The organism is uncultured Polaribacter sp., assembly GCF_947497695.1.
Classification (GTDB): Bacteria; Bacteroidota; Bacteroidia; order Flavobacteriales; family Flavobacteriaceae; genus Polaribacter.
Genome location: NZ_CANMHM010000003.1, coordinates 288,356 through 346,026 on the forward strand (window position 1 = coordinate 288,356; position 57,671 = coordinate 346,026).

The window sequence follows — 57,671 nt, forward strand, 5'->3', positions numbered from 1 at the left end:
TTTTTAGAATTATTTTGGGATGGATTCCCTTTTCAATAGGAGATGTATTATTGGCTTTTGGATTGTTGCTGTTGATTCGTTTTTTGTTCCGTTTGATAAAAAATCGATTTAGAAGTTTTATTCCTAAAATTATTCATTTTACAGCTATTTTATCGGTTATTTATTTTTGTTTTTATCTTTTCTGGGGATTAAATTACTACAGAGAGCCTTTGGCAAAAAACTTACAATATCATCAGCAAGAATATACAACAGCACAACTTTATAAAGTGAGTAAGCTTATTGTAAAAAGACTAAATATATATCAGCTAAGAATCACTAAAAATGATACTTTAAAAGTTAAGAATCCTTATCATCAAAAGGAAATGTATAAAATGGCCATTTCTGGTTATGCCAATTTAGCCAAAGATTTTCCTCAACTAAACTATCAGTTTCCCTCTGTAAAAAGCTCTTTAATGAGTTTGTTACAAACGTATAACGGAACTTCTGGATATTTAAATCCATTAACAGGAGAAGCACATGTAAATGATAAAATTCCTAAAACAGGCTATCCAACAACAACCTGTCATGAAATGGCACATCAAATTGGTTTTGCAGCAGAAAATGAAGCCAATTTCGTAGGCTTTTTAGCGGCTAATTATAATGGTAATGTATACTTTAAATACGCTAGTTATAGAATGGCATTTGCCTATTGTATTGGCGAATTAAGAAAACGAGATAACACTTTGTCTAAAGAACTTTGGAAAATTGTACATAAGGGAATTAAGAAAGATTTTAATGCAAGTTATGAGTTTTGGCAACAGTACAAAAATCCTTTTGAGCCTTTAGTCAAAAAAGGATACAATGCTTATTTAAAAGCAAATAAACAAGACAAAGGTGTGCAATCTTATAATTACGTGGTCAATTTATTAATTAGTTATTTTGAGGCTTCTTATCAGAAAAAAATAACTATAATAAATTGATAAAGTAATTGGTTTCACATTTTAAGGAAGACCTATAATTTAGGTATCTTTGTGCTGATGAAAGAAATAACAAGCATTCACAATTCGTACATAAAAAACTTGTTAAAACTGCAAGAAAAATCTCGTGAACGAAAAAAACAGGGTTTATTTATTATTGAAGGAAAACGTGAAATATCTTTAGCTATTTCGTCTAATTATGAGTTTGACACCATTCTATTTGATCCTGATTTAATCTCAGAAAATGAAATTTTACATCTTTTTAATGAAAATGTAAATAGAACAATCATTTCAAAAGAAGTGTATCAAAAATTAGCTTATAGAGATTCTACAGAAGGAATATTAGCATTGGTAAAATCGAAAGATTTCTCTTTAAAAAACATTAATTTTAAGAACGAACATCCATTAATTTTAATTGCTGAAAGTGTAGAAAAACCAGGAAACATTGGTGCTCTTTTAAGAACTGCAGATGCTGCAAATGTAGATGCTGTTTTTATAGCCAACCCTAAAAGTGATTTATACAATGCTAACATTATTAGATCTAGTGTAGGTTGTGTTTTTACCAATCAAGTGGCAGTAGGAACATCCGAAGAAATTATTGCTTTTTTACAAGAAAAGAGCATCAATATATATGCTGCAACTTTGCAAAATTCTAATGAATATTATAAAGAAAACTATTTACAAAGTACGGCAATTGTAGTAGGTACAGAAGCAACTGGTTTAACTGAAATTTGGAGAGAAGCTGCCACACAAAATATAAACATCCCTATGCAAGGACAAATAGACTCTATGAATGTTTCTGTATCTGCTGCAATTATTTTATTTGAAGCAAAAAGACAAAGAGGGTTTAAAATATAAAAAATGAAAGTACTAGGAATTGACATTGGAGGAACAGGAATTAAAGCGGCAATTGTAAATACAAAAAACGGAAAATTACTTACAGAAAGATACAGAATTGCAACCCCAAAACCTGCTACACCAAAAGCAGTGGCTAAAGTTGTAAAAGAATTGGTACATCATTTTGATTGGAAAGGACCTGTGGGTTGTTGTTTTCCTACCATTATTGTTGATGGACAATGCAAACATCATGGTAATTTAAGTGAAGAATGGTTAAATGTTAAGGTTGATAAACTCTTTAAAAAAGAATGTGATGGAATTAAATTTTATGTAAGTAATGATGCTGATTTAGCAGGTGTTGCAGAAATGAAATTTGGAGCAGGAAAAGGCGTAAAAGGAAAGGTTTTTGTGATAACCATTGGAACAGGAATTGGCTCTGGACTTTTTTACAAAAGAAAACTGATACCTAATGTAGAATTAGGCCATATTTACCATACAAATGGAATTATTATAGAAAAATTTATTGCAGATTCTGCAAGAAAAAGAGACCAAATATCACTCAAAGAGTGGGCTAAAAGGTTTGATGTTTTTCTAAATCATGTTAAAATTTTACACACTCCTTCAATGTACATTTTAGGTGGAGGAATTAGTAAAAAATTCGATCAATTTAAAGAACATTTTACAGTAGATGTGCCAGTTGAAGTGGCTCAATTTAAAAACAATGCAGGTATTGTGGGTGCTGCAATTTATGCAGGTAAAAAGGGTAAGAAATAACTAATGTGTCTTTAATTTAACTTACTATTGTAGCTTTTATAATTTATTGAAAATATCATAAAAATGACACCAACAACATTATTCTACATAATAATATCAATCTTAATCATCAGTTTTATAGTTGATAAAATTTTAGATACTTTAAATCAAAAACGTTTTGATGCTGAAATACCAGAAAAACTTAAAGATGTTTATGATGAAGAGGCATATAAAAAATCTCAAGCCTATAAAAAGACAACTGCAAAATTTTCTAACATTACCTCTTTCTTTTCAACAATTTTAACATTACTGTTTTTTCTGTTGGATGGTTTTAAATATGTAGATGATTTTGCAAGAAGCTATACAAATCATCCTATTTTAGTGGCTCTTATTTTCTTTGGCATTATTATGTTAGGTTCTGGAATATTAACAACTCCTCTCTCCTATTACAGTACTTTTGTGATTGAAGAAAAGTTTGGTTTTAACAAATCTACCAAAAAAACTTTTTGGTTAGATAAAATAAAAGGCACTTTAATGAGTGCTATTTTAGGTGGTGGAATTTTATCTTTAATCATCTGGTTTTATCAATTTACAGGAGAAAATTTCTGGATTTATGCTTGGATTTTAGTCGCCGTTTTTTCTTTATTTATGAATCTATTTTATGCAAAACTAATTGTACCTTTATTCAATAAACAAAGTCCGTTAGAAAATGGCGAATTAAAATCGGCCATAGAAAAATATGCTGATAAGGTTGGTTTTACTATTAATAATATTTTTGTAATTGATGGCTCAAAACGTTCTACAAAAGCAAATGCGTATTTTTCTGGTTTTGGTGCTCAAAAAAGAATTACATTATATGATACTTTAATAAACGATTTAGAAACCGATGAAATTGTAGCTGTTTTAGCTCATGAAGTGGGTCATTATAAAAGAAAACACATTATTTTTAACCTTGTTTCGTCCATTTTATTAACAGGTTTAACGTTGTTTATTTTATCATTATTTGTCAATTCCCCTCTTTTATCACAAGCTTTAGGGGTTTCTATTCCTAGTTTTCATATCGGTTTAATTGCGTTTGGCATTTTATATTCGCCAATTTCAGAAATTACGGGTTTATTTATGAATTATATGTCTAGAAAATTTGAGTATCAGGCAGATAATTATGCCAAAGAAACTTTTGGAGGCAATGCTTTAGTAACATCACTTAAAAAACTATCTAAAAATAGTTTGAGTAACTTAACGCCTCATCCTGCGTATGTTTTTGCACATTATTCACATCCAACTTTGTTGGAAAGAATTGAGCATCTAGAAGTTTAAAAACAACTCTAATTTGACTAATTATCACAAAATGAATAATTGGTAAATTTGTGGCAAATGTTTTAAATGTAATTTCATTCATAAAAAATGCTTTATAATTTAAAATAACAGCCCTTTTTTTATCAATTTTAGCCTCTTAAATACTTGTTGGTTCAAATACTTATTACTACTTTCACTTAGTAATTCACACTAATTTGAAACCTGCATTTGAAGTATATTATAAACATAGAAGAAGAGAATAAAGAAATAGCAAAACGATACAAAGATTTGTTAAAAGGTACTTATGAGGTTTTATCTAAAGAAGATAAAGAACTGATAAGAAAAGCCTTTGAGATTGCTCTTGATGCACATTCTAAGCAACGAAGAAAAACAGGGGAACCTTATATTTATCATCCAATTGCTGTGGCTAAAATTGTTGCCTATGAAATTGGTTTAGATGCTGTTTCTATTGCTTCTGCCCTATTGCATGATGTTGTAGAAGATACAGAGTATACCATAGAAGATATGGAGCATCTTTTTGGGGAAACGATTGCAAAAATTGTAAATGGTTTAACCAAAATATCTCGCTTAAATAAAGAGCAAGATGCCTCTATACAAGCAGAAAATTTTAGAAAAATGCTCTTAACTTTACATGATGATGTGAGAGTTATTTTAATAAAAATTGCAGATAGACTGCACAATATGCAAACTATGGATGCAATGCCTGGTTATAAACAGGTTAAAATTGCATCAGAAACTTTATACATTTATGCTCCTTTGGCACATAGATTAGGGTTGTATAATATAAAAACAGAATTAGAAGATTTAGGGCTAAAATATACAGAACCAGAAGCGTTTTTTGGTATTCTTAGTAAAATAAAAGAGAGCAAAGAAGATCAACAAAACTACTTAAAGCGTTTTGAAGAAACTTTAAAAGCTGGTTTAGATAAAGAAAATTTCGATTATGAAATAAAAGGACGTTTTAAGTCTATTTATTCGATTCGAAAAAAAATGATTAGTCAAAATGTAACTTTTGAAGAAGTATATGATAAATATGCAATTAGAATTATTTACAATCCTAGCTCTGAAGATGATAAATTTGATGCTTGGAAAATTTACACCATCGTTACAGACTACTTTAAACCCAATCCAACGCGTTTAAGAGATTGGATTTCTCAACCAAAATCTACAGGTTATGAAGCTTTGCATATTACTGTAGTTGGTCCTGGTTCTGAATGGGTAGAAGTTCAAATTCGCTCTAGTAGAATGAATGAAATTGCAGAAAAAGGATATGCTGCTCATTTTAAATACAAACAAGGAGAAAGTGAAGATAGTGGTTTAGAAGGTTGGTTAAATAAATTAAAAGAAACCCTAGAAACGCAAAGTTTAAATGCAGTTGATTTTGTAGAAAATTTTAAACTGAATTTATATGCCAAAGAAATTTATGTTTTTACACCTAAAGGCGATTTAAAATCGTTGCCAAAAAATGCTACAGGTTTAGATTTTGCTTTTTCTATTCATACAGATGTTGGCTTAAAATGTAGAGGCGTTAAAGTAAATGGTAAATTAATGCCTTTGAGCCATCAGCTAAAAAGTGGCGATCAAATAGAAGTAATTACCAGTTCTGTAAACAAACCCAATGCAAGATGGCTAGATTTTGTTATTACAGCAAGAGCAAAAGCAAGAATTAGAGCTGCTTTAAATGAAGAACAAAAATTAATTGCAGAAGAAGGAAAAGCTGTTTTAATGCGTAAATTACGTCATTTAAAAATTGCGTTTAATGAAAAAAATATCAATGAATTAGTTAACTATTTTAAATTAAAAACTAGTTTCGATTTATTTTTTAGAATTGGTAATGGAGCCATAGATAATACACAGTTAAAAGCCTTTGTATCTCAACGTAATAGTAAAATTTTAAATTTCTTTAAAACAAAGTTAAGAAAAAATACTGCTGAAAAAAGTAGTAATGAACCAACAGAAGTTAGTGATAAATATGATGCCTTAGTTTTTGGTAAGGAAGAAGAAAAATTGGATTATAAGCTATCTAAATGCTGCAACCCAATACCAGGAGACAAAGTATTTGGTTTTTTAACAATTAATGACGGGATAAAAATTCATAAAATGAACTGCCCCAATGCAATTTCTTTACAATCTAACTATGCCTACAGAATTCTGCAAACAAAATGGATTGACTCTACAAAGCAAGACTTTAAAGTAATATTGCATATTTCTGGGGTAGACAATCAAGGATTAGCAAATGATGTAACACGTACCATTTCTAACAATATGAGTGTTTTTATTAACAGCATGAATATTAAAGGAAATGAAGGCGTTTTTGATGGTAAAATATCTATTAGTATTAAAAACAGTTCGCAGTTAGACAAGTTAATAAAAAACCTTAATAAAATTGAAGGTGTTAAAAAAGTAGAACGTGTTAATACTTTATAAATATCATTTGATTAAAAGTGTTTATTTATTAAGAAATAAATGTAGATTTGTTTTTTGTTTTAAATCAATTATAAATGAGTAATTCTCTTGAAAATCAAGAAATAGTAAAAAAAGTTTTCACTACCTATTTAAGTGAAAATAAGCACAGAAAAACACCAGAACGCTATGCTATTCTTCAAGAAATATATGCATCTGATGAACATTTTGATATAGAATCTTTATACATCAAAATGAAAAACAAAAATTATAGAGTTAGTAGAGCTACACTTTACAACACCATAGATTTACTTTTAGATTGTGGGTTGGTTAGAAAACATCAGTTTGATGGGCAATCAATGGCACGTTATGAAAAAAGTTATTTTGATAAAAATCACGATCATGTTATTTTTACAGATTCTGGGGATGTTAAAGAATTTTGCGACCCAAGAATACAAGTAATTAAAAAAACCATAGAAGATATTTTTGAAATTGATATTCATAGTCATTCACTCTATTTTTACGGAACAAAAAAAAATAAATAACAACAAGGGAGCATGCTCCCTTGCTTACATTTAAATAATTAAACGAATAAACAATTAAATAATTACACAATAATTACAAAATGGCTGTAGATTTATTACTAGGATTGCAATGGGGAGATGAAGGAAAAGGTAAAATAGTAGACGTACTTACTAAAAATTACGACATCATTGCACGTTTTCAGGGTGGACCAAATGCAGGACACACTCTAATTTTTGATGGACATAAACATGTTTTACATACAATTCCTTCAGGAATTTTTCATAAAACAGCTTTAAACGTAGTTGGTAATGGTGTGGTTATTGATCCTGTTATTTTTAAGAAAGAATTAGAAAATCTAGACAAACACAACATAGATTATACCTCTAAATTGTTAATTTCTAGAAAAGCACATTTAATTTTACCAACACACCGTTTGTTAGATGCTGCATCAGAAACTTCTAAAGGTAAAGCTAAAATTGGTTCTACATTAAAAGGTATTGGTCCAACTTATATGGATAAAACAGGTAGAAACGGAATGCGTGTTGGAGATTTAGAACTAGAAAACTGGAAAGAAAAATATGATGCTTTAACAGAAAAGCATCTAAAAATGTTAGAGTTCTTTGATGTTCAAGTAGAATATGATTTAAAAGAATTAGAAGCAGAATTTTGTAGAGGAATAGACAAATTAAGAACCTTAGCTTTTATTGATAGTGAAGAATTTTTAAACCAAGCTATAAAAGATAAAAAAACAATTTTAGCAGAAGGTGCTCAAGGCTCTTTGTTAGATATTGATTTTGGTACCTACCCTTTTGTAACATCTTCTAACACAACAGCTGCAGGTGCTTGTACTGGTTTAGGGGTTGCACCAAACAGAATTGGTGAAGTTTTTGGAATCTTTAAAGCTTACACAACTAGAGTTGGTTCTGGTCCTTTTCCTACTGAGTTATTTGATAAAGATGGTGAAGACATGGCAAGAATTGGTCATGAATTTGGTGCTACAACAGGTAGACCAAGACGTTGTGGTTGGTTAGATTTAGTTGCCCTAAAATATGCAGTTGATGTAAATGGTGTTACACAATTAATGATGATGAAAGGAGATGTTTTATCTGGCTTTGACACCTTAAAAGTATGTACATCTTATAATTACAAAGGAAAAGAAATTAGTCATTTACCTTACAACATTGAACCAGAAAATGTATCTGTAAACTATTCTGAATTTAAAGGATGGGAAGATGATTTAACAAAAATGACTGCTGCAGATCAATTACCTAAAAATTTACTAGACTATGTTGCTTTTATAGAAAAGGAAACTGGTGTACCTGTTACCATTGTTTCTGTTGGACCTGATAGAAAACAAACAATTAATAGATAAATCTATTTTTTTATAGAATTTAAAAGCATCTTTCATTCATTTGAAAGATGCTTTTTTTATGTTGTTAAAAATAGTTACTTAAAACTGTTCTATTTCCAAACCAATTAAAGCTAATTTATGCTGTTCAGTTTCTAATGCTTTTAATAGCGTTTCTTTTTGAGATACAAAAAACTCTTTTTGAGTTTCAAAAATTTCATTATAATAACTAATTCCCGCCTCTAAATTATTCTTAAATTTCTTTAAACCTCTTACTTGCTTTTTATCAAAATGTAGTTTTAATTCTTCTACTTTATCTTGTAAATGAGTAATATAAAGCGATAATTCTTTCACAAATACATTAGGTCTGTCAGTTCTTGTAATCATATTTTTTCTGCCATAAATATGATCTGTAATTCCACGTAAACTAATTATTTTATCATAATAAGCCATATTAGGTCCAGGACAAACAGAAACCCCATCACCTACTTTTTTGGTACTTAAATTGTTAAGTATTAAGGTTGATGTACCTAAACCAACACAAATACAAGATTTTTCGGTTACTTTTTCTACTCTTTTTTCTTTTTCTTCGGATGAAATTTCTAAAGCATCAATTTCTTTTAACTTTAAATGCTGATATTCTCTTGAAGCTGTGCACAAACCAGTTTCTTTAAATTCATAATTTAATTGAATAAATTTATTCGGACAAGAAGTTCCTGGTCTTCCTTTGTTTATCAATTTTTGCCTATGCACATCTTTTGTATTTCCTTTTAAAGTGTTAAAAGCAACACCTAAAGGAGAGCTATTGCTTAAGTACAAATCTTTTTCTTTTGCATTTACCAATTGATTCATTGTTTTTTCATCTACACTTGTTGCTTCTGGTACTAATAAAAAAGGACTTCCCCAACCTACAGAGTCTAATTGGTATTCTTCCATCAAAAAAGAGTGTTCTTCATCAGTACCTACTCCTCCTTGTGTTGTTATTTTTAAATTTAATTTGTTTTTTGGTAAAGCTCTATCTGCATCTTTTAAAGCTTGCAGCATTAACTGATGCGTTTGATTGATTAAAGTTTCTTTATTTTCTTTAAACTCCTTTAAAACTGGCCCCATTAAAAAACCATCGGTTGCAAAAGCATGTCCCCCACAATTTAAACCAGATTCAATTCTGTATTCTGAAACCCACAAGCCTTTTTTAGCCAAAAATTTTCCTTGAATAAATGCAGACCTATAGTCACTTACTTTTAAAATAATTTTCTTTTTAATATTTCCATTTTCATCTGGGTAAAAATCATCAAAACTACTCATATAAGTATACAATCTTGGATTCATCCCTGCAGAAAGTATTAATGATGAAGATAATTTACTTTCAGAAAATCCTCTTAATGCTGCATGAGCATCATTATATTCTATAGGTAATAATTCTTTATTAAGGTAATTACCTTTATCAATTTTGGTCATAATATTCACATCAATACTACCTATTGATAAGTTTTTATGCACCCAATCTTTAATTATAGAAAAATCAACTTTTTCTTCTATCAATTTTAAAAACTCTTTTTTTAAGGAAGAATACTCTGGCAACATATCCATATATTCTTTTAGAGCTTTACTTTTTTCTGAAGTACTATTTTTTAATTGATTAAATTTTTTTTCAGTTTGATCGTGTAATAAATTTAAATAGGATGTGATTCTTTTTGCTCTAAAATCATCTACTTTATCTGAGATTTCTTTGTAGGGAATTTCAAATTTTTCACTATATAATTTTCGCATTTTTTCTACAAGGATATCATCAACCAAAGAAACAACAGAATCGATACCAAACTGTGCTACTTTTAATGGAGAATCTATTGTAAAACCAATTCCCATAACAGGAATATGAAACGAATGTGCTTTTTTTGTCATTTAATTTAACTAATTTTTTAATTAAGCACGCAATGTATTTCTTTAAAAAACTTAAAAATATGATTATTATCATCTTAAATTAAATGATTTACACTAAAGTTAATTAACAAACATATTTTGGTTATTCATATATAAACCCACTAGAATTAAATTACCTATAAATTTCACTTTTCTTTAATAGCTAGCCATTTTCTTTTGATTATTTTTGCTAAAAATTTATCATCTTGAATAAAGTATTCTTTTTATTGCTGATTTTTTTTTCGTTTATGTCATTTTCTCAAGAAAAGAGAAAAATAGAATATTATGCAGAACTACAAGATGCTGATGAAGAAAAATATCCTGGGGCAACACTGTTAATTGGTAATGTTAAAATGATGCATGATGGAATTGTATTAACAAGTCAACAAGCATTGTACTACAAAGACAAAAACTTTTTTAAAGCGATTGGTAATGTACTTGTAAAACAAGGAGATACCATTACACAGACTAGTGATTATACAGATTATGATGCAAATTCTAAACAAGCACTTTCTTGGGGAAATGTTGTTTTAAAAGACCCATCAATGACTTTAACTACAGATACATTGCATTTTGATCGATTAAATCAAAAGTTATATTATAGAAGTTACGCTACCATAAAAGACCAAACAAATACTTTAAAAAGTAAAAACGGAAACTTTTATTTAGAAGATAAAAAGTTTACAGCAACTACAAGAGTTACAGTAGTAAACCCAAAACATCACTTAGAATCGAATCATTTAGATTATTATACAAATTCTGGTCTTACTTATTTATATGGACCATCAACAATTACAAATACTCAAAATGCGAATAGAATTTATTGTGAAAAAGGGTTTTACAACACAAAAACAGATATTTCTCACTTTGTAAAAAACGCAAAACTCTATTTAAAAGAAAGAACAATTGAAGGTGATAGTTTGTATTATGATAAAAATAAAGGCTTTGCATCTGCAACCAACAATATACAAGTAATAGATACTGTTCAAAACTTTATTACAAAAGGAAACTATGCAGAAATATTTGAACTAAAAGATTCTCTATATATTATAAAAAGAGCGGTTGCCATTTCAATTGTAGATAATGATTCTACCTTTATTCATGGTGATACTATTTTAGTAACAGGTAAACCTGATGAAAGAATTGTAAGAACTTTTCATCATGTAAAAATTTTTAAATCTGATTTACAAGGAAAATGCGATTCTATTCACACAAACAAAGCAACAGGAATTACAAAAATGTTTAAAAACCCTGTAATTTGGTCTGATAGAAACCAAATAACAGGGGATACAATTCACTTAACATCAAATATTGAAACAGAAAAATTAGATTCTTTAAAAGTGTTAAACAATTCATTTATCGTTTCAATAGATTCTATTTCTAACATCGATTTCAATCAAATAAAAGGTAGAAATATGTTTGGTAAATTTAGAGATAATAAATTGCATTTACTTTTAGTAAAAGGCAATGCAGAATCTGTTTATTTTAATAGAAATGAAGAAACCCAAGTTTTAGAAACGATTACAAAAGAAGGCTCTAGTAATATAGAATTTACTTTAGAAGAAGGCCAAATTAGTACTATTAAGTATTTAAAAGAATCTGATGGAAATACCTATCCTCCATCAAAATTACCTGATGATGTTAAAAAACTAAATGGATTTATTTGGCGAGAAGATGAACAACCTAAAAAGAAGGAGGATATTTTTATTAAAGATGATAAAAAAAAGGTTCCTTCACAAGAAAGTGCAAAACAAGTTAAATCTTCAGCAATTATTGATGAAAAATTAGTTGCAAAAACCAAAAAAAATCAAAAGTTAGAAAGTTCAAATATTTCTACTCAAAATAAATAAGCTTGAAAAAAGATTTTTTTAAATATCAGGCACAAACCTCTCCTCACCCACTTGCTATAGAAATTTCTAAAGCCAAAGGGAGTTATATTTATGATACTTCTGGTAAAAAATATTTAGATTTTGTTGCGGGTGTTTCTGCAAATAGTTTAGGTCATAATCATCCAAAAGTTACCAAAGCTATTAAAAATCAACTAGATACTTATGCTCATGTAATGGTTTATGGAGAATTTATTCAGCAACCACAAGTAGAATTGTGCAAATTATTAGTAGAAAATTCTCCTAAAAACTTAAACTCAGTTTACATTACTAATTCTGGAACAGAAGCTACAGAAGGTGCTTTAAAATTAGCGAAAAGAGTTACAAAAAGATCAGAAATTATTGCTGCCAAAAACTCTTATCATGGCAATACAATGGGTGCAATGAGTGTATCTGGAGTAGAAGAACAAAATGCTGCTTTTAGACCTTTAATACCTGGTACAAAGTTTATAGCTTTTAATTGTGATTTCTGTTTAGAGAAAATAACAACAAAAACGGCTGCTGTACTATTAGAAACCATACAAGGAGGAGCTGGTTTTATTGAGCCAACAAATAATTTTTTATCAAAAGTAAAAAAACGCTGTGATCAAGTAGGTGCACTTTTAATTTTAGATGAAATACAAACAGGAATTGGAAGAACAGGTACTTTCTGGGGATTTGAAAATTACAATGTTACTCCAGATATTATAATTACTGGTAAAGGTTTGGGTGGAGGAATGCCAATTGGTGCTTTTATTGCCAATTTTAAGTTGATGAATTTGTTAAAAAACAACCCAAAACTAGGACATATTTCTACATTTGCTGGTCATCCTGTAATTGCTGCTGCAGGATTGGCAACTGTTACAGAAATTATAAAGACTCATTTAATTAAGGATACACTTAGAAAAGAAAAATTAATTAAAAAACATTTAAACCATCCTGCAATTTTAGAAATTAGAGGAAAAGGATTGATGTTAGCAGCAATTTTAGAAACTCCAGATTTAGCCGTAAAAGTGATTCATCAATGTTTAGAAAATGGATTAATTTTATTCTTTTTACTTTTTGAAGGCAAAGCGATGAGAATTACACCACCACTCACAATTTCTGATAACGAAATTATAAAAGGATGTAAAATTATTTTAAAGAGTATTGAAGATATGTGTATTCAAAAAAAATAAAGACGTCTTTTTTCTTTATTTTCCATTGCATTAGTTTATTAGAATCAACCAAAAACACTTCTTAAACAAGTAATAAAGCAGTCATTTTAATCTATATCGATTATATATTTATAAAAAACTAAAAAGGGTAATTCATAAATTATGAATTACCCTTAGATTCAATCAACCATTAACAAAATAGTAGATTTTATCTTATTTTAGTTAAATTATCTAGTTACAGTCCCTTTTGGTAGTGTAGATAAATTTTTATTTAATGCGTGTGTTGTTGGTGCAGTTTCTTGACCAGAAACACCTAATAAAGGCTTTATAGCAAAAGGTGCAGGTGAATCATCTGGAGAAGGTTCTATACTAATTACAGCTGTTTTACCTCTAACATCTAAAGGAAAAGTAACTCCTGTTGGTGCATTTAAGAAAAAATCTTCTCCTGGAACAGGAGGACCAGCATTACTTTGCGTTCCACTAAACCCGTTAGAATCGTCTCTATCTGTAGTACTTGTAAATGTTCCTGTAGAAATTGGCACACCATCTACAACAACCCAACCTTCGTATTTCCATCCAGCAGCTAATGTTGGTAAACTTAATCCTTCTGTTGGTGGTGCTCCAGGAGTTCCAAACCAAATACCATAAGCATCATTTCCGTTATTTCCAGAACCTGCAACTTCATCTGTAGGAGTTCTTAAGAAAAATTTTCCAGAAATATCATTAAAATTATTGGCATCTGTAGTTACTGGGGCAACCCAAACACTTGCAGTATTTCCAGAAAAATCTCCTGCTAAAACTTTAGTATCTGCTGGTGCTAATGCTGCTGCTCCTGTTTCACCTGCTGGCTCAATAGATAATACAAACCTTGAAGCAGTTTGTAAATCACTAATAGCTACAGTATAGCTTTGTGGAAAAGATACGCTTGTAAAAGTACCTGTACTTACTGGACTTCCATCTACAATTAACCAACCTTCATAAACGTAATTAGAACCTAATGCTTCTAGGCCTGTTAAGTCTACTGTTAAACTTCCTGTGGTTGCTACTGTTTCGTCGTTATCATTACATGCTACAAATAATGTTGCAAATGTAAATGCGATTGCTAAATTTAAAATTTTTTTCATCTTTATTAATATTTATGTTAATGTTGATGACAAAATTAGCAGTTAAAAGAGTAACAAAATGTTAGCTAGCGAACACTTATGCAATATTTTGAAGTAATCTTATTTCTTTTCTATTAAAAGTGATTAAATTTTCCTCTTTTAACTCGTTCATTAAAACGTTTAAGTTAGATCTAGAAGTGCCAATTAATGAGGCAATATCTTTTTGTGTGTAAGGATGTTCTATTACTTTATCTCCTGTTTTATCACAATCATGTCCAAATTCTTCACATAATTCTTTCATAAATTCTAAGAAACGAGTTTTGGTATCTTTAAATAAAATAAGTTGTAACCTTCTTTCTAATTTTTTAAAACGAAGACCAAGAAATTTATAAATCTTTAAACTAAAGGTTTTATTATCTCTCATTAAATCGTGCATTGTCTCCACTCCTATTGGGCAAATTGAAGTGGATGCATCTACAGATTGTGCAAATTCATTTCTTTTTTCTTCGCCTAAAATTGCTTTTTCTCCAAACAACTCACCTTTGGTAAGAATTGCTTTTACAACTTCATTACCATCTTCTGTATAATAACCAAGCTTTACTTTTCCTTTTTCTATTAAATAGACCTTACTAGCTGAATCTTCTTCAAAATAGATATAATCGCTTTTTTTATAAGCATCAAAAGTGTGACATTTTTTATGCTTTTTAAATTTATGAGGACAAATAAGATTGAATAAATTTACGTTATCAAAAAACCAAAGAGAGTTCATTTTTTTTAATTTAAATTGTTCTTTTTAAGTCTCTATAAAATCTATATTCTTACAAACAAAACTTAATTTAAAAGTAATTTTATCAACAATAATAATGTTAAAAAATAAAGTGAGAAAGATAAAGTTTTGTTTTTGTAAACTGGCAACTAGAGTGTTTGTTAAGAACTATTAAAAATAGATGTTTTTAACACGTAATTTAAGTTAGTTTTTTGAAGAATATTTTTAAATCAAAAGAGAAAAAAATATTTTGGACTGATATTAACCAATTTAAAACTTATTAATAAAAAAACCTTTTAAATTGATAAAGTATATCAACTTAAAAGGCTTAAATATATTGTGTAAAATTACTTTTATTATCTTATTACCAAAGTGTTACCTTCATATATGATGTTTGAACCTAAGCTATTTAATCTTTTTAAATCGTAAATAGAAACGTTTAATTTTTTAGATATGCTAAACAATGTATCTCCTTTTTGTACAACATATTCATTAGAGTTTTCATTATAGTTAGAACTTACATTAACATAACCATTATTTAGTATAATTTTTTGATTTACTTTTATCAAACCATAATCAATATTAGGATTTAGCTTTTTTAATTCTCCTACATAAATGCCATACTTTCTCGAAATTGAAAAAAAAGTTTCTCCTTTTGCTACAATATGAAAATTATCACTAGTTGCATCTACAGCATTACTATGACTAGGGCTTGCAGCAACAATAGGGCTATAAGATTTCTGTTTAGAATTTTCAGGAATAGACTCTACAATTTCTCCTGTTTTAATATTTACATAAGCAGTTTGGCCTTCTAAAATAACTTCATAAAATTCATCACCACTATTTTCCTGAGAAAAAGTACTTAATGAACAAATGATAATAGATATACAAGTAATTATTTTTTTCATATTTTAAAATTTGTAATTATTGAATAAATGATGCCGTTTTTAATATTATTTTAACGTCAAAGTGATTTTAATATTAATTTTAATATTTATCTCGCAATTTATGACGCTATTTTTTAATATAAAAATTTTAGATTAAAAAAGAACGAAGTATTTGTAGTGATTTTTTCACTCAATTTTATACTTAATACATTCAGTCTTAATTAATTTATAACTTAATTTTATAATATCTTTAAATATAAACAAAAAAAATAAATTAATTATAATTTACAAAATGAAAATGTAAAAATTTATATTATTCTAATGAAAAAAATGTTATTTGAGGTTAAAAATCGATAGGGATTTTGAATTTATATGGTATTTATTAAAATACACAATTTAGTATTTTTTAAAATTTGTAACAAATACAATAAGTTAATTAAAATTATAAATTATTTAATAATATTTAATTTGTATTTTACATAACTTCTTGCTAATAAGTTTATTTTCATAGGATTAGAGATACGAATTCTAGTATCCATAATATCTTCAAAAGGAACATTGTTTAATTTTTTTAACAACCTTCTGTAATATCTATAAGCCATATAAACCCCAAATTTTGCTTCTACAGGTAACTTTAAAATTCCGTTTTTGTAAGCAAAATCAAAGTCTGCTTCTATATCGTCTATAATTATTTTTTTGGAATTTGCATCTAGCTTACCTAAATCTACATTAGGAAAATAAGAACGATTTAACACTTCATAATCTGCCTTTAAATCACGTAAAAAATTGACTTTTTGAAAAGCAGAACCCAAACGCATTGCTGCATCTTTTAATTCGTTAAACTTATCATCATCACCATTTACAAAAACTTTTAAACACATTAAACCAACAACATCTGCAGAACCATAAATGTAAGCATCATATTCTTCTTTAGTTTGATATTCTGTTTTGTATAAATCTGCCTTCATGCTTTTAAGAAAAGCATCTACCATTTCTTGGGGAATGTTATATCTATTAACCGTTTGCTGAAAAGAGTTTAAAATAGGGTTTAAACTAATTCCGCTTTTAACAGCATCGTAATAATCTTGTTCAAACTTTAAAAGCAGGGTTTCCTTATCAAAATCATGAAATGTATCTACAATTTCATCGGCAAAACGGACAAAACCATAAATATTATAAATATCTTTTCTAATATTTTCTGATAGCATTTTAACAGCTAAAGAAAAGGATGTGCTATATTTGGTGGTAACCAATTTGCTACAATCATTAGAAACTATATCGAATAATTCTTTCATTTACTTATTGGTTTTTAATGATTAATTCTGATGCTAATTTACCCGAAATTAAAGCTGGTGGAACTCCTGGACCTGGCACTGTTAATTGCCCAGTAAAATACAAATTATTTACTTTACTACTTTTTATTTTTGGCCTCAAAAAAGCGGTTTGTAAAAGTGTATTAGCCATTCCATAAGCATTTCCTTTATAAGAATTATACTCACTTTTAAAATCATTTACACAAAATGATTTTTTAAATAATACGTGTTTTTTAAACTCTTGGTTTGTTAGTGTCTCAAACCTATCTATAATTTTATGAAAATATTGTTCTCTTAATGCCTCTGTATCTTCAATACCTGGTGCTAAAGGGATTAAGAAAAAACAAGCTTCTTTACCTTCTGGTGCAGAAGTTTTATCTGTAATGGAAGTAAAATTAGCATAAAATAGCGGATTTGATGGCCACTCTGGATTGTCATAGATTTCTTTTGCATGTTGATCAAAATCTGTGTCAAAAAATAGAGTATGATGACTTACATTTTCTATTTTTTTATCTAAACCTACGTAAAATAGTAAAGAAGATGGTGCAAAGGTTTTTTTAGCCCAATAGTTTTCTGAATATTGTTTTACACTACTATCTAATAAAGTTTCTGTATGATGATAATCTGCACCACTTAAAACTAAATTTGTTTTAATTTCTTCTCCATTTACAGACAAACCAATAACATTTTTAGAACTGTCTGTAATAATTTTATCTACGTTTGCATTGGTTTTAAAATGAACGCCTAAACTATTTGCTAAAGCAACCATTCCTTCAATAACCTTGTACATTCCTCCTCTTGGATGCCAAGTACCAAGTCCAAAATCTGCATAGTTCATAAAATTATAAAATGCTGGTGTATTACTTGGTTTTGCTCCTAAAAATAGCACTGGAAATTCTAAAATTTTAATCAGTTTACTATTTTTAATCTTTTTTCTAACTTGTTTTCTTATAGTAGAAAAAAACTGAGAAACTCTAGCAACTGTTGTTGTATTTACTAACTCTAGTGGAGAAACTCCTGGTTTATAAACTAAATCTTTAATAGCAGTATCATAATTTGCTTTTGCAGAATCTAAAAAGGCCTTTAAATGTTTTGCACTTCCTTTTTCTTCTTTTTCAAACAAATCATAAATCTCTTTTAATTCACTTGAAATTTTCATCGAAGATTGTGCTCCAAAATAAACTTCATATCCAGGATTTAATTTATCTAAAGTATAATAATCAGATGGTTTTTTACCAAAATCAGCAAAAAAGCGTTCAAAAACATCTGGCATCCAATACCAAGAAGGACCAATATCAAACGTAAATCCGTCTTTTTTAAACTGTCTTGCTCTACCTCCTAAAGTATCATTTTTTTCTAATACTGTAACGTTATATCCTTCTTTTGCCAAATAGCAAGAAGCTGATAAAGCAGAAAAACCTGAACCAATTATATAAATATTTTTACTCATATTAATTTTTGTTTAACAAATATACTAAAGAATTAAACGATTTGAAGTTTTTTGAAAAAATTATAATACTTTTAACAAGTCTTTTACAGAACTGTATCGTATTATTTTTGAAGAAAAGTTTAATTGATCTAACAGTTCTGTTTTTCTACCAATTGCAATTAATTGATGAGGAGTGCCTTTTAAAATTGCATCAATTTCCTTAAAATAATCGTGAACTTTATCATCATAAGGCATTATAGTCATGGAAGTAACAAAGCATATTTCTCTTCCATTCTTAAAAAAATAATCTAAATTATCTAAAGGAAGACTTTGTCCTAAATATATAGTATGATTCCCTCTTAAAATCAATTCATAATTAAGGTATAATAAGCCCAACTCATGAATTTCATTTTCTGGTAAAAACAACACATAAGTTTTGTTTGAAGTAGTAACAGCATACTCTAATTTTTCTGAATTTATTTGTATTTTCTGGGCTATCAAATTAGATATAAAATGCTCATGTGCAGGCATTAAAGTATCTGTTTGCCATAATAAACCTATATGATTTAAAAAAGGAATAAAAACATCTTTAAATACTTCTCTAAACGTTTTTTTATGTAACAGTTTATTATAGGTATTATTGAATAGTACTTTATCAAACTGAAACATTGATAATTTAAAAGCGTTGATTGCTTCATCATCAATTGCTGTACTAAAAGCCATTTCTCTTGTATGAAAAAGAAGCTCTTCATCCGTCATTTTTGCAATCTTAGAAATCTTAAAATTATTGTTATTTAACAAAACAATATTTAATAACTTTAGCAAATTTGTATTTGAATAGTAGCGTATGTTTGTATTGGTTCTTTTGGGTTCTAATAGATTATAGCGTTTTTCCCAAATGCGAATAGTATGAGCTTTAACTCCAGATATATTTTCTAGATCTTTAATCGTAAAATCTTGCTTAATACTGTTCAAAATATTTAATTTTTAGTTGAACAAATCTAAAGAAAAAACTAATAAAATAGTATTTTTTATTAAAAATATAACATTTCATTTTTTTTAATTGATTATACATCAAATTAATAAGGATTAAAAATGTGCTTGAAACTTATGTGTTTTGTCATTTTTTTAAGAATCTTGTTAACAAAACGAAAGTTAATTACAAAGTTTTAGCTATTTTAGTTTTCTTAAACAAAATGCAGTTATGAAATATATTTTGACCCTTTTATTTGTTAGTCTTTCTTTTACAGTAGTTGCCCAAGAAAAATCTAATTTTTGGGATCATGTAAGATATGGTGGTGGTTTTACAGCTGCTTTTGGTAATCAAACAACCATTGGTATTTCACCAAGTGCTGTTTATCAATTTGATAACGGATTTTCTTTAGGGGCAGGTTTCACTTATTTATACACAGAAATTAGTGATTTTTCTACAAATGTATATGGGGGAAGTGTTATTTCTTTGTATCAAATTCCTAAAATAGGCATTCAACTTTCGGGAGAATATGAATATTCATTTGCAAACCAAACCGATAGTTTGGGAAGTCAAAATATAAATTTCCCTGCATTGTATATTGGGGCAGCTTATAACCAAGGCCCTTTTGCATTTGGTTTTAGATATGATGTTTTATATAATGATAATAGAAGTGTTTATGCATCTGCATTCTCTCCAATAGTACGTTTCTTCTTTTGACCTTTTCTACAATAGAAAACATTTAAAATACTTAATAGTTTTAAGCTGATTTTGTTTTTACTATTTAAAAGCTATATTTTTAAATAAATGAAATTGGCACATTACAATGCTCCTTAAAATAACAATCAATTTTAAATAAAGAAGTACTAAAAATTGATTTATTTTTGCATAACTTATGATTACACAAGACCAACTTAAAGATATTAGTACCAGAATTGAAAAATTAAAAGGGTATTTAGAGATTGATAAAAAATTAATTGAAATTGCCAACGAAGAAGAAAAAACAGCAAACCCTAATTTTTGGAACGACCCAAAAGCCGCAGAAATTCTAATGAAAGAATTGCGTTTTAAAAAAAAGTGGGTAGATGATTATTATAAAACCATTACTTTAAATGACGACTTAAATATACTGTATGATTTTTTTAAGGAAGATGAAGTTGATGAAAATGAAATTATAGAGCAATTTGAAAAAACAAGCACGTTTTTAGAAGATTTAGAATTTAGAAACATGCTTTCTGATGAAGGAGATTCTTTATCTGCAACCATACAAATTAATGCTGGAGCTGGAGGAACAGAAAGTTGCGACTGGGTAGAAATGCTGTCTAGAATGTATTCTATGTGGGCAGAAAAACAAGGTTTTAAATTAAAAACACTCAATTACCAAGCTGGTGATGTGGTTGGTATTAAAACCATTACTATAGAAATTGAAGGTGATTATGCCTTTGGATGGCTAAAAGGAGAAAATGGAGTGCATAGATTGGTACGTATTTCACCATTTGACTCTAATGCAAAAAGACATACTACTTTTGGTTCTGTTTATGTTTTTCCAGTGGTTGATGATTCTATAGAAATAGAAATAAACCCTGCAGATATAGAAATTGTAACAGCACGTTCTAGTGGTGCTGGAGGACAAAATGTAAATAAAGTAGAAACCAAAGTGCAACTAACACACAAGCCAACAGGAATTCAGATTTCTTGCTCTAACTCACGTTCTCAACACGATAATAGAGCTACAGCCATGAAAATGCTAAAGTCTCAATTATATGAAATTGAATTGCAAAAGCAACAAGCTACAAGAGATGAAATTGAATCTGGCAAATTAAAAACAGAATGGGGAAGCCAAATTAGAAACTACGTAATGCATCCTTACAAATTGGTAAAAGATGTTAGAACTGCTCATGAAACAGGTAATGTAGATAATGTGATGAATGGAGATATCAATCCGTTTTTAAAGTCTTATTTAATGCTGAATGGGCAAAAAGATAGTTAGTAGTTATTAAAAAAACTTGTTTTAAAACTAGTTGCCAACAATGCAAAAACAACTAACTTTACGAAAATAAAATATTATAATGTCGAAAACCAACCAACTTATATTACTTCTTGATTCACTCGATAAAAAAGAATTTGATAAAATTGTTAAAATATATTTACAAAAAGAATATGGATTTAAAAAAGTTGTTTTTACTGACGGTAAAGATGATGTTGGACTAGATATTAGAGTTTTTGATTTTGAAGGTCAGAATATACAATACCAATTAACGGTACAGAAGTCGAAAAGTCAAAGTGAAATGTATTCATTTACAAAAAAAGTAATTGAAGATGTCGAAAAAGCTAAAATTAATGTTTCTGAATTTGATTCAAAAGACAAACTTATTTTCTTTTATTCTAAAAAATTAACAAATAAGAGAATTAGAAACTTACAAGGAATTGCATTTAAAGAGCATTCTATAAACCTTGAGATAATAGACGCTAATCGCATTGCTGAAGAAGCTGAAAACATAATTGAAATTCAATCTGAACTTTATAAGATTAACGAGTTAGATAAATTTAAAGTTGATAATAGTTCATTTGACAACAACTTACTTTATGACCTATTATCATTTGGTAAACCTACAGAGTTTAAAACCCAAATCATTGATTCATTTGTTTTACAGCTATTCTTTATAAAAGAAAATCTTGAAAAGAAAGAAGTTAAGGAAGCTTGTGAAAATCAATTTCAAGTAAAAGAAAATGATGTTTTTTACAATAAATTAATAAATAGGTTTTTATCAGAAAAAAGAATTATAAAAAATAAAACTTTAGGCAATTATAGTTTAACAAGTGATGAAAAAAACAGATTAGACTCAAGAAATAAAGAATTTGAACTAGAAAAAAAATTATTCATTAAAAATGTAATTGAAATACTTACAAAGTACAATCAAGAACAAGACGTTGACAATTATATTATACAATTAAAACAACTTTATATAGATAACTTTAATTCAGATTTATCCGATGCTTTAAAAAATGACGAAGAATTTCACATATTTAGTATGTGTAGAGATTTTGTTAAATTTATTGAAATCAAAATAAAGAATAAATCTAAAGCTAAAGAGTTATCTAAAGAGCTTTTAAAATTTTGTGTAAATAATAAGTTTATACAAAAAATTGCAGCGAGTAAAGTTTACTCTAGTAGAATTGATAATTCTCGCCTTGAAAATTATTTAAATAACAAAAAGAAAATTTTTATAGATACAGCTATTGGATTAAATAGTTTATGCTATTTTTTTAATCCTAAAATAGATTATCAAAATTATTTTTATAGAGCAACAAAAAACTTAATAGAGTTTGCTAAGAATGAAAATATTAAACTATATATTTCTCAAAGATATGTATGGGAAATGCAAAGTCAAATAAATGATGCTTTCAACTTAGTTCCTTTTACATTAATACCTCAATTTGAACATCTTGGCTCTTCAAGAAATATTTTCTACAACTTTTTTAATTTTTTAAAAAAAACAGATAATATAGATGATAATATAAATTTTAAAGATTTTCTTGAAAAATTTGGATTTAGAGAACGAAGTGGCTCAAAGTCTTTTCAATCTATAATTCTTAATTCTCTTTCTCAAATTCAAATAGAAGAACAAGTAATAGAAAAAGTTTACAATATTGAGGAAGCTAACAAAATATTCAGTGACTCATTATTAAAATTACATAAACAAAAATCAAGTTTTACTCAAAGTAATGATAGTATTATGTTAGAGTTTCTTGCTGATGACGATGTAGAAGTTCATCCACTTCAACCTGTTTTTCTAACTTGGGATAGAGCGTTTTTCGAATCTCACGTAGCTTATAATAAAAAATTTCCAAAATCTCAAGATTGGCTGATGTTATCGCCAAATAAACTAGTTGATGTTTATAGTATCTTAAAATTTTCTATAAATTCTGAAACAGTAACAGAAAATTTATTAGCATTAATTTCTGATGATATAATACAAAACACATATTCTCTTGTGGACACATTATCAATTGTATTAAATCCAAATGATGATGTGGGATTAGAATATTCTACAAAATTGGCAAAAATAAGAGAGTCAGAAATAAACAAATTAAATTCAGAAGATGTAACAAGACCTGAAAACTTTGAAGGAGAAGCTGTTATCGATGATATTTTCTTTAAGTTAACGACATATTATAAAGATTCTGAAAGTAAACTAAATGATTTTAAAAATTTATTTACTCAGAAAATTTATATGGAAAAAGTAATAGAAGTATTAATCAAAACAGTAGCTGATTTTTATAAAAACAAATTCTTAAATGATAATGTTATATCCGAATTTGACAAATTAATTGAAATAGCTAATAAAGAAAGGTAAAAGCACTGTTGGCAACACCATATATAATTTATTGCTAGTTTTAGCCTACTTACGAAAATCCTAGCGGATTTTCTATTCGGTTTTTATTTGCTAACTTTAGTACTTAAACCACGCAACAAACCATACACCAAACGTTCAAAAAAGAAATTTCTCAACTACGAAACTAAAAAAAATGATAAGAATATACCACAATCCAAGATGTAGAAAATCTAGAGAAGGTTTAGAAATTTTAGAAAACTCAAAAAAAGAGTTTAAAGTTGTAAAATATTTAGATGAAATTCCATCAGAAAAAGAATTGACTAATATTATTCAATTATTAGGCATCACTCCTATTCAATTAGTACGTAAAACAGAAAAAATCTGGAAAGAAAACTACAAAGGGAAAGAAATGTCTGATGCTGAAATTATAAAAGCGATGCTTGACAATCCTAAATTGATTGAACGCCCAATTGTTATCAATAATAACAAAGCTGTTATTGGCAGACCACCAGAAGATATTTTATCAATTATTTAAAACAAAGCATAAAAAAAAGGAAGCCAAGTAGCCTCCTTTTTTTACTTTTTTAAGAATACATAGAATCTCGTAATTCTTTAATTTTAGGGTCTGATAAATAATCATCAAAAGTAGCATGTCTATCAATAACGCCTTTTGGCGTTAATTCTATAATTCTATTAGCAACTGTATTTGCAAACTCGTGATCGTGTGTTGTAAACAATACAGTACCTTTAAAATTAATTAACGAGTTGTTTAAGGCTTGTATAGATTCTAAATCTAAGTGATTTGTTGGTTCATCTAGCACTAAAATATTGGCTCTTTTCATCATCATCCTAGACAACATACAACGTACTTTTTCTCCTCCAGAAAGCACGTTACTTTTCTTAAGTGCTTCTTCTCCAGAAAAAATCATTTTCCCTAAAAATCCTCTTAAAAAAACTTCTTCACGTTCTTCTTCTGTTTGAGCATATTGTCTTAACCAATCTACTAAGTTTAAATCTCCATTCTGAAAAAATGAAGAGTTGTCTAATGGCAAATAAGATTGTGTTGTAGTAACTCCCCAATCAAATTTACCAGTATCTGCTTTTTCGTTACCAGTTATAATCTGATAAAAAGCAGTTACAGCTCTAGAATTTTTAGAAATAACCGCAACTTTATCGCCTTTGTTTAAGTTGATATGTACGTTATCAAACAATTTTTCTCCTTCAAATTCTTTTGATAATTCTTCTACATTTAAAATCTGATCCCCAGCTTCTCTATCACTTTTGTAAATAATGGCAGGATAACGTCTACTAGAAGGTTTAATTTCTTCAACATTTAACTTGTCAATCATTTTTTTACGAGAAGTTGCTTGTTTAGATTTTGCCATGTTTGCAGAAAAACGACGGATAAATTCTTCTAATTCTTTCTTCTTTTCCTCTGCTTTTTTATTTTGTTGTGCTCTTTGTCTGGTTGCTAATTGGCTAGACTCGTACCAAAAAGTATAATTACCAGAATAATGATTAATCTTACTATAATCAATATCAGAAATATGGGTGCAAACAGCATCTAAAAAGTGCCTATCATGTGAAACCACAATCACACAATTGTCAAAATTTGCTATAAAATTTTCTAACCAAGCAATGGTTTCAAAATCTAAATCGTTGGTAGGCTCATCCATAATTAAAACATCCGGATTTCCAAAAAGTGCTTGAGCTATTAACACACGTACTTTTTGTTTACCATCTAAATCTTTCATTAAAGTGTAATGCAAATCTTCTGCAATACCTAAGTTAGATAGCATTGCTGCAGCATCAGAATCTGCATTCCAACCATTCATTTCTTCAAAAACTATTTGAAGTTCTCCTATTTTTTCTGCATTTTCGTCAGTATAATCTGCATACAAATCATCAATTTGCTTTTTAACTTTAAAAAGTTCTTTATTACCCATTACCACTGTTTCTAAAACAGGAAACTCATCATAAGCATAATGATCTTGGGTTAAAACAGACATTCTTTTTCCTTTTTCTAAATGTACTTGACCAGAAGTTGGCTCTTGCACACCAGAAAGAATCTTTAAAAAAGTAGATTTTCCTGCTCCATTTGCACCAATAATTCCATAACAGTTGCCTGTTTGAAATTTGGTATTCACATCATCAAACAATACTCGTTTTCCAAATTGAACAGATAAATTAGATACTGATAACATACTTTAATTTTTAAATTTGTGCAAAAGTACAAATTTGATTTATCTTTTATGCTTGGTTTGTAAATGCTTTTGAATAAAATATTTCTAACTTTTTTAGCTCTTTTTTAAGAACTTTTTTAACAACGAATTAACAACAATAGCACTAATGAATACCTAGATTTGTATTAGATATTTCAACGAGTATAGAATGATTAAATATTTAATTCGACTTCTCTTATTAATCGTTATTACCGCTTTTGTAAGTTGTGATAACAATTCTAATGATACTACAACATATTTTGGAGGTAAAATTATAAACCCTAAATCTAAATTTGTGGTATTATTTTATATGGATAAAGTAATTGATACTTTATTTATAGATTCTGAAAACAAGTTTCTTGGAAAACTAGAAAATGTTAAAGAAGGTTTGTATTATTTTAAACATGGTGTAGAAAATCAATCTATTTATCTAGAACCTAAAGATAGCTTAATGTTGCGTTTAAACACTTGGGATTTTGATGAATCTATTGTCTTTGCTGGCAAAGGTGCTGAAAGAAATAACATATTAATTGATTGTTTTTTAGAAAATGAAAAAGACAATAAAAAGTTTTATCAATTATATAAATTAGAACCAAATAATTTTTTAGATAAAGTAAATAAAATGATTACTTTAAAAGAAAAGGCATATCAAAAATACATTGAAAATCATCCAAATGAAACCATTGATTTTAAAAATGTTTTAAAAATAGCACTTACTTACCCTCTTTTTTCTAGAATTGAAAGATATCCTATTGTTCATTTTAAAAAAAATGAGAAAGAAGCCTTTCATAGAATTACTGACTCTTTTTACACACATAGAAAATCAATCAACATTAATAATGATGCCTTAATGTATTACCCTCCTTACTCTCAGTATGTAAGAAATTTTTTATACAATACCACTTATGCATTAGGACACCAACCAATGACTAACGAATACTCTTCTGATTTTACAGTAGATTTATTAAATACTATAGATAAAAATATAAAATCTAAAGAGTCTAAAAATGCCTTTTTAAAGCAAACAGTTATTGGTCATTTCTTTAAAAAATCTAGTTGTAAAGTTAACAAAAAAGCATTTAATACTTATTTTAATTTAAGTACAAATGCTGATGATAAAAACCATGTAAAACAGTTATTATTAGATAATGAAGCCTTGCACAAAGGTCATAGAATTAAAAACTTTACTGTTCATAAATCTGATAGTGAATTTAAAAGTATTGAAGAAGTTATTAGGAATAAAAATACTTTTTTGTTCTTTTGGAGTAGAGATTATATTACACCTAATTACATAGCAAAAAGAATTAATTATTTATCCAATAAGTTTCCTGAGGTTCAATTTATTGAAATTGAAATAAACGGGAGTCAGAATAATACAATTCACGATTTAGAAGCTAAAAATCAATTTTTTATAACTCAAGAAAATGAGGCAAATAAATTTTTAACAAGTAAAATGCCTAGAGTTGTTATTGTTAATAAAAAAGGAATTGTAACCAATGGTTTTGCCACTATTTCTTCAAGAAAATTAAATAGAGACTTACAAGAATTAACTAAATACTAATTCATTACGCTAGTCCAATTAATTTATGTAAATTTGCCCGATTTTAATTTTGAGGTTAACTCATTAAGAATCAGTCCGAATTTATAATTGGATTTGCAGGTGGGCGTTCTGTGAATCTACAAAAAACACAGTATGTCAACATTTTTAGAATTAGGTTTAAAAGAACCTATCAACAAAGCATTAACAGATTTAGGATATGAAAAACCAACTGTTATTCAAGAAAAAGCAATTCCTCAAATTATTTCATCAACAGAAGATTTAAAAGCATTTGCACAAACAGGTACTGGTAAAACTGCTGCTTTTAGTTTGCCAATATTAGAACTTTTAGATTCAAGTCAAAGTAATGTACAAGCAATTATTTTATCACCAACAAGAGAACTTGCCGTTCAAATTGGTAATAACATTAAAGACTTTTGTAAATATTTACCAGATGTTAAAGTAGCAACAGTTTATGGAGGTTCTAGTATGGAAGATCAAATTAGAGCTTTAAAAAGAGGGGCTCAAATTGTGGTTGGTACTCCAGGTAGAACTGTAGATTTAATTAAAAGAAGAGCTTTAAAATTAGGAAACGTTCAATGGTTAGTTTTAGATGAAGCTGATGAAATGTTAAACATGGGCTTTAAAGACGAATTAGATAAAGTTTTAGAAGCAACACCAGAATCTAAACAAACCTTATTGTTTTCTGCCACTTTTCCAAGAGAAGTTGAGGCAATTGCAAGAAATTACATGACCAAACCAGTAGAAATTACTTCTGGTGAAAAAAATTCTGGTTCAGAAAACGTAACACATGAATATTATGGTGTAACAGAAAGAACACGTTACCCTGCTTTAAAAAGAATTGCAGATTTAAACCCAGATATTTATGCAATTATTTTTTGTAGAACTCGTAGAGAAACACAAGAAGTTGCAGACAATTTAATTAGAGATGGTTATAGTGCAGATTCTTTACATGGAGATTTATCTCAAGGACAGAGAGATTCTGTGATGGGTAAATTTAGAAAAAGAACAATTAAAATACTAGTTGCTACAGATGTTGCTGCTCGTGGATTAGATGTAAACGAATTAACACATGTCTTAAACCATAAATTACCAGATCAAATAGAAAACTATACCCACAGAAGTGGTAGAACTGGTAGAGCTGGTAATAAAGGTATTTCTATTGTTTTAGTTAACGGAAAAGAAAAAGGAAAATTAAGACAGATAGAAAGAATTATTAAAAGTAAATTTATTGAAGGTAAAGTACCTTCTGGTAAAGAAATTATAAAAAATCAATTAATGAATTTAATTGATAAGGTTCAAAATACGGAAGTAAATGAATCTGAAATGGAAGAATTTTTACCTAGTATTTACGAAAAACTAGAAGATTTAGATAGAGAGGCGTTAATTAAAAAGTTTGTTTCTTTAGAGTTTAATACCATGTTAAAGTATTATGAAAACTCTAAAGATTTAAATAATTTATCTTCTAGAGACAATTCTAGAGCAAGAACCGTGAATGAAAACATGACACGTTTCTTTATCAATATTGGTAGAAAAGATAGCTTAAACCCAGGTAAATTAATTGGTTTAATTAACGACCAAAATATTGGTGACAAAGTGGAAATTGGTTCTATTGATATTTTAGATACTTTTTCTTTCTTTGAATTAGACAAAAACTTTGAAGACAAAACTTTAGAAGCATTTGCTAGCAATCAGCCAGATTTTAGTGGACGCTCAGTAAACATAGAAATTACTAAAAAAGAACGTTCTGGTGGTGGCAGAAGAGGAGGTAGAAAACCTTTTGGTAAAAAAGATGGTGGTTTTGGAAGAAGAAGAGGATCTGAAGGAGGTTCTTCTAGAGCAAGATCAGACAGACGTTCTTCTGATAGGCCAGACAGAGCTAGTAGAAATTCTGGAAGTGGATCTGGTGAAAGAAGATCTTCTGCAGGTTTTGGAAGAAAGCGTAGAGAAAGTTAATCAACTTTATAAAATTACTCGATCCTCATCATATTAAAATGATGGGGATTTTTTTTTGAAAGTATATTGGCAGCTAAAATTTTAAAAATAAGAGCTGTTTTTAATGAAACAAGATTATTTTGCCTTGTTTTAACGGAAAACTCTTGTCTCTTTTATCAGACAATAATGAGTTTTTAATTAATGAAAAGTATCATTTTATAAAGTTTCACTACTTTTTTAAAGTTTAAAAATCTGATAATCTGCACTCCCCTCTTTTAATATATTTTCTGTTCTATCAGAATGTGTGTCTGTAATAAATATTTGTCCAAATTCATCATTATTAACCAAATCGATAATTTGAGCAACTCTTTTTTCATCTAATTTATCAAAAATATCATCTAGTAATAGTATAGGAGTTAAATTGGCTTGTTTTTTAATAAATTCAAATTGAGCCAACTTTAAAGCTATCAAGTAAGATTTTTGTTGTCCTTGAGAACCAAACTTTTTAATTGAGTACTCTCCTATTTCAAAACTTAAATCATCTTTATGTATGCCTGAAGTAGTATATTGTATCAGCTTGTCTTTAGGTAACGAATTCTGCAATAAATCTTTCATTAAAAAATCATGCAATTGACTTTTATACAAAAGATTAACGCTTTCTTTATCCCCAGAAATTATCTGATATTTTTCATTAAAAATAGGGATAAACTCTTCTAAAAAAGCTTTTCTAACCTCATAAATTTTAGTACCATAATTGGCTAATTGTTCATCGTAAACACTCAAATTTAAAGCATCAAAAGTTCTATTTGCTGCAAAATATTTTAACAAAGCATTTCTTTGACTTAGCACTTTGTTGTAAGACAATAAATCTTGTAAATAGTTTTTATTTTGTTGTGATATTACGCCATCAATAAACTTTCTTCTAGTATCACTACCTTCTGTTACTAAATCTCTATCAGCAGGAGAAACAATTACCAAAGGCAACTGCCCTATATGTTCAGAAAACTTCTCGTAACTTTTTCCATTTCTTTTTAAAACCTTCTTTTGTCCTTTTTTAAGACTACATACAATTTTTTCGTTTCTATCATTTAAAACATAATCTCCTTCAATCATAAAAAAACCTTCACCATGTCTAATATTCTGAATTGCGACAGCATTAAAGTAGCTTTTTGTAAAAGACAGATAATAAATGGCATCTAAAACATTGGTTTTACCAATACCATTATCGCCAACAAAACAGTTTATTTTCTGCTGAAAATCAAAAGATTGAGAGGTAATGTTTTTAAAATTAAGTAAAGAAATTTTCTGTAAATACATGAATACGTTTTGATATTGAAAAAGATTTGCAAATTATTGAAAATTTAGGGAATTATCCGCTTTTAAAATCCAATTAAAAAAACTATTTTTGTCGCCACTAATTTTTAAGAAAACAATGGCAACTTACAAGAAAAAATATAAAGCAGAGAGTAAAAAGGTAGAGAATCAAATAGACGAATCTGAATTTGAAACTGCTGGAGTATTAAATACTTTAGACGAAACTGCGTCAAAATCTGAGCAATGGATTGAAAAAAACAGCAAACCTTTGTTTTATAGTTTAGTGGGTATTGTTGTACTTTTCTTAGCCTATTTTGCATACACAAACTATGTTGTTGCACCAAATGAAACAGAAGCTACTAACGAATTAGCTTTTCCTAGAAAATATTTTAACGAAGCACAAAATGGAGCTTCTGGGGTAGATTCTCTATTAACTTTAGGTTTAGAGGGGGCAAATGGAAAGTATGGTTTTTTAGATATTGCAGAATCATTTAGTGGAACTGATGCAGGTAATTTAGCAAACTATTATGCTGGTATTTCTTATTTAAAATTAAAAAAATACGATAAAGCAATTGAGTATTTAAGTGAATTTGATTCGGAAAATGCTGTTTTAGGTGCTGTTTCAAACGGAGCTATTGGAGACGCTTTTGCAGATATCAACCAACTAGAAGATGCCTTAGAATATTACGAAAAAGCAGCCAATGGAAAAAGTAACGATTTTACAACGCCTTTATTTTTGCACAAAGCAGGTATTACTGCAATGGAATTAAAAGATTTTAGTAAGGCTGAAAAATTATTTACTCAAATTAAAGAAAACTACTCTAAATCTGACCAAGGTAAAGATGTAGAAAAATATATAGCTGCTGCAAAGTTCGCTCAATAAATAGTTTTGAGTTTTAAGTTATAAAATTTTAGTTAAACTTTGTAACTAACAACTAAAAACTAAGAACTAAAAACCAACAAATGGCAACAACCGATTTATCTTATTACGATAAAACAACAATCCCAAATGCGAAGTCTTTTCGATTTGGGATTGTTGTTTCTGAATGGAATCCTGAAATTACAGGAAATTTACAAAAAGGGGCAATTGAAACTTTATTAGATTGTGGTGCAACCAAAGACAATATTATTTCTTGGGAAGTACCTGGAAGTTTTGAATTGGTTTATGGTTGTAAAAAAATGATAAAATCACAACAAGTGGATGCAATTATTGCCATTGGAAATGTAATACAAGGGCAAACAAAACATTTTGATTTTGTTTGTGAAGGGGTTACACAAGGTATTGTAGATTTGAATATAAAATACGATATTCCTGTAATTTTCAGTGTACTTACAGATAATACAAAACAACAATCTTTAGAGAGATCTGGTGGAATACATGGTAATAAAGGTATTGAATGTGCTGTTGCTGCTGTAAAAATGGCCGCATTAAAAAATATTGATACCAAAACAGAAAGTATTGGGTTTTAAATAAACACAAAAGTGCAAAAAAAATACGCAAAGTTCGCAAAGATTAATACATCCGTTTTTTTTACTTTGCGAACTTTTCTAAAAAACTTTGCCTCTTTGCGTTTAACTTAAAATCAATGGTTTTAAGAATAGTTTTAACATCTTTTTTTGAAGAATCCCTTTTAATTCTGTAAATTTGAAATGCTAATACAATTGGCGTAATACTTGGTTTCTTTTACAAATTATAAACCAATTATTTTTAAAACTATGGGATTTTTAAAACGTACACATAATAAATTCGATTATCAACCTCGTTATTATAAAGGGGAAGGAAACCCTTTTAAAATTGAGCATAAATTAGACAAATTTAGAACCACTGCAGGTAAAAATAAAGGCATTAAAGGCAAGCTTAGTGATGCAATTCATGATTTAAAAAACCCTGATAAAAGCGTTAATAAAACACTTTTAATTATCATTTCTATTTTAGTATTTGTCTTTTTGTACATCATAGATTTTGATCTTTCTATTTTCAAAAGAAATTAATGTCAGATATTATTCAACTTTTACCAGATCATGTTGCCAACCAAATTGCTGCAGGAGAAGTCGTTCAACGTCCTGCTTCTGTGGTTAAAGAATTATTAGAAAATGCAATTGATGCTGGAGCAACCAACATAAAACTGTTACTAAAAGATGCTGGTAAAACCTTAGTTCAAGTAATTGACAATGGTAAAGGAATGAGTGGTACAGATGCAAGAATGTGTTTTGAGCGTCATGCAACATCAAAAATTCAAAAAGCAGAAGATTTATTTAACCTTTCTACAAAAGGATTTAGAGGTGAAGCTTTAGCATCTATTGCAGCCATTGCTCATGTTGAATTAAAAACTAAACAAGAAAACGAAGAATTAGGTACTTCTATTAAAATTGAAGGAAGCAAAATTGTTTCTCAAGATTTTATTTCTACTACTAAAGGAACCAGTATTGCTGTTAAAAACTTGTTTTACAACATACCTGCAAGAAGAAACTTTTTAAAATCTGAAACAGTAGAAACACGTCATATTATTGATGAATTTCAAAGAGTTGCATTAGCACACCCAACAATTGCTTTTTTGTTACATCATAATAACAATGAAGTATATCATTTAAAAAGTAGTAATTTAAGAAAACGAATTGTAAGTGTTTTTGGTGCTAAAATGAATGAAAAATTAGTGCCAATTGATGAAACAACCGACATTTTAACTATTGAAGGCTTTGTTGCTAAACCTGAATATTCTAAAAGAAAACGAGGAGAGCAATTCTTTTTTGTAAACGATCGTTTTATCAAAAGTTCGTATCTAAACCATGCAGTTGTAAATGCTTTTGATGGTTTGCTAGAGCAAGGAGCACATCCCTCCTATTTTTTATATTTAAAAGTGCCTGCAAACACCATTGATATTAACATTCATCCCACAAAAACAGAAATAAAGTTTGATAATGAAAAGGCTTTGTATGCAATGCTTAGAGCCACTGTAAAACACAGTTTAGGGCAATATAATGTTGCTCCTCTTTTAGATTTTAATAGAGATGCCAACTTAGATACACCTTATCACTTAAATTCTAATACAAAATCTACTCAAGTACCAAAAATTTCTGTAGACCATAACTATAATCCTTTTAAAGAAGAAAATACAAGAACATCAAACGTAAGTTTTACACCACAAAAAAGCACTGAAAGTTGGGAGTCTTTATACACTTCTACAGCTGTTACTGATGCAGAAAAACAATCTGAATTATTTGACAATCAGCAAGAAGTAAAAACACAAAAAACATTTCAAATTCAGCGTAAATATATATTGAGTTCTATAAAATCTGGTGCTGTGTTAATTCATCAATCTTTAGCACATCAGCGTATTTTATATGAAGAATTTTTAGAAAGTATTACTGTAAAAGAAGCCAATAGTCAGCAATTATTATTTCCTGTAAAAATTTCTTTTTCATCTTCAGAAATAGAAATAATTTATACCATAAAAACAGAATTAGAAAACGCTGGTTTTTCTTTTGATGAATTTACCAAAGATAGTGTTACTATAAAAGGGATTCCTACTTCTGTTACAGAAAGCAAAATAACAATAATTTTAGAAGAATTGTTAAGCGATATTGATTTAGAAGTACCAGATGCAAGTTTTAGTCATTTTGATGTAATGGCAAAATCGTTTGCCAAAACATTGTCTATAAAAACAGGTACACAACTTTCTGAAAGAGAACAAGAAGCTTTGGTAAACGACTTATTTTCTTGTAAAGAACCTTCAATTTCTCCTTTTGGAAAACCCACTTTTAAAACATTAACATTAAACGAAATAGATAATCTATTTAATAGCTAAAAATGAATAATAAACTTACAGAAGCTATCAAACATTTAATTATTGTAAATGTAATTTTATTTGTTGCTCCCCAACTTTTAAAATTAGATTTTACCAATATTTTGGCTTTACACTATCCAAAAAATGAACATTTTGGTGTTTGGCAATATATTACTCACATGTTTATGCATGGTAGTTTTGGTCATATTTTATTTAATATGTATGGTTTATGGGCTTTTGGTACTCCTTTAGAGCAAATGTGGGGAAAAAAGAAATTTGTGTTTTTCTATTTTTCTGCAGGTATTGGTGCAGGACTTATTTATACGTTTGCCAACTACTTCCAATTTAATGGAATTTATGAACAACTATTAAGTTTTGGACTTACAGGTACTGAAATACAAAATATTTTAAATTCTGGGAGTTATAATGATACAAGAATTGTATTATCTAATAAACAAATGATTGAGTTTTATAGCTTATATCATACACCTGCAGTTGGAGCTTCTGGTGCAGTTTATGGCGTTTTAGTTGCTTTTGGTATGTATTTTAAAGATGCAAAACTAGCTTTGATCTTTTTTCCTGTGCCAATTGCAGCAAAATATTTTATTCCTGTAATTATTTTAGGAGATTTATTTTTTGGAATGACTAAATATTCTATTGGTAATATTGCTCATTTTGCTCACGTTGGAGGAGCTTTAATAGGATTTTTACTGGCTTGGTATTGGAAAAAAAATCAATTTAAAACATATTAATGAGCTTTATAGACGACATAAAATCACGCTATAAAAGCGGAAATATTGTAGAAAAACTCATCTACATAAATTTGGCAATATTTATAGTAACTTTATTTACTTCTGTTTTTCAAGAATTGTATAAAGGAGACGTGAATTTTATTGTAAAATGGTTTTCTTTAGATGATCGTTTTTCAACTTTATTAACAAAACCTTGGACCATTATTAGCTATGGTTTTTTACATGCAGGTTTTTTACATATTTTATTTAACCTAATAACCTTATATTTTATAGGTAATTTATTTATTGATTATTTTACCCAAAAACAATTACTAACTTTTTATGTGTTAGGAACTTTATTTGGTGGTGTTTTTTTTATGTTAAGTCATAATTACTTCCCACTATTTGAAGGAAATAATCTTCCTTTAGTTGGCGCTTCTGCAGGAATTTCAGCCATTTTTATTGGTATTACAACATACATCCCTAACTATCAATTAAAAGTACGTTTTATTGGTTTTGTAAAACTTTGGCATTTTGCAGCAATTTGGATCAGTTTAGATCTTTTAGGTTTATCAGGAGGAAATGCAGGAGGACATTTTGCACATTTAGGGGGATCATTGTTTGGCTTTTTGTATGTAAATAAAGCTTCTAATAAAGAAATAAAAATTTGGGATAAAATTTCATCACTTTTTACCATTCAAAAAAAACCTTTAAAAACGGTTTATAAATCTGCTAAAAAAACAGTAAAAACGAATCAAAAATCGTCTCTAAATCAACAGCAAATAGATGCTATTTTAGATAAAATTAGTAAATCTGGTTATGATACTTTAACTAAAGCAGAAAAAGATTTTTTGTTTAAACAAGGTAGAAAATAGAACATGAAAAAATTATCCCTAATAGACAAACTTTTATATTTGATAAATTCAGTGTTGGCAACACTGTTGTTATTATCCTATTTACTTCATTTTATATCTCCATCAACAATTCCTGCTTTTGCTGTTTTAAGCCTTTTTGTTCCGGTTTTAATCATTATAAATCTGGTTTTTGCAATTTATTGGTTAATTAAACTAAAAAAACAGTTGCTTTTGTCGATATTTGTTTTGGTTATTGGTTGGTTTTTTTTACCCCCTTTTTATAAATTATCTGGTAATAATTCATCTTTTAATAACGATTTAAAAGTGATGAGTTATAATGTAAAAAGCTTTGACTTATTTAACAATCAATCGCTCCAAGAAACTGGCTCAGAATTTATCACTAGTAAAGATACAGATGTTCTGGTATTACAAGAATATTATAAATCTGAAAAAGTTAAGTTCCAACATCCGTACAAATACATAAAAGGACGCCATAAAAAAAGCAAGTTTGGAATGGCTATTTTTTCTAAATATAAAATTATCAATGCTGGCTCTTTAGATTTAAAAAGTAAAGGAAATAATATTATTTATGCTGATATTTTAAAAGAAAAAGATACCATTAGAATTTACAATATTCATTTAGAGTCTTTAAGATTAAAGACCGATGAAGAAAATTTTGGACAACAAAATTCTGAGAAATTACTTGAAAGAGTTCGCAACTCGTTTAAAATACAAGCAACGCAAACTGAACAATTTTTAAATCACGAAAAAAAATGGAAAGGAAAAAAAATAATTTGTGGTGATTTTAATAACACAAGTTACTCTTGGGTATACAATCAAATTGCCAAAAACAAAAAAGATGCACATATAGAAACTGGTAAAGGTTTTGGTAAAACATTTGATTATTGGTTTCCTATGAGAATCGATTTTATTTTAACAGATGAAAATGCTATTATTAATAAATTTTCTTCTTTTTCAGAAAAATATTCAGACCACTTCCCTATCCAAGCAAAAATAAACTGGTAAATTCATTATAATAATATTTACTTTTTACAAATAAATTTATGAAACATTTTGAGGTAGCAATTATTGGTAGTGGACCTTCTGGAGCAACCACAGCTTTTTATTTAGGTAAACAAGGTATCTCTACAGTAATCATTGAAAAAGAAACACTACCACGTTATAAAACTTGTGGTGGTGGTTTTGTAAACAGAGGCAGAAAAAATATGCCTTTTGAAATAAATGAGGTTGTAGAAAGTGAGTTTTTTGCTGTTGATAGTTATTTTAATAATGGTAAAATACATTACCAATCTAGCAAAGAAAAACCAATCATAACAATGATTATGAGAGATGCTTTTGATAATTTAATTGTACAAAAAGCAAAAGAATTTGGTGTAACACTTTTAGAAAACCATACGTTAAAAAGTATTGATTTTTCTGCTGATACTTCCATTTTAAAAACCTCTCAAGGAGCTATTTCTGCAAATTTTATAATTGCAGCAGATGGCGTTTTAAGTGCTACTGCAAAAATGGCTGGTTGGACAAAAGAAACCAGAAAACTAATACCTGCTTTAGAATATGAAGTTGAAGTTTCTAAAGAAGACTTTAAACGATTATCTACAAAAGTGCGTTTTGATATTGATGCTGTTCCTTATGGTTATGCTTGGAGTTTTCCCAAGAAAAATCATTTATCTTTAGGTGTCTTAACTACTAAAAAAGGGAAAATAAACCTCAAAGAATATTATCAAAAATATTTAAAAACATTAGGAATTCACAAAATAATAAAAGAGGAAGCTCATGGATTTCAAATACCTATTGCTCCAAGAACAGATGGATTTGTAAAAAAAAATGTTTTTTTAATTGGTGATGCTGCAGGTTTTGCAGAACCAATTACAGCAGAAGGAATTTCTAATGCTATTTTAAGTGGAAAATATGTTGCAGAAGCCATTATTGAAAGTAATTTAAATTTACAATTAGCAGAAAAATTGTATTTAGAAAAATTACAAATTAAACTATTACCAGAATTACAATCTGGAGTTACTTTATCAAAATTCTTTTATCATAACAATCCTGCTAGAAATTATATTTTAAAAAAATACGGACAGCATTTTAGTGATTTAATGGTCGCTATTTTGCATGGAGAAAAACCTTTTCCTACCAATGTTGCAGAAAAATTGAAGTCTAAAATTAGAGAGAAACTCTTTTAATTGATAATCAAACTTTTAAGACTCATTTTTACCCCAATTCTAATTCTTTAAATACTTATAAGTCTTTTAAAATAAGTGTATAACAATTCTTGTTTCAGTTTTATAAATCATCAATAAAATTGTAAATTTGCATGCCTTAATTGGATACAAATGAATGCAGACAAAAAAGTTGCTTTTTATACTTTAGGATGTAAACTGAATTTCTCAGAAACATCAACCATTGCTCGTAATTTTGTGAGTGAAGGTTTTGATCGTGTAGATTTTGACCAAAAAGCAGACGTGTATGTAATTAACACCTGTTCTGTTACAGATAATGCAGACAAACGCTTTAAAACCATTGTAAAAAATGCTTTAAAGAAAAATGAAGATGCTTTTTTAATTGCTATTGGATGTTATGCACAGTTAAAACCAGAAGAATTAGCTGCTGTAAATGGTGTAGATTTAGTTTTAGGAGCAACAGAAAAATTTAACGTTACCAGTTATATTAACGATTTAACCAAAAATGATATCGGAGAAGTTCATTCTTGTGAAATTTCTGATGCAGATTTTTATATTGGATCTTATTCTATTGGAGATAGAACACGTGCCTTTTTAAAAGTACAAGATGGTTGTGATTATAAGTGTACTTATTGCACAATCCCTCTAGCTCGTGGTATTTCTAGGAGTGATACTTTAGAAAATGTAATTGCGAATGCCAAAGAAATATCAAGTAAAGGAATCAAAGAAATTGTTTTAACAGGTGTTAATATTGGTGATTATGGTAAAGGTGAGTTTGGCAATAAAAAACACGAACACACGTTTTTAGAATTAGTAGAGGAGTTAGATAAAGTAGAAGGAATTCATCGTTTACGAATTTCATCTATAGAACCTAATTTATTAAAAGATGAAACTATAGATTTTGTATCAAAATCTGCCTCTTTTGTACCTCATTTTCATATTCCTTTACAATCTGGTAGTGATGATTTATTAAAGAAAATGAAACGTAGATATTTAACAAATACCTACACAAATAGAGTTAAAAAAATTAAACAGGTAATGCCCAATGCATGTATTGGGGTAGATGTTATTGTTGGGTTTCCTGGTGAAACAGAGGAGCTTTTTTTAAAAACCTACAATTACTTAAATGAAATGGATATTTCTTATTTGCATGTATTTACCTATTCTGAAAGACCAAATACAGAAGCCATTAAGTTAGATGGAATTGTACCGAAAAAAGTACGTGCAAAACGAAGTAAAATGTTACGAGGTTTATCAGCTAAAAAAAGACGTTCTTTTTACGAAAGTCAGTTAGGAAACACGTTAACTGTTTTGTTTGAAAACGAAAATAAAGAAGGCTTTATAAATGGTTTTACTGAAAATTATGTAAAAGTAAAAACGCCATGGAACCCTAATTTAATAAATACTTTACACAAAATTACTCTTAGCAACATTGATGAAGATGGCTTGGTAAGATTTACGTTTGTAAAAGAACAAATAACACAATAAAAAAATCCCTATGAAACAACTTTTAACTGTATGTTTTTTAATGGCTTTAAGCTGTAATCAACTAAAAGAAGTAATAAAAAAAGAAGAGGTTACAATACCAGAAGAAAGTTTAATTGTAGTTTTAAAAAGTTCTGTTAATGTTACTGATGCAAAGGCCTTAATAGAAAATAGTAGCTTAATTTGGTCAGGATTAGTGATTGATAATTCTTCTATAAAAGCAGCGGTTATTAATGTACCTGAAGAAAAAAAAGACTTTTGGATACATCGATTAAAAGCATCAAATATTTTTTCTTCTGTAGCTATTAAAACACATAAAAGTATTGCATATATTAAGCAACTATCGGAGGATACGTTTGTACAAGTTAGTAAAACATCTTGTTTTGGAGATTGTCCTGTGTATGATGTAACTTTATTAAAAAACAGAACAGTACTTTTTAATGGCATTAAAAATGTGTTGATGCATGGTAAGCATGAATTTGAAATTTCTGCCAGTAAAATGAAAAGAGTAGAAGAAATGTTTAAAAAAACATCATTTACCAATTATAATGATAGTTATGTTGATAAATCTTTGATAGATTTTCCTAATACTTTTATAACACACAAAAACAAACAAATAGAAATTAAACTTTGGAAAAAAGTACCCTTAGAACTTGCTTTAGCTTTTGAAACTTTTGAAGAAATTTTATTTGAACAAAAATTGATTGAATAATAAATGAAGAAAATTCCTATTTATTTTATGCCTGGTTTAGCAGCTGGACCAGAAATTTTTGAAAACCTAAAGTTATCAGAAGAAAAATATGACCTTCATTATTTAAACTGGAAAGAGCCTTTAGCTTTAGAAGAAACCATTGCTAACTATGCCATGAGAATGAGTTTAGAGGTTAAAGATAAAAACCCCGTTTTAGTTGGGGTTTCTTTTGGTGGAATTATGGTCAATGAAATGAGCAAATATATTGATACTCAAAAAATTATTATTATTTCTAGTATAAAACATCATCAAGAGCTTCCTAGAAGATTTCAATTAGCTAAATTTACCAAGGCTTACAAACTTTTTCCTGCAAAAATTGTTGCTAACTTTGAGAGTTACACTCAATATTTTATGGGGAATTCTTTAAAAAGAAAAGCTAAGTTTTACAAAAAATATCTTTCTGTTAGAACTAAACTTTATTTAAATTGGTCTGTAAACAATGTAATTAATTGGAAACAAGAAAAATGTACTAAAAACATAGTACACATTCATGGTACAAAAGACCATGTTTTTCCTATAAAAAACATAGAAAACTGTGTGAAAATTGAGGGTGGCACTCATGCAATGATCATTACCAAAGCAAAAAAAATAGGCGAAATTATTGATACTGTCTTAGCATAATTATCAACAAAAAAATAAAAAATTACACTATTTATGAATAATACATCATTTCGTTTTTTATCACTTTTTAGTGTGTTAGTAATTACACTTCTCTTTTTTAATGCGATTAATAAAACTGAAGTAGCACCCACTACAAATACACATGAAACCTATAAAATTAAAGCCTTAAAGTTACCTGCAAATTTAAATCTTGCAGGTGAAAGGGTTCCTTTAGAAATACCAGACATTAAAGAACGTATGGATAGAGAATTGTTGGTAAATACCTATTGGCAATCTAATGGACTATTATTGATAAAAAGAGCTCATAAATACTTTCCTATTTTAGAACCTCTATTAGCAAAATATGGTTTACCAGATGATTTTAAATTTTTAGCCATGGCAGAAAGTGGCTTTATTGATGAAACATCGTCTGTTGGTGCTGCAGGAATGTGGCATTTTATGAAAGCTACAGGTAAAGAATATGGTTTAGAAATAAATGATAATGTTGATGAACGATACAATATTGAAAAATCTACCAGAGTTGCTGCTGAATATTTAAAAAAAGCTAAAAACCAATTTAACTCTTGGACTTTAGCTGCTGCTGCTTATAATGCAGGAAATTACGGTGTTGCAAAAAGGTTACAAGCACAAGAAGTAAATAATTATTATGATGCTAAATTACCTGATGAAACAGAAAGATATGTGTTTAGAATTATTGCATTAAAAGAAGTAATTTCTAATCCTAAAAAATATGGTTTTGTTTATGATAATGAAGATTTATATACATTGCCTGCAACAAGAACAATAACTATTGATACACCAATTGTTAATATTACAACTTTTGCAAAAAATTACGGATTATCTTACAAAGATTTTAAAATACTAAACCCTTGGTTAAGAGAAAATAAACTTAATAATAGAAGTAGAAAAGTGTATCACATTAAAGTTCCTTTATAAACAATTGCTAGTATTCTTTAACTCTACCTACAATACCAGAACTTAATTTCACTTTTATTCCATGAGGATGAGTGTTAGACTTTGTTAAAATTGTAGCAACAATACCTACTGTTAATTGTCCTGATCTTTGATGTTGTTTTTGAACAACTTTTACCAATAAACCAATCGTAATATTATTTCTTTGCCTACCATCAACCATAAAAAACAGTTTTATAATTAAAAAAGCCTATCAAAAATTGATAGGCTTTAAAATAAAATTTAACTAGTAATAAATATATTATAATACTTTTACGTTTACTGCGTTTAATCCTTTTCTTCCATCTTGTAAGTCAAATTCAACTTCATCGTTTTCACGAATTTCGTCTACTAATCCTGACACATGTACAAAATGTTCTTTGTTTGTTCCTTCTTCAGTAATAAATCCAAATCCTTTAGATTCGTTGAAAAATTTTACGGTACCTTTATTCATAATGATAATATTAAATGTGTTGTTTGTTTAATTACAAACAACGTTTATTGAACTGCAAATATAATGCCATTAAATTTAAAATGTTATAAATATTTATTTTATTTAAATAAATCTATTAATCACTGAAAAACAGGTATTTAAGTAAGAAAAAACTTTAATTCTTATATTTTTAAAATATTTTTAGGGTATTATTGGATGAATTAATTCCCAATTTGTATTTATTCTATGACCAACTTTAGTGTTTTTTGCTGATTTTTATAGGATATTTTTAAAATATAAATACCACTTTTCAGAAAAGAAACATCAAGTTTTTTGGTTGATAAATACAATTTCTCAAGAAGTTGTTTACCTAAAATAGTAAATATCTGAATTGTACTATCGTTTAAAATAAAAGTATCAGAAGAAATTTCAATAAAATTCTTTGCTGGGTTTGGAAAAATTGTGAAATCTGGTTTTAAAGTATCATCAATAGTAGCCAAACTACTGGTATAGGCATTATAAGCATTCTCAAAATCAGGAATTCCATAACCATATTGTGCAGTAGGACTTGAAAAATTATCTGCAGATTGATAAATAGCTTGTTTTAATAATTGATTTAAATTATGGTCTGGTAAATTTAACGATTTTAATAACGGATGCTCAATTTGATTTAAACACGCTACCAAACCAGCTATTATTGGTGATGAAAACGAGGTTCCATTTGTTGTATATGTTAAGTTGGTATTATGGTTTATAGCAATTACATTTCTTCCTTGTGCTAAAATTTCTGGCTTAATTCTTCCATCTGATGTTGGCCCAAAAGAACTAAAAGCTGCAATTTCTTCTAAAGCATTTACAGCTCCTACAGAAATTACAGAAGGTGCATCTGCAGGTGCTCCTATATACTTCCAATCACTATTACCACTATTGCCTGCTGCATTTACCAAAAGTAAACCACGAGAAGCACCAATTTCTGCTCCTCTAGAAATAAAAGTGGTTTTGCCATCCATGTCTTGATACGTATAATTGTAATTAGAATTATCAAAAGTTGTATAACCTAAAGAGGTATTAATTACATCAACCCCTAAACTATCTGCTTTTTCTGCTGCAGCTACCCATAAAGATTCTTCTAAAGGAACTTCTCTAGTAACATCTTCTGTAACAAATAAATAAAAAGAAGCATCTGGTGCTGTACCTACAAAAGTATTTTCTATATATGCACCAATTGTTGAAAGTACATTAGTACCATGATTGTTTATGATTTTACCTTCAGTATTTGTAATAATTCTATAAAAATCATCACTTTTATTAACAAAATCATACCCTCCTAAAATTTGATTATTATCTCGAATTCTCTGAAAAGCAGCTAATGTATTTACATTTGCAAAACCTCCATCAATTACTGCAATTACTTGCCCTTTACCTGTAAAACCTTGCTCATGTAAATAGTTTCCTTTCAACATTTTAATTTGATTGTCTGCATCACCATAATTAAAACTAGTAATAGTTTGATTCAATTTATTTAAATGATTGCTTGTTGTTACCTTATATTTTGACTTTAAATTGACATTTGTAGGTAAAGATTTGTTTGCAAACTCAATATGATCAATAAAGCTAAATGTGGATGTTAAATTATTAATAACACCAACTTCTGCCAGAATATGAATTGCGTTTAACCATTTAGATTTGGCTAAAACAGTAATATTAGGCGTATTTTTAATTTGATTGTAATAACTATTATCAACAGGAACATCTATAGAATCTAAAGAAATATTTAATTTAGCTCTTCTATCTAATGCTCTTTGAGAAAGCATTGTTAATGGATTATTTAAAAAAGTAGTTTTATTAGGTTTGTCTTTTAAATAAATCCAAGCATCTTCTTGTTGAGCTTTCGCTTGAAAAAAAGGAATTAAAAAGAAAAAAAGCAGTAATTTCTTCATACTCCGAAATTACTACTTTTTTATGATTATATAAATTATTATGAAGAAATTACACTCAGTAAAAGAAGTTAAACTTCTTTTGCCACGAATTCACAAATTCCTTAAAAAGAATATTTTTACCTTTTATTGATTCAACTAATTTTTAAAAATCCTTTGAATTTTACGTCAGTGAAATTATAATGATAAAATTTGAAAAGAAAAATTCGTGAATTCGTGGCTTAATTCTTCAGCGTTTTATATAATATCAAATCTAAGAAATAACCCCAGAACCCAATAATTCTTCATTTTGATACCAAGCAACAAATTGACCTTCTTGTATGGCAGATTGTTTGTTTTCAAATGCTATATACAAACCTGTTTCTACTTTGTATAAAGTTGCTTTATCTAATGCTTGTCTGTATCGTATTCTTGCTTCAACTTGCATTGTTTCTCCTGAATTCAAAATTAAATCTTCACGAATCCAGTGAATTTCTTCATTAGCAACAAATAGCACATTTCTATACAAACCAGCATGATTTTTGCCTTCGCCAGTATAAATAACATTTTCTGTAACATCAGTTTCTATCACATACAAAGCCTCTTTTGTACCTCCTACATTTAGTCCTTTACGTTGTCCTTTTGTAAAATAATGAGCTCCTTGATGTTTGCCTACAATTTTTCCATCATCTTTACTATAAGTGAATTTTGTAGCAAAATAAGCCAATTCAGCTTCTTTGTTTTCAAACTCAGGAATTGATTTTGTATACTGATGAAATTCTGTAGGAATTGTAACTATTACACCTTCTTTTGGAGCTAATTTTTGTTGTAAAAACTCAGGTAAACGAACTTTACCAATAAAACATAAACCTTGAGAATCTTTCTTTTCAGCGGTAATTAAATCGGCATTTTTAGCAATTTCTCTTACTTCTGGCTTTGTCAATTCGCCTATTGGAAATAATGCTTTGGCAAGTTGCTCTTGAGATAATTGACATAAAAAATACGACTGATCTTTATTCACATCTTTACCAGCCAATAACTTATAAACTGGTTTTTCGTTGATAATTTCTTCGCCTTTTCTACAATAATGACCTGTTGCCACATAATCTGCCCCAAGTTTTAAAGCGATATCCATAAAAACATCAAACTTAATTTCTCGGTTACAAAGTACATCTGGATTTGGTGTTCTTCCTTTAGAATATTCATCAAACATATAATCTACAATACGTTCTTTGTATTGGTTGCTTAAATCTACTACTTGAAAAGGAATTCCTAATTTTTCTGCAACAATCATTGCATCATTACTATCTTCTAACCAAGGACATTCGTTGGAAATAGTTACAGAATCATCGTGCCAATTTTTCATAAAAAGCCCAATCACCTCAAAACCTTGTTCTTTTAATAAATGTGCAGTTACACTACTATCTACACCACCAGAAAGACCAACAACTACTCGTTTCATTTTTTATTTTTGAAGATGCAAAGGTATAAATTTTGATGGTTGTTTCACTGAGAAATTAAGAAGAAACTCAGAAATTTATAACCGTATTTTGATGATTCTAAAATTTTAAAGTAAATAATTATTTACTGCCAACTGAAACTGAAAACTGAATACTATCTTCCTTTTTTAAGCGTATAAATTTTCTTTTGCTCTTTATCTGCAACTACTTTACCATCTTTATAAAACAGCCACTTCCCTACTCTTTTTCCATCTTTATAACTCCCAGATTCTTTTAATTTTCCATTCAACTCAAAATACTTAGACACTCCATTGGCTTTTCCGTTTAAAAAAGTCATTTCTTCTAAAAGTATTCCATCTTTAGAAAATTTACGAATTATACCGTCTTTTAAACCATTTTTATAATAAGCAGATTCTGTTATTTTTCCGTTTTCATAATAAATAAATTGTTCGCCATTTAATTTGCCATTTTTATAATTCTCTTCAGACATTAAAGTCCCTTTAGGATAGAAATATTTCCATTTACCCACTCTTTCTCTGCCTTTCATCATTCCTTCTGATGCTATTTTACCTTTAATTGTGTAAAATTGCACAAATAAAGAATCTGAATCTTTATAAAATGTTTTTACAGTAGTTGGCTGTTTAGAAGATGATTGATCGTAAAACTTAAAAACGCCTACTTCTTTTCCGTTTAAAAACTGACCTTTATAACGTATACTTTTATTAGGATACTCTTTTTGCCAAATACCTGTTCTTTTATTATTCTCATCAAACTGATTAATTTTTTGAGCATTTATGTAAGTGCTTGAAAAAAAACAAGTCAAAAAAGCGAAAACAAAAAACAGTCTTTTTATATTTATCATTTCTATCAAAATTTTAAAACAAAGATACATTAATAGTGCCAAAAAATAATTTACTTTTTTTAACAGACCAACTCAATAATATGTTAACTCCTACAAGAGAAAACCGACAAAGAGTGGCAAATATTGTGTTAGAAAATCAAAAATTGTTTAAAGAGTTGGTTACGATTACTTTTGATGCTAATCTTAAAGTATCTATAAAAGCAGCTTGGATTTTAGAATGGATTTGCACCCATCATCAATTAAATTGGATGGCACCTCATTTAGGTGAATTTTCAGAAAAAATAGCAACTTTAAAATTTGATAGTGCTATAAGACCTTGTGCTAAAATTTGCGAACATTTAGCAAACGCTTATTATGTAAAAAACAATCGTTTTATCAAACAAAACCTAACAGAAACGCATATTGATAATATGATAGAAACTGGATTTGATTGGTTAATTACACCACAAAAAATTGCAGTTAGAGCTTACTCTATGAATACTTTATATCTTTTTGGATTGGATAAAGAGTGGATTCATCCAGAATTAAAACACTTAATAGAAACTAAAATTATTCACGAAAGCAAAGGTTGTAAAGCTCGTGGAAAACAGATTTTGGCTTTGATTGAAAAGCGAAGTAAATAAGAAACGAATTTTACGGACTCAAAAAAGTTATTTCACAGAGTTTCGCAGAGAATTACACAGAAATTCACAGAAAAATATGTTTGTATTTGTAAAATAAGACACGAATTTCACTGATTTAAACATTAACTGAATTAAAAATAAAAAGTTCGTGAATTCGTTGCTTTTTTTAGTTCTAAAATTTAGAATTTATTTTTATGAAATCCGTGAAATTCGTGTATAAAAAAACATCATAAATCTGCTGAATTCCTTACTTTTGCAAATCACAACATATCTAAAAAATGGAATTAACAAAATTAAATGCCATCTCTCCTATTGATGGTCGTTATAGAGGTAAAATAGCAAAATTAGCAGATTATTTTTCTGAAGAAGCTTTGATAAAATATAGAGTTCGTGTAGAAATTGAATATTTTATTGCTTTGTGTGAAATTCCTTTACCACAATTAGCAGATTTTAATGCCGATTTATTTGACGATTTACGTAAAATTTATACTGATTTTACTGCTGCTGATGCTCAAAAAATTAAAGATATAGAAAGTATTACAAACCATGATGTTAAGGCCGTTGAATACTTTATTAAAGAAAAGTTTGATGCTTTAGGTTTACAAGCTCATAAAGAATTCATCCACTTTGGCTTGACTTCTCAAGATATTAACAATACTGCAATTCCGCTTTCTATTAAAGAAGCAATGAATGAAGTGTATGTACCTCATTATTTACTGCTTGTAGATAAAATAGAAGAATTAGTTGTAGAATGGGCAGATATTTCTATGCTTGCCAGAACTCATGGGCAACCTGCTTCTCCTACAAGATTAGGTAAAGAATTAAATGTGTTTGTAGTACGTTTACAAGAACAATTTAATTTATTAAACGACATACCAAGTGCTGCAAAATTTGGTGGTGCAACAGGTAATTATAACGCACACAAAGTAGCGTACCCAAAAATTGATTGGAAAGAATTTGGTACTAAATTTGTACAAGAAAAATTAGGTTTACACCACTCTTTTCCTACCACTCAAATTGAGCACTATGATCACATGGCTGCTTTGTTTGATAATTTAAAACGTATCAACACCATTATTTTAGACTTAGATAGAGATTTTTGGACGTATGTTTCTACAGACTATTTTAAACAAAAAATTAAAGCGGGTGAAGTTGGGTCTTCTGCAATGCCTCACAAAGTAAACCCAATTGATTTTGAAAACTCAGAAGGAAATTTAGGTTTGGCAAATGCTATTTTTGAACATCTTTCTGCTAAATTACCAGTGTCTCGTTTACAACGTGATTTAACTGATAGTACAGTTTTACGAAATATTGGTGTGCCTTTTGGTCATACTATTATTGCTTTTACATCTACCTTAAAAGGATTGAATAAATTATTATTAAACAGAGAAAAGTTTGCACAAGATTTAGAAAATAATTGGGCAGTTGTTGCAGAAGCAATTCAGACTATTTTAAGACGTGAAGCGTACCCAAATCCTTATGAAGCTTTAAAAGGATTGACAAGAACGAATAAAAAAATAGATCAAAATTTAATAGCTGATTTTATTGATACTTTAGAAGTTTCTAATGCTATTAAAGAAGAATTAAAAGCAATTACACCTGCAAATTATACAGGGATTTAAATAATTATGAATTTTAAATTACAAATTAACAATTATAGGTTTACCTACTGCTTACTGCTTACTGCATTCTGCTTTCTGCTTAGTTCCTGTAAATCAGAAATTAAAGACAACTCAGATCGTTTTAAAGTGGGGGTTTTTGAAGTTCCTGCAGGAGATAGTTATAGTAAAACTACAATTACAAGAATTGATAGCCTTCAAATTGAAGAATATGAAAGAATTGTAAGTGTTGTTAAGGATGGATTAACATCAGAAAAAAGAATAAAACAAATTGATACTTTATACATTAAATGGAAAAATAACTTCTTTTATTCTCTAAAAATGAAATCTCCTAAAAGGGAAATCGATAAAGATCCAATTTATGTGCAAATCACTCAAATTAAAGATAACTCTTATAATTTTACTGCAAAAATTGGTTTTAGTAAATTTAAAACAGATGGTATTATTTATAAAATAAAATAATTGTTTATCAATTGCTATTTGATGAAACTTATTTTAAAAAAAAGAGAAGAATTGAAGTAGATATTCATATTATTGTAAAATAATTCCATACCCAGAAAAACATCAAACATTTACACAAACATATAAGTATACTATTATTGGTATTATTTTTAATGCCAATTTTTGTACTTTCTGCTCACGCTTTTAGCGATCATAAGCATGGTGTTTGTACTTCTAAAATTGACAAACATTTTCATGAAAAAGAGATTGATTGTAAATTAGATGTTTACACAATAAATACACCTATTTTAGTTAATAATTATGTTGATATTTCTATCGATAATAAAATTTCTAAAGAGGTTAATTTTTACTACACATTTTTAATAAACCATTATCAATTACCTTTTTCTTTAAGAGGTCCCCCTGCTTTTTAGTTAAATAATTTAGATATTTATTTAATTTATCAAAGCAAAAAATGATTCAAAAATTTTTAGCGTTTGTTTTTGTGTACTTTTTAGTCACATTTACAAATGCACAAGACTGCACATTAACTTTTCAGGGAAAAATTACTGATTTTCATGACAATACATCTATTAGTGATGCAACGATTCATGCCATAAATTTAAACAAATTCACCACTTCTAATAGTGATGGTTTTTTTGAAATAAAAAATTTATGTGTGCAAAAATTAGTACTTAAAATTCAACATGTTGGTTGTGATTCTAAAACAATTACAATCAATCTTGATAGAAACCTTTTTAAAGAAGTGTTTTTAGAGCATCATTTAAATGAATTGAATGAAATTGTTTTGAAAACAAGTTCTAAATTAGAAAAAACGAGTATTGAGCAAAACATCAAAAAAGAAGTTATCGATAATTTTAGTGATAAATCTTTGGGTAATGCTTTAAATACTTTAAGCGGAGTATCTTCTTTAAATACAGGAAATAGTATTGTAAAACCAATGATACATGGTTTGCATAGTAGTAGACTTTTAATCATTAACAACAATGTTCGTCAATTCGACCAAGATTGGGGAGCAGAACATGCACCTAATATAGACATAAATGCTAGTAATAACATTCATGTTATTAAAGGAGCAAACACTTTAATGTATGGAAGTGATGCTATTGGAGGTTTAATATTAATAAAACCTAAAAAATATGTTGTAAAAGATTCCCTTTTTGGGAGTGCTTTGCAGACCTTTAATAGCAATGGTTTGGGTGGTACTATAAATGCAGATATTGTAAAAACCTATAAATCTGGTTATTATTCAAAAATTCAAACAAGTTACAAACAGTTTGGAGATTTTAATACTGCAGATTACAACCTTTCTAACTCTGGCATTAAAAATGTAAATGCTTCTTTTAGATTTGGTTATAATAGTTTTGAAAAAGGTTTTGATGCTTATTATAGTTTTGTTAGCAATAATATTGGTATTATTAGAGCTGCCCATGTAGGTAATGTAAATGATTTGGTTAGAGCAATTAATAGTAAAGAACCCTCATTTATTGATGATTTTTCTTACGCAATTGACAATCCTAAACAAAATGTCATACATCACTTAGCTAAAATTGAAGCCTATAAAAGATTTAAAGGTCTTGGTAAATTAACGTTACAATACGATTTTCAACTTAATAGAAGAAAAGAATTTGATAGAAGAAGGTCTAGTTTTGTAGATGACCCTGCAGCTGATTTTAGGCTATTTACAACCTCTTTTCAGCCTAATTTAAAAATAGATGCTGTTGATAATTTAGAAGTAAATACAGGTTTTCTAATCCGTTATCAACAAAATAGTAATCCTACAGATCCAGAAGTAACAGGTGTTAGAATTCCTCTAATTCCAGATTATGATAAATACGAATCGGGTTTTTATGCTATTGCAAATTATCATTTAAATACAACTACAGAAATTAGTGGAGGTATTAGATATGATTTTTCAAGAATTGAAGCTGAAAAAGAATACAAAGTATTTGATTGGGAAGAAAATAATTATGATAAATTATTTCCAGAATTCACTTCTGGTGTTATCAATAATTTTCAAATAGAAACAAACCCAAAATTCAACTTTCATAATATCTCTGCCAGTTTAGGATTGACAAAAAGTTTGGATAATGATTTGCATCTTATTTTTAATTATGGTTTGGCTTCAAGAATGCCAAACGCTTCAGAGTTATTTAGTAATGGATTACACCATAGTGCAGCAAGAATAGAAACAGGAAGTTTAACCTTACAAAAAGAAGTAGCAAACAAATTTATAGCTTCTTTAGAAAGAAGTAATGAAAACTTTGGCTTTTCTATGAGTGCATATTACAATTACATGAATGATTTTATTCAGTTAAAACCAGCAGGAGAAGCTTTAACAACCATTAGAGGTGCTTTTATTGAGTGGCAATATCACCAAGTAAATGCACAAATATTTGGTTTGGATTTAGATATCAATAAAAAACTATCTAAGCTATTTAATTATAAAGGAAATATTAGTCTTTTACAAGGTGATAATTTAACTGAAAACAGACCATTAATACTAATGCCATCAACTAATTTTTCTAATACGTTGGCATATAAAAACCAAAGTTTGAATCAGCTTTCTATAAGTTTTACACAAAATACAGTGCTAAGACAAAATAGGTTTCCTGATGATAACTTTTTTACATTTAACCCAATTTCTCAAGAAGATGTTTATGTAGATATAAGTTCACCTACAAGAACATTTACACTTTTTAATTTTAATAGTGCAGCCAATTTTAAGTTGTCTAAAAAAACAAACTTAAATATTGCCTTTAATATAGAAAATGTATTTAATGTTTCTTATAGAAATTACTTAAATAGACTGCGTTATTTTGCAGATGAATTGGGAAGAAACTTTAATTTAAAATTTAAAATCAATTATTAAAATAAATTTAAAAACAATTACAATGAAAACAATTAACACACAAAAAACAATCAAATTAGTAGCAATTATATTTATATCAGCTTTAAGCTTTACTGCTTGTTCTGATGATCATGACCATGATGATCACGATGATCATGAACATGAAGATGAAATTACACAAGTAGTTTATACACTTACCAACACTTCTGATGCTAAAGACACTGTAACATTTACTTTTACGGATGAAGATGGTGAAGGTGGTGCAGAAGGAACTCCTAATGTTGTAGGATCTTTAAAAGCAAATACTTCTTACACAGGTGTTTTAAAATTAAAAAACCTTGAAGATAATGAAGATGTAAGTGCAGAAATTATAGAAATGGATGCAGAAGATCATGAGGTATTTTACACAACAGACATAGCTGGTTTGGTATTTACTACTACAGATGAAGACGCAAATGGACATGCTCTAGGATTTGAAAACACAGCAACAACAGCAAATGCAGGTTCTGGTTCTTTAACAATCTCTGTAATTCATGAAGCTAAAAAGCCAAATGATGGTACAATTACAGATGCTTTATCTGGTGCTGGCACAACAGATACTGAAGTTAGCTTTAAAAATATTTCTGTTAGTGGTGCAGCTGTTCTAGAAGCTGTAAAAACTCTAAAATAAAAGATTTGCTCTTTTATTTTAAATAAATACTGTAAAAAGCGTTACTTAATTGTAACGCTTTTTTTATTTAAAAATTAAACAACTTTACAGTTGAAAAAATTATTTCTAAATTGGTTTATAGTTTTAACGTTAAACTAGTTTAAGTTTTTAACTTCTAATTATTATCCTATTTTTAGTTAAAGGATGGGTACATTTTTTCTTTCTATTTTTTTTTGGATTTTTTGTAATAATTTTTCTTTTGATAAGATAGCTTTTTACTAATACACATGCTCAGTGCTTTTTAGCCTGCTTAAAACAACCAATGCAGCTACAAAAAATAAGGCTAAAGAAAGTACACTCCATTGCATAGAATCTGTTAAATAGATTAAAAAACCAAACACAAAGGTCCCTATAACAATCGCTATTTTTTCTGTAACATCGTAAAAACTAAAATAAGTGGCGTTGTCTTCTGTTTTTGGTAATAATTTAGAATAGGTAGAACGTGTTAAAGATTGTATAGCTCCCAAAACCAAGCCTAAAAAACCACCCAAAGCATAAAAGTAATTTTGCACGTTTGCCAACTCTTTTTGTAACATAAAGGCAGAAAAACATACTAAAATCCAGATGAAAAGTGTCATTTTTATTGCTTTAAAATTACCATATTTTTTAGAAATATTAGAAAACAAATACGCCCCTAAAATTGCTACAAACTGAATTAACAAAACAGTTACAATTAAATTAGTAGTACCCAAACCTAACTCTGAAGATCCAAAAATAGTTGCTAATAAAATAATAGTTTGCACACCAACACTCAGTAAAAAGAAAGCTATTAAAAAGTTTCTTAATGTTGGATAATTTTTTAGCTCAATCCATACTTTTTTCAATTCTTTAAAACCTTTCCATATAAAATCTTTTTCTGGTTTTCTGTTGAATACGTTATTTGGTAGTTTTTTAAAGGTAATTTGTGCAAAACCAATCCACCATAAACCTACCATTACAAAAGAAATTCGCATTGCTTTTAATGATGCTAAGTTTTTAGCTGTTTCTGTAGCTTGTGCAATTTCGGCTTCGTTACCACTTGCTAAAATCGTTTCAGAAATACTTAAATCGAAACCAAAAGTATTGGGAGCTAAAATCATCCCTAAGCAAAATAAAAGTAGTATTATAGAACCTATATAACCATGTATAAAACCTTTAGCACTTGCAGCATCTTGTTGTTCTGGATGTGCAACTTCTGGCAAATAAGAATTGTAAAAAACAATACTAGACCAAAAACCAATACTTGCTAAAATGGTACAAATAATACCAATCCAAGCAGTGTTTATATCTTTAAAAAAATACATACTTATTACAGACAAACCTCCTAACCAACAAAAAAACTTCATAAATTTTAATTTGTTGCCTGTGTAATCTGCTATGGCAGATAAAATTGGCGACATAAATGCCACAATTAAAAAAGAAAAAGAGAGTGCATAACTATATAATGTATCTGGATAATCCCATTTCATCCCTAAAAAAACAACCGTTTTACCCTCTGTAATTGCACTGTAAAATAATGGAAAAACAGCGGTACTTATCACCAAAGAATAAACTGAATTAGCCCAGTCATAAAAAGCCCAAGCATTTATTAATTTTTTATCTCCTATTTTTAGCATAAATTCAGTTTTATAATAACCCTCCAAAATTTATTTTGGAACGACCACAATATAGTAAATCTATTTCTTTTCTATTAAAGAATAAAAAATCTGGAATGTGGATTACTTGTTTGATAATTTTAAAAATGGCGAAACCTAAATTGGTTCTATAAAAATTACATATTATAATTATTTTTGAACTATTTAAAACCTATTTAAGCACTGTATCGTATATATTGTAACTAAAAACTATTTTATGATGACAAAATATATTTACCTTTTCTTAATAGTTAGCTCTAACAGTTTGTTTGGGTGTACTGAAAATAATATTGATGATTCTATATCTCTTGAACCCAAAATTGAGAATAACAATGCTAAAGATTCTATAAAACCTAATCAACAAAAAAAATATAAAATGTTAGCTTTAGGAGATAGTTACACTATAGGACAAGGAGTTTGTACTACTTGTAGTTTTCCTGAACAACTAAAATCTAAAACAGAAACAGAGATAAAAAATAGCAGTATCAACTTAAAAATAATTGCAAAAACAGGTTGGACAACCACTAACTTGATGAATAATATTCCTAAAAACTTATCTACTGATTATGATTTTGTAACGCTATTAATTGGTGTAAATAATCAATATCAAAGAGTAAATTTTGATGTTTATAAAAAAGAATTTCCAGAACTGGTAAACAAAGCTATTAAAGCTGTAAAAGGAGATAAAACAAAGTTAGTTGTTATTTCAATTCCAGATTATGCTTATACACCTTTTGGCAATGGTAACATAAAAATTAGTGAAGAACTAAAAATATATAATTCTTTTGCCAAAGAATATTGTAAAAGTAACTCAATTCAATTTTTAAATATTACTGACATCACTGAAAATGGTTTAAACCAGCCAGAATTGGTTGCAAATGACAATTTGCATCCATCAAAAATAGCTTATAAAAAATTTGTAGAAAGATTATTTCCTTTGTTTTTATAAATGGTTATTGATAAAAAATAAACAAATAGCAAAAAAAATCATTAACCCTAAAACAGAGTTAATGATTGTTAATATTTTTAGTTTTATTAAATTAACTAAATGTTATTTTCCTGCATTATATTGTGCTGCAAACTTTTTAGCAGTAGGTAAATAATTTCTTAAATCTGCTATTCTAGAGGCATTAGAAGGGTGTGTACTTAACATTTCTGGCTGAGAACTTCCTCCTCCAGCTCTTTGGCTCATTCTTACCCAAACTTCAGCTGCTTCTCTTCCATCATAACCTGCCATAATCATAAAAACTAAACCTAATCTATCTGCTTCTTGTTCGTGAACTCTACTAAACTTTAACATTCCTAAGCCAGAGCCAATTCCAAATGCAGTATTCCATAATTGTTGTGTTCTAGGGTCTTTATTTGATGTACCTAAAGCAACAGCTAAACCACCAATTTGTTGCATTTGTCCTTGAGACATTCTTTCTTGTCCGTGTTTTGCAAAAGCATGTGCAACTTCATGCCCCATTACTGCTGCAACGCCATTTTCATTGGCACAAATTGGCATAATACCAGTATAAAAAACAACTTTTCCTCCTGGCATACACCAAGCATTTACAGTTTCGTCATCAATTAAATTAAATTCCCATTTATAAGAATTTGCTTCTGCACTCATATTATTGGCACGCATAAAACGATCTACAGCTGCAGAAATATTTTTACCAACACTTTTAATTTGGTTACTCATTGTTGCATTTGTAGAAACTTTATTTTCTTGTAAAAAACTACTGTATTGAGCAAAACTAGCTGGTAATACCTGTGCATCACTTACAAAATTTACACGTTTTCTACCTGTAATTGGTACAGTACTACATTCTACAAAAAGGAAAACTGTTAAAACTAAAAAAACTATTTTTTTCATCTATTTCTATTTTATGTTAACATTTATTAGACACAAAAACTTATAAATTGTCACTATTTAACAATTTTTATGATTTTATAAAATTACATAATCTAGCTTTATCAAAAAAATATATTTATTTTTAACTTTCATTTTGTAATTTTTCTATCAAAAAATCGTCAAAAATATAAACATCTTAAATTTATGAAAAATATTTTATCTATACTATCTCTTCTTTTTTTGATTAGCTGTTCTAGCAATGCACAAGTAGCATCCAAAGAAAAAAAAATAAATAAAATTACAAAAACAAATGCTGAATGGAAACAACAATTAACATCAATTCAGTATTATATTTTAAGAGAAGCAGGAACAGAAAGACCCTTTACAAGTGATTTAAACTCAAATAAAAAGAAAGGAACTTACGTTTGTGCTGCCTGCAAAACACCACTTTACAAATCTGAACATAAATTTGATTCAGGTACTGGTTGGCCTTCTTTTGATAGGGCTGTTAAAGAAAATGTTGCATTAGATGTAGATTATAAAATTGGGTATGCAAGAACAGAATTAAAATGCAATATTTGTGATGGTCATTTAGGACATTCTTTTAATGATGGTCCAACAAAAACAACAGGTAAAAGACATTGCATTAATGGTGCTGCTTTACTTTTTATTGCTAAAGAATAAAGAGAAACTTTAACCTATATTATAAAATTCTGTAAACTTTTTGTTTTTTTGAATAAAAATAAAATCTATTTAAAAAAGTATTCTTAATCAGTTTACAAATCGTCTCTAATACTTATATTTGTCTTTCCTAAAAAAAGACAAATTATGTTTAATAATTTAAGCGATAAATTAGATAAAGCCTTACATACTTTAAAAGGGCATGGTAAAATTACTGAAGTAAATGTTGCAGAAACATTAAAAGAAGTTAGAAGAGCATTATTAGATGCAGATGTTAACTTTAAAATTGCCAAAGAATTTACCAA

Annotated in this window: 52 protein-coding genes (2 of these 52 running past the window's edge); 36 read left to right on the plus strand and 16 right to left on the minus strand. The window is 28.4% G+C overall.

All coding sequences use genetic code 11. From position 1 onward, the window contains the following. The 7 genes from Q0731_RS05590 to Q0731_RS05620 all read left to right on the plus strand — a co-directional run. A protein-coding gene (locus tag Q0731_RS05590; protein WP_299061029.1) for a DUF3810 domain-containing protein crosses the window boundary here: on the plus strand, positions 1 to 959 show its 3' portion. It extends 136 nt beyond the left edge of the window; the window shows 959 of its 1,095 coding nt (coding positions 137-1,095); its start codon lies beyond the left edge, outside the window; its stop codon occupies positions 957 to 959. A 57-nt stretch (positions 960 to 1,016) separates the two neighbouring features. Further along, positions 1,017 to 1,814 carry an RNA methyltransferase gene (locus Q0731_RS05595; RefSeq protein ID WP_299061031.1) on the plus strand — a complete coding sequence of 266 codons (798 nt, stop codon included), beginning with the start codon at positions 1,017 to 1,019 and terminating at the stop codon, positions 1,812 to 1,814. A gap of 3 nt (positions 1,815 to 1,817) precedes the next feature. Beyond that, the gene (gene ppgK / locus Q0731_RS05600) at positions 1,818 to 2,567 is read left to right on the plus strand and encodes a polyphosphate--glucose phosphotransferase (protein ID WP_299061034.1); all 750 of its coding nucleotides are present in this window, start codon (positions 1,818 to 1,820) and stop codon (positions 2,565 to 2,567) included. 63 nt (positions 2,568 to 2,630) lie between these two features. Beyond that, positions 2,631 to 3,863, plus strand: coding sequence for a M48 family metallopeptidase (locus Q0731_RS05605; protein ID WP_299061037.1), 1,233 nt, complete (start codon positions 2,631 to 2,633; stop codon positions 3,861 to 3,863). Between the two features lie 207 nt (positions 3,864 to 4,070). Beyond that, complete coding sequence (locus Q0731_RS05610) at positions 4,071 to 6,290, plus strand: RelA/SpoT family protein (RefSeq protein WP_299061040.1); 2,220 nt, start codon at positions 4,071 to 4,073, stop codon at positions 6,288 to 6,290. Between the two features lie 74 nt (positions 6,291 to 6,364). Beyond that, the gene (locus tag Q0731_RS05615) at positions 6,365 to 6,811 is read left to right on the plus strand and encodes a transcriptional repressor (protein WP_299061043.1); all 447 of its coding nucleotides are present in this window, start codon (positions 6,365 to 6,367) and stop codon (positions 6,809 to 6,811) included. Between the two features lie 80 nt (positions 6,812 to 6,891). Continuing rightward, positions 6,892 to 8,163 carry an adenylosuccinate synthase gene (locus tag Q0731_RS05620; RefSeq protein ID WP_299061046.1) on the plus strand — a complete coding sequence of 424 codons (1,272 nt, stop codon included), beginning with the start codon at positions 6,892 to 6,894 and terminating at the stop codon, positions 8,161 to 8,163. Between the two features lie 78 nt (positions 8,164 to 8,241). On the opposite strand, the gene Q0731_RS05625 is transcribed toward Q0731_RS05620, so the two are convergent. After that, positions 8,242 to 10,041 carry a hypothetical protein gene (locus tag Q0731_RS05625; RefSeq protein WP_299061049.1) on the minus strand — a complete coding sequence of 600 codons (1,800 nt, stop codon included), beginning with the start codon at positions 10,039 to 10,041 and terminating at the stop codon, positions 8,242 to 8,244. A 266-nt stretch (positions 10,042 to 10,307) separates the two neighbouring features. Between Q0731_RS05625 and Q0731_RS05630 the strand changes: the two genes are divergently transcribed. Both Q0731_RS05630 and Q0731_RS05635 read left to right on the plus strand, forming a co-directional pair. Further along, a complete protein-coding gene (locus Q0731_RS05630) occupies positions 10,308 to 11,909 on the plus strand; it encodes an OstA-like protein (protein ID WP_299061052.1) in 1,602 nt (533 codons plus the stop codon). Positions 11,910 to 11,911: 2 nt separating this feature from the next. Next, positions 11,912 to 13,102 (plus strand): aspartate aminotransferase family protein, encoded by a 1,191-nt coding sequence (locus Q0731_RS05635; RefSeq protein WP_299061055.1) that lies wholly within the window; start codon positions 11,912 to 11,914, stop codon positions 13,100 to 13,102. A gap of 206 nt (positions 13,103 to 13,308) precedes the next feature. Here Q0731_RS05635 and Q0731_RS05640 read toward each other — a convergent pair whose 3' ends face one another. From Q0731_RS05640 to Q0731_RS05665, 6 genes are all read right to left on the minus strand, one after another. Continuing rightward, positions 13,309 to 14,205: an anti-sigma factor gene (locus Q0731_RS05640; protein ID WP_299061058.1), complete on the minus strand. Its 897-nt coding sequence runs from the start codon at positions 14,203 to 14,205 to the stop codon at positions 13,309 to 13,311. Positions 14,206 to 14,281: 76 nt separating this feature from the next. After that, positions 14,282 to 14,953: a Crp/Fnr family transcriptional regulator gene (locus Q0731_RS05645; protein ID WP_299061059.1), complete on the minus strand. Its 672-nt coding sequence runs from the start codon at positions 14,951 to 14,953 to the stop codon at positions 14,282 to 14,284. A gap of 353 nt (positions 14,954 to 15,306) precedes the next feature. After that, a complete protein-coding gene (locus tag Q0731_RS05650; protein ID WP_299061061.1) occupies positions 15,307 to 15,858 on the minus strand; it encodes a LysM peptidoglycan-binding domain-containing protein in 552 nt (183 codons plus the stop codon). A 428-nt stretch (positions 15,859 to 16,286) separates the two neighbouring features. Further along, positions 16,287 to 17,132 carry a phytoene/squalene synthase family protein gene (locus Q0731_RS05655; protein WP_299061064.1) on the minus strand — a complete coding sequence of 282 codons (846 nt, stop codon included), beginning with the start codon at positions 17,130 to 17,132 and terminating at the stop codon, positions 16,287 to 16,289. A gap of 4 nt (positions 17,133 to 17,136) precedes the next feature. Then, positions 17,137 to 18,600, minus strand: a complete 1,464-nt coding sequence (crtI, locus tag Q0731_RS05660; RefSeq protein ID WP_299061067.1) for an NAD(P)/FAD-dependent oxidoreductase — start codon at positions 18,598 to 18,600, stop codon at positions 17,137 to 17,139. Positions 18,601 to 18,660: 60 nt separating this feature from the next. Further along, the gene (locus tag Q0731_RS05665; RefSeq protein WP_299061070.1) at positions 18,661 to 19,554 is read right to left on the minus strand and encodes a MerR family transcriptional regulator; all 894 of its coding nucleotides are present in this window, start codon (positions 19,552 to 19,554) and stop codon (positions 18,661 to 18,663) included. 229 nt (positions 19,555 to 19,783) lie between these two features. Between Q0731_RS05665 and Q0731_RS05670 the strand changes: the two genes are divergently transcribed. The 4 genes from Q0731_RS05670 to arsC all read left to right on the plus strand — a co-directional run bounded on the left by Q0731_RS05670 (position 19,784) and on the right by arsC (position 24,421). After that, the gene (locus Q0731_RS05670) at positions 19,784 to 20,269 is read left to right on the plus strand and encodes a hypothetical protein (protein ID WP_299061073.1); all 486 of its coding nucleotides are present in this window, start codon (positions 19,784 to 19,786) and stop codon (positions 20,267 to 20,269) included. A gap of 175 nt (positions 20,270 to 20,444) precedes the next feature. After that, positions 20,445 to 21,539, plus strand: coding sequence for a peptide chain release factor 2 (prfB, locus tag Q0731_RS05675; protein WP_299061076.1), 1,095 nt, complete (start codon positions 20,445 to 20,447; stop codon positions 21,537 to 21,539). Positions 21,540 to 21,618: 79 nt separating this feature from the next. After that, positions 21,619 to 23,907, plus strand: a complete 2,289-nt coding sequence (locus Q0731_RS05680; protein ID WP_299061079.1) for a hypothetical protein — start codon at positions 21,619 to 21,621, stop codon at positions 23,905 to 23,907. A 172-nt stretch (positions 23,908 to 24,079) separates the two neighbouring features. Then, complete coding sequence (arsC, locus tag Q0731_RS05685) at positions 24,080 to 24,421, plus strand: arsenate reductase (glutaredoxin) (RefSeq protein WP_299061082.1); 342 nt, start codon at positions 24,080 to 24,082, stop codon at positions 24,419 to 24,421. A 49-nt stretch (positions 24,422 to 24,470) separates the two neighbouring features. Here arsC and Q0731_RS05690 read toward each other — a convergent pair whose 3' ends face one another. Then, a complete protein-coding gene (locus tag Q0731_RS05690) occupies positions 24,471 to 26,090 on the minus strand; it encodes an ATP-binding cassette domain-containing protein (protein WP_299061087.1) in 1,620 nt (539 codons plus the stop codon). 187 nt (positions 26,091 to 26,277) lie between these two features. On the opposite strand from Q0731_RS05690, the gene Q0731_RS05695 reads away from it, so the two are divergent. Both Q0731_RS05695 and Q0731_RS05700 read left to right on the plus strand, forming a co-directional pair. Next, the gene (locus tag Q0731_RS05695) at positions 26,278 to 27,669 is read left to right on the plus strand and encodes a hypothetical protein (RefSeq protein ID WP_299061090.1); all 1,392 of its coding nucleotides are present in this window, start codon (positions 26,278 to 26,280) and stop codon (positions 27,667 to 27,669) included. Positions 27,670 to 27,801: 132 nt separating this feature from the next. Beyond that, positions 27,802 to 29,622, plus strand: a complete 1,821-nt coding sequence (locus Q0731_RS05700; RefSeq protein WP_299061093.1) for a DEAD/DEAH box helicase — start codon at positions 27,802 to 27,804, stop codon at positions 29,620 to 29,622. Positions 29,623 to 29,838: 216 nt separating this feature from the next. Here Q0731_RS05700 and recF read toward each other — a convergent pair whose 3' ends face one another. Then, entirely contained in the window at positions 29,839 to 30,918 is a 1,080-nt protein-coding gene (recF, locus tag Q0731_RS05705) for a DNA replication/repair protein RecF (protein ID WP_299061096.1), read from the minus strand. Between the two features lie 88 nt (positions 30,919 to 31,006). Here recF and Q0731_RS05710 point away from each other — a divergent pair, with 88 nt between their 5' ends. The 12 genes from Q0731_RS05710 to Q0731_RS05765 all read left to right on the plus strand — a co-directional run bounded on the left by Q0731_RS05710 (position 31,007) and on the right by Q0731_RS05765 (position 42,282). Next, entirely contained in the window at positions 31,007 to 31,798 is a 792-nt protein-coding gene (locus tag Q0731_RS05710) for a tetratricopeptide repeat protein (RefSeq protein WP_299061099.1), read from the plus strand. A gap of 80 nt (positions 31,799 to 31,878) precedes the next feature. Beyond that, complete coding sequence (gene ribH / locus Q0731_RS05715; protein ID WP_299061101.1) at positions 31,879 to 32,385, plus strand: 6,7-dimethyl-8-ribityllumazine synthase; 507 nt, start codon at positions 31,879 to 31,881, stop codon at positions 32,383 to 32,385. A 246-nt stretch (positions 32,386 to 32,631) separates the two neighbouring features. Beyond that, the gene (locus Q0731_RS05720; protein WP_299061104.1) at positions 32,632 to 32,907 is read left to right on the plus strand and encodes a riboflavin synthase subunit beta; all 276 of its coding nucleotides are present in this window, start codon (positions 32,632 to 32,634) and stop codon (positions 32,905 to 32,907) included. After that, the gene (gene mutL, locus Q0731_RS05725) at positions 32,907 to 34,721 is read left to right on the plus strand and encodes a DNA mismatch repair endonuclease MutL (RefSeq protein ID WP_299061107.1); all 1,815 of its coding nucleotides are present in this window, start codon (positions 32,907 to 32,909) and stop codon (positions 34,719 to 34,721) included. Before Q0731_RS05720 ends, mutL begins: the two co-directional genes overlap by 1 nt. Positions 34,722 to 34,723: 2 nt before the next feature. Next, positions 34,724 to 35,452, plus strand: a complete 729-nt coding sequence (locus Q0731_RS05730; RefSeq protein WP_299061110.1) for a rhomboid family intramembrane serine protease — start codon at positions 34,724 to 34,726, stop codon at positions 35,450 to 35,452. Then, on the plus strand, positions 35,452 to 36,306 hold the full coding sequence (locus Q0731_RS05735; protein ID WP_299061113.1) for a rhomboid family intramembrane serine protease: 855 nt from the start codon (positions 35,452 to 35,454) through the stop codon (positions 36,304 to 36,306). The genes Q0731_RS05730 and Q0731_RS05735 overlap by 1 nt, the downstream gene beginning before the upstream one ends. A gap of 3 nt (positions 36,307 to 36,309) precedes the next feature. Beyond that, complete coding sequence (locus tag Q0731_RS05740) at positions 36,310 to 37,311, plus strand: endonuclease/exonuclease/phosphatase family protein (RefSeq protein ID WP_299061116.1); 1,002 nt, start codon at positions 36,310 to 36,312, stop codon at positions 37,309 to 37,311. Between the two features lie 38 nt (positions 37,312 to 37,349). Then, positions 37,350 to 38,492, plus strand: coding sequence for a geranylgeranyl reductase family protein (locus Q0731_RS05745; RefSeq protein WP_299061119.1), 1,143 nt, complete (start codon positions 37,350 to 37,352; stop codon positions 38,490 to 38,492). Between the two features lie 150 nt (positions 38,493 to 38,642). Beyond that, positions 38,643 to 39,977, plus strand: a complete 1,335-nt coding sequence (gene mtaB / locus Q0731_RS05750) for a tRNA (N(6)-L-threonylcarbamoyladenosine(37)-C(2))-methylthiotransferase MtaB (RefSeq protein ID WP_299061122.1) — start codon at positions 38,643 to 38,645, stop codon at positions 39,975 to 39,977. Positions 39,978 to 39,987: 10 nt separating this feature from the next. Next, positions 39,988 to 40,686 carry a DUF6438 domain-containing protein gene (locus Q0731_RS05755; RefSeq protein WP_299061125.1) on the plus strand — a complete coding sequence of 233 codons (699 nt, stop codon included), beginning with the start codon at positions 39,988 to 39,990 and terminating at the stop codon, positions 40,684 to 40,686. Positions 40,687 to 40,689: 3 nt separating this feature from the next. Continuing rightward, the gene (locus Q0731_RS05760) at positions 40,690 to 41,346 is read left to right on the plus strand and encodes an alpha/beta hydrolase (RefSeq protein ID WP_299061128.1); all 657 of its coding nucleotides are present in this window, start codon (positions 40,690 to 40,692) and stop codon (positions 41,344 to 41,346) included. 33 nt (positions 41,347 to 41,379) lie between these two features. Then, positions 41,380 to 42,282 (plus strand): lytic transglycosylase domain-containing protein, encoded by a 903-nt coding sequence (locus Q0731_RS05765; RefSeq protein WP_299061131.1) that lies wholly within the window; start codon positions 41,380 to 41,382, stop codon positions 42,280 to 42,282. 7 nt (positions 42,283 to 42,289) lie between these two features. On the opposite strand, the gene Q0731_RS05770 is transcribed toward Q0731_RS05765, so the two are convergent. The 5 genes from Q0731_RS05770 to Q0731_RS05790 form a co-directional block, all read right to left on the minus strand. Further along, on the minus strand, positions 42,290 to 42,481 hold the full coding sequence (locus Q0731_RS05770; protein WP_299061134.1) for a YwbE family protein: 192 nt from the start codon (positions 42,479 to 42,481) through the stop codon (positions 42,290 to 42,292). A 78-nt stretch (positions 42,482 to 42,559) separates the two neighbouring features. After that, positions 42,560 to 42,751 (minus strand): cold shock domain-containing protein, encoded by a 192-nt coding sequence (locus Q0731_RS05775; RefSeq protein WP_299061137.1) that lies wholly within the window; start codon positions 42,749 to 42,751, stop codon positions 42,560 to 42,562. 218 nt (positions 42,752 to 42,969) lie between these two features. After that, positions 42,970 to 44,670, minus strand: coding sequence for a S8 family serine peptidase (locus Q0731_RS05780; RefSeq protein ID WP_299061140.1), 1,701 nt, complete (start codon positions 44,668 to 44,670; stop codon positions 42,970 to 42,972). Positions 44,671 to 44,920: 250 nt separating this feature from the next. Further along, positions 44,921 to 46,108 (minus strand): tRNA 2-thiouridine(34) synthase MnmA, encoded by a 1,188-nt coding sequence (gene mnmA / locus Q0731_RS05785; RefSeq protein ID WP_299061143.1) that lies wholly within the window; start codon positions 46,106 to 46,108, stop codon positions 44,921 to 44,923. Positions 46,109 to 46,260: 152 nt separating this feature from the next. Next, a complete protein-coding gene (locus Q0731_RS05790) occupies positions 46,261 to 46,968 on the minus strand; it encodes a toxin-antitoxin system YwqK family antitoxin (RefSeq protein ID WP_299061145.1) in 708 nt (235 codons plus the stop codon). Between the two features lie 35 nt (positions 46,969 to 47,003). On the opposite strand from Q0731_RS05790, the gene Q0731_RS05795 reads away from it, so the two are divergent. The 6 genes from Q0731_RS05795 (at position 47,004) to Q0731_RS05820 (ending at position 53,193) form a co-directional block, all read left to right on the plus strand. Then, positions 47,004 to 47,591, plus strand: a complete 588-nt coding sequence (locus tag Q0731_RS05795; RefSeq protein WP_299061150.1) for an adenylosuccinate lyase — start codon at positions 47,004 to 47,006, stop codon at positions 47,589 to 47,591. Positions 47,592 to 47,869: 278 nt separating this feature from the next. Then, positions 47,870 to 49,213 carry an adenylosuccinate lyase gene (gene purB / locus Q0731_RS05800; RefSeq protein WP_299061153.1) on the plus strand — a complete coding sequence of 448 codons (1,344 nt, stop codon included), beginning with the start codon at positions 47,870 to 47,872 and terminating at the stop codon, positions 49,211 to 49,213. Positions 49,214 to 49,219: 6 nt separating this feature from the next. Continuing rightward, positions 49,220 to 49,672 (plus strand): hypothetical protein, encoded by a 453-nt coding sequence (locus Q0731_RS05805; protein WP_299061156.1) that lies wholly within the window; start codon positions 49,220 to 49,222, stop codon positions 49,670 to 49,672. Positions 49,673 to 49,824: 152 nt separating this feature from the next. After that, positions 49,825 to 50,085: a hypothetical protein gene (locus Q0731_RS05810; protein WP_299061158.1), complete on the plus strand. Its 261-nt coding sequence runs from the start codon at positions 49,825 to 49,827 to the stop codon at positions 50,083 to 50,085. Positions 50,086 to 50,126: 41 nt separating this feature from the next. Next, the gene (locus Q0731_RS05815; RefSeq protein ID WP_299061160.1) at positions 50,127 to 52,544 is read left to right on the plus strand and encodes a TonB-dependent receptor; all 2,418 of its coding nucleotides are present in this window, start codon (positions 50,127 to 50,129) and stop codon (positions 52,542 to 52,544) included. Between the two features lie 22 nt (positions 52,545 to 52,566). Then, positions 52,567 to 53,193, plus strand: coding sequence for a type 1 periplasmic binding fold superfamily protein (locus tag Q0731_RS05820; RefSeq protein ID WP_299061163.1), 627 nt, complete (start codon positions 52,567 to 52,569; stop codon positions 53,191 to 53,193). A 257-nt stretch (positions 53,194 to 53,450) separates the two neighbouring features. Here Q0731_RS05820 and Q0731_RS05825 read toward each other — a convergent pair whose 3' ends face one another. Further along, positions 53,451 to 54,827: an MFS transporter gene (locus Q0731_RS05825; RefSeq protein WP_299061166.1), complete on the minus strand. Its 1,377-nt coding sequence runs from the start codon at positions 54,825 to 54,827 to the stop codon at positions 53,451 to 53,453. Between the two features lie 238 nt (positions 54,828 to 55,065). Here Q0731_RS05825 and Q0731_RS05830 point away from each other — a divergent pair, with 238 nt between their 5' ends. Then, the gene (locus Q0731_RS05830) at positions 55,066 to 55,794 is read left to right on the plus strand and encodes an SGNH/GDSL hydrolase family protein (protein WP_299061169.1); all 729 of its coding nucleotides are present in this window, start codon (positions 55,066 to 55,068) and stop codon (positions 55,792 to 55,794) included. A gap of 102 nt (positions 55,795 to 55,896) precedes the next feature. Here Q0731_RS05830 and Q0731_RS05835 read toward each other — a convergent pair whose 3' ends face one another. Further along, positions 55,897 to 56,706, minus strand: coding sequence for a M48 family metallopeptidase (locus Q0731_RS05835; protein ID WP_299061172.1), 810 nt, complete (start codon positions 56,704 to 56,706; stop codon positions 55,897 to 55,899). Positions 56,707 to 56,889: 183 nt separating this feature from the next. Here Q0731_RS05835 and msrB point away from each other — a divergent pair, with 183 nt between their 5' ends. Further along, positions 56,890 to 57,369, plus strand: coding sequence for a peptide-methionine (R)-S-oxide reductase MsrB (msrB, locus tag Q0731_RS05840; protein WP_299061175.1), 480 nt, complete (start codon positions 56,890 to 56,892; stop codon positions 57,367 to 57,369). A 144-nt stretch (positions 57,370 to 57,513) separates the two neighbouring features. Beyond that, positions 57,514 to 57,671, plus strand: the beginning of a protein-coding gene (gene ffh / locus Q0731_RS05845) for a signal recognition particle protein (RefSeq protein ID WP_299061178.1). The gene runs 1,171 nt beyond the window's last position; the window shows 158 of its 1,329 coding nt (coding positions 1-158); its start codon is at positions 57,514 to 57,516; the stop codon falls past the right edge of the window.

Coding starts and splice junctions, on each gene's coding strand:
- Q0731_RS05595 (WP_299061031.1), top strand. CDS start 1,017: ATGAAAGAAATAACAAGCATTCACAATTCGTACATAAAAAACTTGTTA.
- ppgK (WP_299061034.1), top strand. CDS start 1,818: ATGAAAGTACTAGGAATTGACATTGGAGGAACAGGAATTAAAGCGGCA.
- Q0731_RS05605 (WP_299061037.1), top strand. CDS start 2,631: ATGACACCAACAACATTATTCTACATAATAATATCAATCTTAATCATC.
- Q0731_RS05615 (WP_299061043.1), top strand. CDS start 6,365: ATGAGTAATTCTCTTGAAAATCAAGAAATAGTAAAAAAAGTTTTCACT.
- Q0731_RS05620 (WP_299061046.1), top strand. CDS start 6,892: ATGGCTGTAGATTTATTACTAGGATTGCAATGGGGAGATGAAGGAAAA.
- Q0731_RS05625 (WP_299061049.1), bottom strand. CDS start 10,041: ATGACAAAAAAAGCACATTCGTTTCATATTCCTGTTATGGGAATTGGT.
- Q0731_RS05630 (WP_299061052.1), top strand. CDS start 10,308: ATGTCATTTTCTCAAGAAAAGAGAAAAATAGAATATTATGCAGAACTA.
- Q0731_RS05640 (WP_299061058.1), bottom strand. CDS start 14,205: ATGAAAAAAATTTTAAATTTAGCAATCGCATTTACATTTGCAACATTA.
- Q0731_RS05645 (WP_299061059.1), bottom strand. CDS start 14,953: ATGAACTCTCTTTGGTTTTTTGATAACGTAAATTTATTCAATCTTATT.
- Q0731_RS05650 (WP_299061061.1), bottom strand. CDS start 15,858: ATGAAAAAAATAATTACTTGTATATCTATTATCATTTGTTCATTAAGT.
- Q0731_RS05655 (WP_299061064.1), bottom strand. CDS start 17,132: ATGAAAGAATTATTCGATATAGTTTCTAATGATTGTAGCAAATTGGTT.
- crtI (WP_299061067.1), bottom strand. CDS start 18,600: ATGAGTAAAAATATTTATATAATTGGTTCAGGTTTTTCTGCTTTATCA.
- Q0731_RS05670 (WP_299061073.1), top strand. CDS start 19,784: ATGAAATATATTTTGACCCTTTTATTTGTTAGTCTTTCTTTTACAGTA.
- prfB (WP_299061076.1), top strand. CDS start 20,445: ATGATTACACAAGACCAACTTAAAGATATTAGTACCAGAATTGAAAAA.
- Q0731_RS05680 (WP_299061079.1), top strand. CDS start 21,619: ATGTCGAAAACCAACCAACTTATATTACTTCTTGATTCACTCGATAAA.
- arsC (WP_299061082.1), top strand. CDS start 24,080: ATGATAAGAATATACCACAATCCAAGATGTAGAAAATCTAGAGAAGGT.
- Q0731_RS05690 (WP_299061087.1), bottom strand. CDS start 26,090: ATGTTATCAGTATCTAATTTATCTGTTCAATTTGGAAAACGAGTATTG.
- Q0731_RS05695 (WP_299061090.1), top strand. CDS start 26,278: ATGATTAAATATTTAATTCGACTTCTCTTATTAATCGTTATTACCGCT.
- Q0731_RS05700 (WP_299061093.1), top strand. CDS start 27,802: ATGTCAACATTTTTAGAATTAGGTTTAAAAGAACCTATCAACAAAGCA.
- recF (WP_299061096.1), bottom strand. CDS start 30,918: ATGTATTTACAGAAAATTTCTTTACTTAATTTTAAAAACATTACCTCT.
- ribH (WP_299061101.1), top strand. CDS start 31,879: ATGGCAACAACCGATTTATCTTATTACGATAAAACAACAATCCCAAAT.
- Q0731_RS05720 (WP_299061104.1), top strand. CDS start 32,632: ATGGGATTTTTAAAACGTACACATAATAAATTCGATTATCAACCTCGT.
- mutL (WP_299061107.1), top strand. CDS start 32,907: ATGTCAGATATTATTCAACTTTTACCAGATCATGTTGCCAACCAAATT.
- Q0731_RS05730 (WP_299061110.1), top strand. CDS start 34,724: ATGAATAATAAACTTACAGAAGCTATCAAACATTTAATTATTGTAAAT.
- Q0731_RS05735 (WP_299061113.1), top strand. CDS start 35,452: ATGAGCTTTATAGACGACATAAAATCACGCTATAAAAGCGGAAATATT.
- Q0731_RS05740 (WP_299061116.1), top strand. CDS start 36,310: ATGAAAAAATTATCCCTAATAGACAAACTTTTATATTTGATAAATTCA.
- Q0731_RS05745 (WP_299061119.1), top strand. CDS start 37,350: ATGAAACATTTTGAGGTAGCAATTATTGGTAGTGGACCTTCTGGAGCA.
- mtaB (WP_299061122.1), top strand. CDS start 38,643: ATGAATGCAGACAAAAAAGTTGCTTTTTATACTTTAGGATGTAAACTG.
- Q0731_RS05755 (WP_299061125.1), top strand. CDS start 39,988: ATGAAACAACTTTTAACTGTATGTTTTTTAATGGCTTTAAGCTGTAAT.
- Q0731_RS05760 (WP_299061128.1), top strand. CDS start 40,690: ATGAAGAAAATTCCTATTTATTTTATGCCTGGTTTAGCAGCTGGACCA.
- Q0731_RS05765 (WP_299061131.1), top strand. CDS start 41,380: ATGAATAATACATCATTTCGTTTTTTATCACTTTTTAGTGTGTTAGTA.
- Q0731_RS05770 (WP_299061134.1), bottom strand. CDS start 42,481: ATGGTTGATGGTAGGCAAAGAAATAATATTACGATTGGTTTATTGGTA.
- Q0731_RS05775 (WP_299061137.1), bottom strand. CDS start 42,751: ATGAATAAAGGTACCGTAAAATTTTTCAACGAATCTAAAGGATTTGGA.
- Q0731_RS05780 (WP_299061140.1), bottom strand. CDS start 44,670: ATGAAGAAATTACTGCTTTTTTTCTTTTTAATTCCTTTTTTTCAAGCG.
- mnmA (WP_299061143.1), bottom strand. CDS start 46,108: ATGAAACGAGTAGTTGTTGGTCTTTCTGGTGGTGTAGATAGTAGTGTA.
- Q0731_RS05790 (WP_299061145.1), bottom strand. CDS start 46,968: ATGATAAATATAAAAAGACTGTTTTTTGTTTTCGCTTTTTTGACTTGT.
- purB (WP_299061153.1), top strand. CDS start 47,870: ATGGAATTAACAAAATTAAATGCCATCTCTCCTATTGATGGTCGTTAT.
- Q0731_RS05805 (WP_299061156.1), top strand. CDS start 49,220: ATGAATTTTAAATTACAAATTAACAATTATAGGTTTACCTACTGCTTA.
- Q0731_RS05810 (WP_299061158.1), top strand. CDS start 49,825: ATGCCAATTTTTGTACTTTCTGCTCACGCTTTTAGCGATCATAAGCAT.
- Q0731_RS05815 (WP_299061160.1), top strand. CDS start 50,127: ATGATTCAAAAATTTTTAGCGTTTGTTTTTGTGTACTTTTTAGTCACA.
- Q0731_RS05820 (WP_299061163.1), top strand. CDS start 52,567: ATGAAAACAATTAACACACAAAAAACAATCAAATTAGTAGCAATTATA.
- Q0731_RS05825 (WP_299061166.1), bottom strand. CDS start 54,827: ATGCTAAAAATAGGAGATAAAAAATTAATAAATGCTTGGGCTTTTTAT.
- Q0731_RS05830 (WP_299061169.1), top strand. CDS start 55,066: ATGACAAAATATATTTACCTTTTCTTAATAGTTAGCTCTAACAGTTTG.
- Q0731_RS05835 (WP_299061172.1), bottom strand. CDS start 56,706: ATGAAAAAAATAGTTTTTTTAGTTTTAACAGTTTTCCTTTTTGTAGAA.
- msrB (WP_299061175.1), top strand. CDS start 56,890: ATGAAAAATATTTTATCTATACTATCTCTTCTTTTTTTGATTAGCTGT.